The sequence below is a fragment of the Sphingobium sp. DC-2 genome, assembly GCF_000722555.1.
GTDB classification, from domain to species: Bacteria; Pseudomonadota; Alphaproteobacteria; order Sphingomonadales; family Sphingomonadaceae; genus Sphingobium; species Sphingobium quisquiliarum.
The window spans coordinates 1-42,311 of sequence record NZ_JNAC01000150.1; the positions used below are offsets into that span (position 1 = coordinate 1).

At 63.8% G+C, this 42,311-nt stretch carries 39 protein-coding genes, 3 pseudogenes and 1 other annotated feature; of the genes and pseudogenes, 22 read left to right on the forward strand and 20 right to left on the reverse strand.

What is annotated here, in order from left to right; all coding sequences use genetic code 11:
* Nucleotides 1–1,535 (reverse strand): annotated as a pseudogene (locus tag ET21_RS26240) (Tn3 family transposase); the annotation flags it as partial.
* Nucleotides 1,536–1,697: 162 nt separating this feature from the next.
* Nucleotides 1,698–1,752, forward strand: a sequence feature (sul1 is cis-regulatory element that is thought to sense ions involved in sulfur or methionine metabolism; They are found in Alphaproteobacteria).
* A gap of 87 nt (nt 1,753–1,839) precedes the next feature.
* Here ET21_RS26240 and ET21_RS0123205 point away from each other — a divergent pair.
* The 5 genes from ET21_RS0123205 to ET21_RS0123225 all read left to right on the forward strand — a co-directional run bounded on the left by ET21_RS0123205 (nt 1,840) and on the right by ET21_RS0123225 (nt 5,487).
* Nucleotides 1,840–3,324 carry a SulP family inorganic anion transporter gene (locus ET21_RS0123205; RefSeq protein ID WP_007684580.1) on the forward strand — a complete coding sequence of 495 codons (1,485 nt, stop codon included), beginning with the start codon at nt 1,840–1,842 and terminating at the stop codon, nt 3,322–3,324.
* Between the two features lie 11 nt (nt 3,325–3,335).
* Nucleotides 3,336–4,178 (forward strand): universal stress protein, encoded by an 843-nt coding sequence (locus ET21_RS0123210; protein WP_004213296.1) that lies wholly within the window; start codon nt 3,336–3,338, stop codon nt 4,176–4,178.
* A 154-nt stretch (nt 4,179–4,332) separates the two neighbouring features.
* Complete coding sequence (locus tag ET21_RS0123215; protein WP_004213295.1) at nt 4,333–4,527, forward strand: TraR/DksA C4-type zinc finger protein; 195 nt, start codon at nt 4,333–4,335, stop codon at nt 4,525–4,527.
* An 18-nt stretch (nt 4,528–4,545) separates the two neighbouring features.
* Nucleotides 4,546–4,779 carry a cold-shock protein gene (locus ET21_RS0123220; RefSeq protein ID WP_004213294.1) on the forward strand — a complete coding sequence of 78 codons (234 nt, stop codon included), beginning with the start codon at nt 4,546–4,548 and terminating at the stop codon, nt 4,777–4,779.
* A 141-nt stretch (nt 4,780–4,920) separates the two neighbouring features.
* On the forward strand, nt 4,921–5,487 hold the full coding sequence (locus ET21_RS0123225; RefSeq protein WP_004212894.1) for a recombinase family protein: 567 nt from the start codon (nt 4,921–4,923) through the stop codon (nt 5,485–5,487).
* Between the two features lie 6 nt (nt 5,488–5,493).
* On the opposite strand, the gene ET21_RS0123230 is transcribed toward ET21_RS0123225, so the two are convergent.
* Entirely contained in the window at nt 5,494–6,918 is a 1,425-nt protein-coding gene (locus ET21_RS0123230; RefSeq protein WP_004212896.1) for a transposase, read from the reverse strand.
* 254 nt (nt 6,919–7,172) lie between these two features.
* On the opposite strand from ET21_RS0123230, the gene ET21_RS0123235 reads away from it, so the two are divergent.
* From ET21_RS0123235 to ET21_RS0123270, 8 genes are all read left to right on the forward strand, one after another.
* Complete coding sequence (locus ET21_RS0123235; RefSeq protein WP_030541564.1) at nt 7,173–7,457, forward strand: hypothetical protein; 285 nt, start codon at nt 7,173–7,175, stop codon at nt 7,455–7,457.
* A gap of 20 nt (nt 7,458–7,477) precedes the next feature.
* Complete coding sequence (locus ET21_RS0123240; RefSeq protein WP_030541565.1) at nt 7,478–7,897, forward strand: periplasmic heavy metal sensor; 420 nt, start codon at nt 7,478–7,480, stop codon at nt 7,895–7,897.
* Nucleotides 7,894–8,466 (forward strand): RNA polymerase sigma factor, encoded by a 573-nt coding sequence (locus tag ET21_RS0123245; RefSeq protein ID WP_004212943.1) that lies wholly within the window; start codon nt 7,894–7,896, stop codon nt 8,464–8,466. Before ET21_RS0123240 ends, ET21_RS0123245 begins: the two co-directional genes overlap by 4 nt.
* Before the next feature lie 95 nt (nt 8,467–8,561).
* Nucleotides 8,562–10,568, forward strand: a complete 2,007-nt coding sequence (locus tag ET21_RS0123250; protein WP_030541566.1) for a copper resistance system multicopper oxidase — start codon at nt 8,562–8,564, stop codon at nt 10,566–10,568.
* Entirely contained in the window at nt 10,558–11,871 is a 1,314-nt protein-coding gene (locus tag ET21_RS0123255) for a copper resistance protein B (protein WP_007407010.1), read from the forward strand. Before ET21_RS0123250 ends, ET21_RS0123255 begins: the two co-directional genes overlap by 11 nt.
* 47 nt (nt 11,872–11,918) lie before the next feature.
* The gene (locus tag ET21_RS0123260; RefSeq protein ID WP_030541567.1) at nt 11,919–12,302 is read left to right on the forward strand and encodes a DUF305 domain-containing protein; all 384 of its coding nucleotides are present in this window, start codon (nt 11,919–11,921) and stop codon (nt 12,300–12,302) included.
* 61 nt (nt 12,303–12,363) lie between these two features.
* Complete coding sequence (locus ET21_RS0123265; RefSeq protein ID WP_046407136.1) at nt 12,364–12,813, forward strand: DUF411 domain-containing protein; 450 nt, start codon at nt 12,364–12,366, stop codon at nt 12,811–12,813.
* A 367-nt stretch (nt 12,814–13,180) separates the two neighbouring features.
* Nucleotides 13,181–13,717, forward strand: a complete 537-nt coding sequence (locus ET21_RS0123270) for a DUF2231 domain-containing protein (RefSeq protein ID WP_030541569.1) — start codon at nt 13,181–13,183, stop codon at nt 13,715–13,717.
* A gap of 213 nt (nt 13,718–13,930) precedes the next feature.
* Here the strand turns inward: ET21_RS0123270 and ET21_RS28855 are convergent.
* A pseudogene (locus ET21_RS28855) lies at nt 13,931–14,056 on the reverse strand (DUF305 domain-containing protein); the annotation flags it as partial.
* A 24-nt stretch (nt 14,057–14,080) separates the two neighbouring features.
* Nucleotides 14,081–15,064, reverse strand: a complete 984-nt coding sequence (locus ET21_RS0123275; RefSeq protein ID WP_223308235.1) for an NAD(P)/FAD-dependent oxidoreductase — start codon at nt 15,062–15,064, stop codon at nt 14,081–14,083.
* Between the two features lie 223 nt (nt 15,065–15,287).
* Between ET21_RS0123275 and copC the strand changes: the two genes are divergently transcribed.
* The 4 genes from copC (at nt 15,288) to ET21_RS0123295 (ending at nt 22,008) form a co-directional block, all read left to right on the forward strand.
* Nucleotides 15,288–15,656 carry a copper homeostasis periplasmic binding protein CopC gene (copC, locus tag ET21_RS0123280; protein WP_030541571.1) on the forward strand — a complete coding sequence of 123 codons (369 nt, stop codon included), beginning with the start codon at nt 15,288–15,290 and terminating at the stop codon, nt 15,654–15,656.
* Nucleotides 15,657–15,660: 4 nt separating this feature from the next.
* The gene (copD, locus tag ET21_RS0123285; RefSeq protein ID WP_030541572.1) at nt 15,661–16,587 is read left to right on the forward strand and encodes a copper homeostasis membrane protein CopD; all 927 of its coding nucleotides are present in this window, start codon (nt 15,661–15,663) and stop codon (nt 16,585–16,587) included.
* Between the two features lie 249 nt (nt 16,588–16,836).
* Nucleotides 16,837–19,521, forward strand: coding sequence for a vitamin K epoxide reductase family protein (locus tag ET21_RS0123290; protein ID WP_037471820.1), 2,685 nt, complete (start codon nt 16,837–16,839; stop codon nt 19,519–19,521).
* A 264-nt stretch (nt 19,522–19,785) separates the two neighbouring features.
* On the forward strand, nt 19,786–22,008 hold the full coding sequence (locus ET21_RS0123295) for a cytochrome c/FTR1 family iron permease (protein WP_237751660.1): 2,223 nt from the start codon (nt 19,786–19,788) through the stop codon (nt 22,006–22,008).
* Nucleotides 22,009–22,269: 261 nt separating this feature from the next.
* Here ET21_RS0123295 and cueR read toward each other — a convergent pair whose 3' ends face one another.
* Nucleotides 22,270–22,698: a Cu(I)-responsive transcriptional regulator gene (gene cueR, locus ET21_RS26245; RefSeq protein WP_081856853.1), complete on the reverse strand. Its 429-nt coding sequence runs from the start codon at nt 22,696–22,698 to the stop codon at nt 22,270–22,272.
* A gap of 11 nt (nt 22,699–22,709) precedes the next feature.
* Nucleotides 22,710–25,163 carry a heavy metal translocating P-type ATPase gene (locus tag ET21_RS0123305; protein ID WP_272945239.1) on the reverse strand — a complete coding sequence of 818 codons (2,454 nt, stop codon included), beginning with the start codon at nt 25,161–25,163 and terminating at the stop codon, nt 22,710–22,712.
* A 134-nt stretch (nt 25,164–25,297) separates the two neighbouring features.
* Here ET21_RS0123305 and ET21_RS0123310 point away from each other — a divergent pair, with 134 nt between their 5' ends.
* Nucleotides 25,298–25,492 carry a heavy-metal-associated domain-containing protein gene (locus ET21_RS0123310; protein ID WP_030541577.1) on the forward strand — a complete coding sequence of 65 codons (195 nt, stop codon included), beginning with the start codon at nt 25,298–25,300 and terminating at the stop codon, nt 25,490–25,492.
* A 138-nt stretch (nt 25,493–25,630) separates the two neighbouring features.
* Nucleotides 25,631–26,002 carry a hypothetical protein gene (locus ET21_RS28680; RefSeq protein ID WP_030541578.1) on the forward strand — a complete coding sequence of 124 codons (372 nt, stop codon included), beginning with the start codon at nt 25,631–25,633 and terminating at the stop codon, nt 26,000–26,002.
* A 114-nt stretch (nt 26,003–26,116) separates the two neighbouring features.
* Here ET21_RS28680 and ET21_RS28685 read toward each other — a convergent pair whose 3' ends face one another.
* The 13 genes from ET21_RS28685 to ET21_RS0123380 all read right to left on the reverse strand — a co-directional run bounded on the left by ET21_RS28685 (nt 26,117) and on the right by ET21_RS0123380 (nt 38,521).
* Complete coding sequence (locus ET21_RS28685; protein ID WP_030541579.1) at nt 26,117–26,458, reverse strand: hypothetical protein; 342 nt, start codon at nt 26,456–26,458, stop codon at nt 26,117–26,119.
* 110 nt (nt 26,459–26,568) lie between these two features.
* On the reverse strand, nt 26,569–27,903 hold the full coding sequence (locus ET21_RS0123325) for an MFS transporter (protein WP_030541580.1): 1,335 nt from the start codon (nt 27,901–27,903) through the stop codon (nt 26,569–26,571).
* A gap of 37 nt (nt 27,904–27,940) precedes the next feature.
* Nucleotides 27,941–28,447 carry a YqaA family protein gene (locus tag ET21_RS0123330; RefSeq protein WP_081856854.1) on the reverse strand — a complete coding sequence of 169 codons (507 nt, stop codon included), beginning with the start codon at nt 28,445–28,447 and terminating at the stop codon, nt 27,941–27,943.
* 44 nt (nt 28,448–28,491) lie between these two features.
* Entirely contained in the window at nt 28,492–29,145 is a 654-nt protein-coding gene (locus ET21_RS0123335) for a hypothetical protein (RefSeq protein WP_030541582.1), read from the reverse strand.
* Nucleotides 29,146–29,164: 19 nt separating this feature from the next.
* The gene (locus tag ET21_RS0123340; protein ID WP_226018252.1) at nt 29,165–29,839 is read right to left on the reverse strand and encodes a HupE/UreJ family protein; all 675 of its coding nucleotides are present in this window, start codon (nt 29,837–29,839) and stop codon (nt 29,165–29,167) included.
* Between the two features lie 108 nt (nt 29,840–29,947).
* Nucleotides 29,948–33,154: an efflux RND transporter permease subunit gene (locus ET21_RS0123345; protein ID WP_030541584.1), complete on the reverse strand. Its 3,207-nt coding sequence runs from the start codon at nt 33,152–33,154 to the stop codon at nt 29,948–29,950.
* A complete protein-coding gene (locus ET21_RS0123350; RefSeq protein ID WP_030541585.1) occupies nt 33,144–34,394 on the reverse strand; it encodes an efflux RND transporter periplasmic adaptor subunit in 1,251 nt (416 codons plus the stop codon). The genes ET21_RS0123345 and ET21_RS0123350 overlap by 11 nt, the downstream gene beginning before the upstream one ends.
* Complete coding sequence (locus ET21_RS0123355; RefSeq protein ID WP_030541586.1) at nt 34,394–35,677, reverse strand: TolC family protein; 1,284 nt, start codon at nt 35,675–35,677, stop codon at nt 34,394–34,396. Before ET21_RS0123355 ends, ET21_RS0123350 begins: the two co-directional genes overlap by 1 nt.
* A 59-nt stretch (nt 35,678–35,736) precedes the next feature.
* Entirely contained in the window at nt 35,737–36,075 is a 339-nt protein-coding gene (locus tag ET21_RS27950; RefSeq protein WP_156029342.1) for a hypothetical protein, read from the reverse strand.
* A 233-nt stretch (nt 36,076–36,308) separates the two neighbouring features.
* Nucleotides 36,309–36,503 carry a DUF1289 domain-containing protein gene (locus ET21_RS27420; protein WP_030541587.1) on the reverse strand — a complete coding sequence of 65 codons (195 nt, stop codon included), beginning with the start codon at nt 36,501–36,503 and terminating at the stop codon, nt 36,309–36,311.
* Nucleotides 36,500–37,495: a CDF family Co(II)/Ni(II) efflux transporter DmeF gene (gene dmeF, locus ET21_RS0123370; RefSeq protein ID WP_030541588.1), complete on the reverse strand. Its 996-nt coding sequence runs from the start codon at nt 37,493–37,495 to the stop codon at nt 36,500–36,502. The genes ET21_RS27420 and dmeF overlap by 4 nt, the downstream gene beginning before the upstream one ends.
* A gap of 8 nt (nt 37,496–37,503) precedes the next feature.
* Nucleotides 37,504–37,779, reverse strand: coding sequence for a metal/formaldehyde-sensitive transcriptional repressor (locus tag ET21_RS0123375; protein WP_030541589.1), 276 nt, complete (start codon nt 37,777–37,779; stop codon nt 37,504–37,506).
* A gap of 334 nt (nt 37,780–38,113) precedes the next feature.
* Complete coding sequence (locus ET21_RS0123380; RefSeq protein ID WP_030541590.1) at nt 38,114–38,521, reverse strand: DUF305 domain-containing protein; 408 nt, start codon at nt 38,519–38,521, stop codon at nt 38,114–38,116.
* Nucleotides 38,522–38,649: 128 nt separating this feature from the next.
* Between ET21_RS0123380 and ET21_RS0123390 the strand changes: the two genes are divergently transcribed.
* Together ET21_RS0123390 and ET21_RS28690 are read left to right on the forward strand one after the other, a co-directional pair.
* A protein-coding gene (locus ET21_RS0123390; protein ID WP_129927772.1) for an IS3 family transposase occupies nt 38,650–40,013 on the forward strand; the annotation gives its coding sequence in 2 pieces (ribosomal slippage) (nt 38,650–38,998 and nt 38,998–40,013; 1,365 coding nt in all).
* 839 nt (nt 40,014–40,852) lie between these two features.
* Nucleotides 40,853–41,347, forward strand: coding sequence for a DUF411 domain-containing protein (locus ET21_RS28690; protein WP_030541593.1), 495 nt, complete (start codon nt 40,853–40,855; stop codon nt 41,345–41,347).
* A 54-nt stretch (nt 41,348–41,401) separates the two neighbouring features.
* Here the strand turns inward: ET21_RS28690 and ET21_RS0123400 are convergent, their stop codons facing one another.
* The gene (locus ET21_RS0123400) at nt 41,402–41,833 is read right to left on the reverse strand and encodes a copper resistance protein B (RefSeq protein ID WP_337587970.1); all 432 of its coding nucleotides are present in this window, start codon (nt 41,831–41,833) and stop codon (nt 41,402–41,404) included.
* On the opposite strand from ET21_RS0123400, the pseudogene ET21_RS0123405 reads away from it, so the two are divergent.
* Nucleotides 41,813–42,163: pseudogene (locus ET21_RS0123405) on the forward strand (2Fe-2S iron-sulfur cluster-binding protein); the annotation flags it as partial. The gene ET21_RS0123400 and the pseudogene ET21_RS0123405 sit on opposite strands and share 21 nt — an antisense overlap.
* Nucleotides 42,164–42,311 lie beyond the last annotated feature (148 nt).

Genomic DNA, 42,311 nt, shown 5'->3' on the forward strand with positions numbered 1-42,311 from the left:
TGGCCGGCGTCGCGTTGGGCGTGAAGGCATAGAGTCTTTTCTGAGGGAGATCGCGGATACGGGGGGCGAACCTGTAGCCGAGCAAGGCGCAGGCGGCGAACACATGATCGGTGAAGCCGCCCGTGTCGGCAAAATGCTGGCGAACGCGGCGGCCCGCGTCATTCATGAGCAGCCCGTCCAGGATATAGGGAGCCTCGCTGACCGTTGCCGGGATCACCTGGGTTGCGAACGGCGCATATTGATCGGACACATGGCTGTATCCCTTGAGGCCCGGGACGTTGCCATATTTCGCGTTGATCAGATTCATCGCCTCGCCCTGCTCGGTAGCAAGGAAGAACTGCCCGTCGCTGGATGCCGATTGCCCTTGTCCCCAGAAGGCGGCCATGGGCAGGGCGGCGTGGGCCTCCACGATCATGGCGAGCGCCCGATCATAGGCGCTGCCTTCGACATGCCAGCGCGCGATCCGCAGCAATTCCCAGAAGCTGTGCGTGTTGGTCGCCGCCGCCATCTTGCGCAAACCGAGATTGACGCCTTCCGCCAGCAACACGTTCATCAGGCCGATCCGGTCGCGAGTTGGGACGTAGAAAATCCACCGGCGGATCGACCTTGATCCCGTTACGCAGCATCGCAACGGCCGCCAGAAGAGGCGTGGCGATCGGCGCCGCCTGCATGTCGAGCAGGCGCAGCATCCTGGGCGCGTAGAGGCGGAAACGGTGATAGCCGTCCAGCACACGGCTGAGCGGGTCGGCCGCGAGCACGTTGGTCAGCGCGGAGGCCGTGGCGACAAGGGTTCTGAACCGTTCCCAGCCAGGCCCGGTGGCGATTATCCCGTCCAGGGCCGTGCCATCGTCCTGCGCTCCAAGCAAAGCACCACCGATTTCGGCAAAGGACTTCAGCGTGTCCCGAACGGCCGCCTTTTCGTCGGCGATCCTGGTGTTGCAAAGGCGTTCGGAGGCCCGATAGAGACGGCCTACGATGCGATCGTGGGTCTCCACGATGACATCGGCCAGCGATGACCGCCATTCCAGGGTGCAGACAGCGAGGATCGCAAGCCGCCTGTCTTCGGGCAGATCACGCATGCCGTCGGCGTAATAGCGCTCGCCCTGCCGGCGAAGCCGGGTCACACGATGCGCCGGCACGCCGTCCAGCAAATCCGCCGGAAGATCGAACCTTTGAAGATATTCCAGTCGATCCATCAGCCGGTTAGCGGCTGCTGAATTTGCGCCAACCTCGAACTGTCGCAGCCATACGAAGCGCGTGACGCGACCATCCACCGTATCCTCCAACAGGTGGGCCAAATTCTCGCTCAGGGTTGGCGTGATGCGATGGGCGATAAGATCCTCGATCCGGCGCTCGGCCTCAACCAGCGCATCGGCGCAAAGGCGCTCGATCGTCGAGGAGCCGGGAAGGATCGTGCGGGTGCGGCGACACTCCGCAACGAAGCGACGGGCAAGATCCTCATTCGATGTCGCCGCCTCGGCTTCCCGAGCGATCCATTCGCGCAAATCCCGTGCGCCCCGCCCCGAAAAGGAGCGGGGCTGTTGAAAATGCGCCGCTGGTGGCCGGGTCCGGTTGGGGGCGGAATGACACCCCAACGCATAGCGATCCCGTCTCGCATGGGATGGTATTATGGGAATGCAGGCTGCTGATGTTCGCAGTTGCAATATGGTCCGATCAGTGACTATCTAGAGGCCTTCGACGGACCCGGATTGATTCGGGTGGCTCGGCCCGGCGCCTATCCCCGGGATAACCTTAGCGAATTTGGGCCTCGCTTCCGAGTATCGTTGATTGAACGCGTCTGACGGCGTGCGCCCCTCGCTATTGCGATCAGGTTTCTACATGACATTTGCTACTTCGCTTCGACGCGAATGGCTCTCGAACCCGCGCGCCGACGTGCTTGCGGGTATCGTCGTCGCGCTCGCGCTGATCCCGGAGGCCATCGGCTTCTCGATCATTGCCGGCGTCGATCCAAGCGTCGGGCTGTTTGCCTCCTTCTCCATCGCCGTCATCATCTCGCTCGTGGGCGGACGCCCCGGCATGATTTCGGCCGCAACCGCCGCCATTGCGGTTCTTGTCCTGCCGCTGATCCGCGATCACGGCGTCCAGTACCTCTTTGCCGCCACCATCCTCATGGGACTGATCCAGGGCGTCGCCGGCTTCCTGAAGCTCGACCTGCTGATGCAGTATGTGTCACGCTCGGTCATCACCGGCTTCGTCAACGCGCTCGCGATCCTAATCTTCATCGCGCAGCTTCCCCAGCTAACGAACGTCGGGTGGGAAACCTACGCGATGGTCGCGGCGGGCCTGGCGATCATCTACCTGTTCCCGCGTCTGACCAAGGCGATCCCGTCGCCGCTGGTCGCGATCGTGATCCTGACGATCGTCTCGATCTATGCCGGCATCAAGGTCAACACGGTGGGCGATATGGGCAAGCTGCCCTCGTCGCTGCCAGCGTTCGGCATCCCACAGGTGCCGTTCACGCTGGAAACGCTGCGCATCATTTTCCCCTATTCGCTGACGATGGCGGCGGTTGGCCTGCTGGAATCGATGATGACCGCGCAGATCGTCGATGATCTGACCGACACGCCATCGAACAAGCGCCGCGAGATGAAGGGGCAGGGTATCGCCAATTTTCTGACCGGCTTCCTCGGCGGGATGGGCGGCTGCGCCATGATCGGGCAGTCGGTCATCAACGTGAAGTCGGGCGGCTCCACCCGCCTTTCCACCTTTGTGTCGGGCGCGTTCCTGCTGTTCCTGATCGTCGTACTGGGGCCGCTGGTCGCCCGCATTCCGATGCCGGCGCTGGTCGCGGTGATGATTATGGTGTCGATCGGCACCTTCTCCTGGGGATCGATCAGGAACCTCAAGAGCCATCCGTGGCAGTCGTCGGTTGTCATGCTGGTGACGGTGCTGGTTGTCGTCTCGACGCACGATCTGGCGCAAGGCGTGGTCGCAGGCGTGATCCTGTCCGGTCTGTTCTTCGCCAGCAAGGTCAAGCGCCTGTTCGACGTGGCATCCGAGCTGAGCGCGGATGGCAGGACGCGGACCTACCGCGTCTCGGGTCAGGTGTTCTTCGCCTCGTCCGAGCGGTTCGCCGACGCCTTCGACTTCAAGGAGGTGCTGGACAATGTGGTCATCGACCTGACCGCCGCGCACTTCTGGGACATTTCGGCGGTGGGGAGCCTCGACAAGGCGATCCTCAAGTTCCGCCGCGAAGGCACCCATGTCGAGGTCATCGGCCTCAATCAGGCGAGCGCGACGATGGTCGATCGCTTCGCCGTCCATGACAAGCCCGGCGCCGAAGCAGCGCTCGGCGCCCACTGAGGAGAGGGCTTATGAACCGCATATTGGCCTGTATCGACGCATCCACCTACGCGACCAGCGTCGTCGATCTGGCGGCCTGGGCCGCTACCCGGCTCGGGGCCGATGTCGAGCTGCTGCACGTCGTCCAGCGCAAGGATGCCGTGGCATCGCGCAACGATCATAGCGGCGCGATCGGCCTCGGTGTCAAAAGCGAGCTGCTGGAAGAGCTGACCCGCATCGAGGAAGCGGCGGGGCGTCTTGCCATCGAGGAAGGGCGCATCCTGCTGGACGCAGGCGGCACTCGCTTGAAGGAGCAGGGCATCACGGTCGCGTCGATGCACCTGCATGGAGGGATCGTGGAGACGATCGTCGAGCGTGAAGCCGATGCTGCATTGGTCATCATCGGCAAGCGCGGCGCGTCGGGCGAGTTCGCGACCGACCATATCGGCTCCAAGGTCGAACGGGTCGTGCGTGCCAGCGACAAGCCGGTGCTGATCGCCTCACGCGAAGCCAAGGCACCTGACGCGGTGGTGATCGCCTTCGACAACAGCCCCGCCGCCTGCCGCGCTGTCCGTCATGTCGCTACCTCGCCGCTGTTCGGTGGTTTGCCAGTACACCTCGTCATGGCGGGGCCGGATGATGGCAAACACCGCGACCAGCTCGGCGCAGCGGCAGCAACGCTGCCCGCCTGTTCCGAAACCGTCCTGCGTGACGGCAAGGTCGATGCGGTGATCGGCGATCATATGGCGGCGCATCCCGGCGCGATGCTGGTGATGGGTGCCTATGGACACTCGCCGCTTCGCACCCTGATCGTCGGCAGCACGACGACAACGATGATCCGCACCGTTCGCGCCCCGGTACTGTTGGTACGCTGACATAGCCGGGGACGCGCCGGACCTTGATGCGCGGCGTCGGCAACTGCTGGCGCTTCGCGATCAGCTCGTCGCCGATGATGCGGCGGCCGAGGAAACGCGCGCCCCGGTCACGCTCGATCAGGAAAGCGTCGGCCGCCTGTCGCGGATCGACGCCATGCAGGTGCAGGCAATGGCACTGGCGGCGCAGCGGCACCGGCAAGCCGAATGTAGCCGCATCGACGCCGCACTGATGCGGATCGACAGCGGCGATTATGGCTGGTGCGTCCGCTGTGGTGAGGAAATCGAGGCCAAGCGCCTCGATCGTGCGCCCGCGACGACGATGTGCCTCGCCTGCGCCAAGGAGGGCTAGGCCCGAAAGGAAGGCATCATGCCGACCGGAACGATCAAATACCTCGACCGTGGTGGGGCCTGGGGCTTCATCTCTCGTGACGACAAGCAGCCCAAGGTCTTTGTCCACGTCCGAGCGGCGGAGCGCGCCGGGTTCACTGAGCTACGGCGCGGGCAGCGATGGCGCTTCACGCTCGTCGAGCGCCCCAAGGGCGGGTTTGAGGCCGATGATCTGGAAATGCTGTTCGACGAACCGCCCCCGCCCGGACGATAAGCAGTTTCCCAAAAACGAACCTCCAACGGGAAGACCGGCACCGGCACAAAAACACGCCCTATCCCCGCTGGGGCTTTCCCAAAATATGTTCCCGAAATATAAGTCCCGAAATTCGCTGTTTGAGATGGGATAACGGGACTCATGCTGGTTGGTTATGCGCGTGTCTCGACTTCCGATCAGGACCTGACGCTACAAACCGATGCGCTGACCAAGGCTGGCTGTGAAAAGCTGTTCACCGACAAGGTGAGCGGCGCGAAGCTGAACCGTCCCGGCCTGACCGAAGCTCTCAATTTCGTGCGGGCGGGCGATACGCTGGTGATATGGAAGCTCGATCGCCTTGGCCGTTCGATTGGGGGCCTGATCGAACTGGCGGCGGACCTGTCCGCTCGCAAGATTGATTTCCGATCCCTGACGGACGGGTTCGACACGGCCACCCCATCGGGCCGGCTGCTGTTCCATATCCTCGCTTCCGTCGCGGAGATGGAGCGAGAACTGATAAAGGAACGGACGATTGCTGGTTTGGCAGCGGCACGGGCCAAGGGCGGCACGGGCGGGGGCCGCAAGTCCGTCATGACGCCCGACATGCTCGATACCGCCCGCAAGCTGCTCAAGGCCGGCGATAAACCAGCGAAGGTCGCGAAGCTGCTACAGGTCGGCCGTTCCACCTTCTATCGCCACTTCCCTGCGGCCGAGCGCGAACCTGGCTAATTGGTGTCAGAAGATCGTCGCGTAGTAAGATTGCTCGAACCGGCCCCGGCTGATCCGGGCCATGTGATCGATCCGTTCCGGCACCGGGGGCGGGCGGCGGGTCCGTGCCGGTCGTGCGGCGGGGCGGGCCAGCAGTACGAGATTGGCAATGGCCGCGCCCAACAGAAACTCTTCCTCGGCACCGCGCAGGCCGCGAAGGTGCAAACGGGTTAGCCCCCGCTTACCCTTGGCATCGGCAAACACCCGCTCGACGCCCCGACGCAGTCGCATCGACCGCTTGAATAGGGGCGTCTGCATCTCGCCGCGCACCAGCTCGCGCACGTCCTCATGTTCGCTGTGCGTCACCGACCTGTTGCTGCCTGCGGTGCATTTCCGTTTGAGGTGACAGGCGCGGCAGTCGGAGGGACTGGCGCTGTATCGGAGAAAGCCCGCCCGACGATCGGCACCACGAAAGGGCAGTATCTTGCCAGCAGGACAGACATAGCGGTCCTGCTCCCGTTCATAGCGGAAGGCTTCGCGGGGGAATTTGCCCTTGGTCTGTTCGGATCGTTCCAGCACCGGGATATGCGGGATGGTGCCGCGATCGGTGACAAACGCCAGGAACGCGGCGCTGCCGTAGGCGGTGTCAGCCGCGACGCGCTTTGGCCGGTAGCCGAACCGATCATCGGCCCGTGCCAGCATGGTCCGCCCCGCATCGACTTCCGCCGCGAAGCGGGCGGGACTGGCCTCCACGTCGATCGTCACCCCTCCCGGCGTGTCGATCAGGATATTCAGGGCATAGCCGAACCGGCCCCGCGCCGTGCGCGCAGACCAAGCCGACGCCGGATCGGTGCGTGACACCTCGGCCGGCTTGCCACGCGGCACGCCATGTTCCTGCGGTGGAGCATTGGCCTGATCCGCCAGCCATTCGCAAACCGGGCGGGGAAGCCGGGGCGCGGCTATGTCGGCGTCCCGCATCTTGCGCTGCCAGCTTGCGTCGGCCGCGACAAACGATGCGTCGATTGCGGCATCCTTGTGGGCGATCAGCCGCGCGTCGGCGCAGCGCCGAACAGTCTGCTCGAACAGGATGCGGAAGATGCCGGCATCGCGGAAGCGGCCATGCCGGTTCTTGCTAAACGTCGAGTGGTGCGGCACCCGCGCGTCGGGCGGCAATCGGCAGAACCAGCGATAAGCGAGATTGAAGCGGACTTCCTCGCACAGCCGGCGTTCCGACGTGATGCCATAGAGGCGAGCGATAAGCGCCATGCGGACCAGCAATTCAGGCGCTATCGAGGGACGCCCACGGCGACTATAATGCGGCGCGAGCGCATCGCGCAGTTCACCCAGGTCGATCAGTCCGTCTATCCTGCGTAGGATGTGATCGGCGGGGATCATCGCTCCTAGCGCCCGCCAACTTGCGCCCTTGCCGCCTCGCTGTTGCTCACCCATCATGGCCGCTGCTCCCGATGTGTCGAAGCAGGGAACCCGTTAGGAACGCGATCGGCTCACCCGGCCTTTTTCAACAGCCCCAGGGAATTCGAACAGCGGGACGCGTGTGCCCGGCCTGTCTAGCGAGCTGCGAGCGATTGGACGCAATGGAAGAGTGCGCAGCCGCGTCCGGGGGGTGTGTGACATTCGCTCGCTTCGGACTCGAGGGGTGTTCACCGGCCGTGCGTAATGGATGTGAGGACGGCGGAGGAATGAACATGGACATGAATTTAGACAGCGCGTTGCGCCGCCTTGCCGAGCAACCGCTTCATCCACGGCTTGCTGAACTGGAAGGCGATGTCATGCGGTTGATCGCGGCGGAGCGGCGCGCGGGCGGCGGAGTTACGCTGCGATCCGGCATGCTGGCAGCGCTAGGCGCAGTCGCCTTGGGAGTGGTGGGCGGCGGATTGTCGTCCGCAGCGACGACTGCGCAGGTGCCGACGCTAACACCCTTCGGGCCTGCCATGCCGTTAGCGCCTTCGACCTTACTCGCGTTCCAGTGACGAGCGGCGCCCGGAGGACGATGCTGATCGCCATCGTCGCGTTCGTGGCGGCGGTCGCAGGCGTGTGGGCTGGACGTGAGTTATTCCCCTCCCCGCCAAGCCCGGGCGTTGAGCTTCACAGCTTGCTCCACGACGGGCTCGAGCTGGACGAAGCTCAACAGACCAAGCTCCAGATGCTGGAGTCTCACTTCACCGTTCGAAGGCGTGCCTTGGAGCTGGAACTCAGAGCCGACAACGCCCGGCTCGCCGCCGCCATCGAGGCCGAACATGGTAACGGGCCGCAGGTCGCGGCCGCCGTCGATCGTTCGCACGGCGCGATGGGTGAGCTCCAGAAGGAGACGTTGAACCATATGTTCGCGATGCGGCAGATCCTGCGGCCCGACCAGGCGAGGACGTTTGACCGCGCGGTGGTGAAGGCGCTGACCGCAGACGCGCGGTGAGCCTTGATCTCGCGGCCTGCACGGACGGCGAACTCGCCGCCTTGACGCTCGCCGGACGTCAGGCTGCGTTCGCTGAGATCATGCGGCGGCACCAAAGACCGGTCTACCGCCTGATCCGCTCGCATATCGGCGACGCCGAAGAGGCGCTTGACCTCACTCAGGAATGCTTCGTGGCCGCCTTTCAGAACTTGCGAAAGTATGACGGAGATCGGCCGCTCGCTGCGTGGCTGACCCGCGTGGCGATCAACAAGAGCCGCGACTGGCACAGGCGGCGGCGCATACGCCAGATACTATCGTTCGCCTCTTCGCTGCCGCCCGACACCATGGAGAGTGAGCGGGACGAGGCGCCGGGTGCCGACGCCATCACCTTCGATCGCGCAGAGCTTGCGCGGCTTTCGCGCGCGGTGTCCGAGCTGCCGGCCACGCTCAAGGAGACGCTTTTGCTGCGGACCGTGGAGGGCTTGTCCCAGGCGGAAACCGCCGCCGCGCTGGGGATCAGCGGAAAGGCCGTGGAGACGCGGCTCCGGCGTGCGCGTGAAAGATTATCGAAAATTCTCGACTTCGCGTGAGGGGATGGGCCTATTTGCGCGTAATGAAAGATAAGGTCGGCGGCCCCCCCCCCCCGCCGCCGGCCGCAAGCATTGAACTGGAGCGAAGGAAAGGCATGAGCCGCAATCTAAACCGGCGCGACGTAATGCGCGGAACCGCCATGCTTGGCGGCACGCTGGCCATGTCGGCCTACCTGCCGGCTTGGGCGCAACCTGTGTCGCGCGGCATCGCCAGGCCCCTGCCGACCGTGTCGGGCACAAACATCGCGCTGACGATCGACAGGATGAAGCTCGTCATGGACGGGATCACGACGCCGGCAATCGGCGTCAACGGCACCGTGCCCGCACCGCTCGTCCGCCTCCAGGAGGGCCAGAACGTCCGTCTCGCAGTGACCAACAATCTCGACGAGGATAGCTCGATTCACTGGCACGGGCTCATTCTGCCGTTCCAAATGGACGGCGTGCCCGGCATCAGCTTCCCTGGCATCAAGGCGCGTTCGACCTTCGTATACGAATTCCCGATCTTGCAGTCGGGCACCTACTGGTATCACAGCCATTCGGGCGAACAGGAGCAGGCAGGGCTCTACGGACCCATCGTGATTGATCCGGCCGGTGCCGACCCGATCGCGTTCGACCGCGAGCATGTGATCGTCCTCTCCGACCATAGCGAAATGACGGGCGAGGAAATTTTCCGCAAGCTCAAGCAGATGGGCGGCGCCTATTTCAACTATCAGCGCCCGACGCTGAGCGGGCTGCTCGCCGGCCGCGAGATGCGCCTCAAGGATCGGATGGAATGGGGCAAGATGCGCATGGACCCGGCCGATATTGCGGATGTTACGGGGTCGACCTACACCTTCCTCGTCAATGGCTTTGGCCCTTACGACAACTGGACGGGCCTCTTCCGACCGGGCGAGCGGGTTCGGCTGCGCATCGTCAATGCTGCGGCGCAAACCAACTTCAACGTGCGCATCCCTGACTTGCCGATGACGGTGGTGCAGGCCGACGGCCAGAACGTCCGGCCGGTAACCGTGGACGAATTCCAGATCGGCGTCGCGGAAACCTTCGACGTGATCGTGACGCCCGAGGACCGCGCCTACAGCTTCGTTTCCGAGGCGATCGACCGATCCGGCATGGGGCGCGCGACACTGGCCCCGCGCGAGGGCATGATCGCCCCGGTCCCGCCGCTCCGCCCGCGCACGTTGCTGACCATGACCGACATGGGCATGGACATGAGCGGGATGGAGGGGATGTCCGGTATGGCGGACGAGAACCCGGTCGCAAAGCGCGGGCCGGATCCCACGTTGATGCAGAATGCCTCGCGCAACCTGTGGAAGCTCACCGGGTGGAAAGAGCCCACCGATCACGGAACGAAGGCGGTAGGCGCTGCGATGGCCGGCATGGCTGGGATGGGGGGCGACCAGATGAGCGGCGCTATGCCAGGGATGGACCATAGCCAAATGGCGGCGGGCGCTGCCGGGATGGCGGGCATGGACCATGGTCAGATGAGCAGCGGCGGCATGGCCGGGATGGATCATGGGTCAGGCGGCAGCATGGACATGAACATGCGCAACCCCAAGAACGCGCCCGGCGTCAAGATGGGGCCGGGAGTGCAGACCATCTCGCCGATGCCGAAGGACCGCACGGGCGAGCCGCCGCAGGGGCTGGAGGACGCGGATCATCGCGTGCTCACTTATCGCGATCTTGTCGCGCTCGACCGCAACCCGGACGTTCGCGCCCCGTCGCGTCAGTTGGAGATCCACCTGACGGGCAATATGGAGCGCTACATGTGGGGCTTTGACGGCCAGAAGATGAGCGACCCTGCCGACCCCATCCCGTTCCGCAAGGACGAGCGCGCGCGCGTCACCCTGGTCAATGACACGATGATGCCGCACCCAATTCATTTGCACGGCCACTTCTTCGAGCTGGTGACCGGACATGGCGACTTCGCGCCTCGCAAGCACACGGTGAATGTGGCGCCCGGCGGTAAGATGACATTCGACGTAACGGCCGATGCGCCCGGCGACTGGGCGTTCCACTGCCACAATCTTTATCACATGACCGCGGGGATGATGCGTGTCGTGACGGTTCGCCCGATGGGCGAGGAGAACCGCGATGCAGCCTAAGTTCCTCTTGATCGCTGGCGGCGCGGCACTTGGCCTCGCAAGTCCGGTGGCCGCGCAGATGGACCATTCCAATATGCCGGGCATGAAGATGCCGCCGTCAAATACGCCAGCGGTGAAAAAGCCGGCCGCTAAAAAGCCGGCCGCCAAGAAGCCCGCAGCGACCAAGCCCGTCGCGCGCAAAGCGTCCCCAAAGCCCGCCGCTAGATCGACACCGCCCGCGAAAACGGGATCGGGGGCCAAGCCCGCTGCGAATCAGCCCGCCAAGCCTCCGGCCCCTGCAACGATCGTTGCCGATCCTCACGCCGGTCATGACATGACGACCATGCCGGGCATGAATACGCCTGGAGCCAACCCCAACCCCAATACCGCGCACGACATGTCGGCCATGCCAAGTGCCTCCGGCGGTGCCGCCTCCGGCCAGCCAAGCACCAGGCAAGGCATGGACCATGGATCGATGCCGGGAATGGGCCAGAGTTCGGGCGCGATGCAAGGCATGCCGGGACACGACATGGGAAGCATGCCCTCAGGCACGGGCGCGGCGATGATCGGCACCAACCTGCAGGCCGGCACCGCTCCGCCGCCCCCCATTCCGACGGATCGTGCCGCGGACCAGGTCTACTCTGCCGCTGCCATGGCGCATTCGCAGCAGCATCTGCGGTCGATGCACGGCGGGCAGAATTTCTCGCAGGTCATATTCAACCTGGCTGAAGTCCAGATCCGGGATGGTCGCGATGCTTATCGTTGGGATGGCAGCGCCTGGTACGGTGGCGACGTTAATCGTCTGGTTCTTAAAACCGAGGGCGAAGGGAACTTTGGGAGAAGCTTGGAAAGGGCGGAGCTGCAGGCGCTCTACGCACGGGCAATCGGACCCTATACCGATTTTCAGGCAGGGATCCGGTACGACTTCAAGCCTAATCCCTCGCGTGTTTACGCGACAGTCGGTTTTGAGAGCCTGGCTCCGGGTTTCTTCGATGTCGAGGGCGCACTGTTCTTGTCTAGCAAGGGAGACGTGCTGGGCCGCGTTGAAGGCTATTACGATCAGCGCATCACCCAGCGGCTGATTCTCCAGCCTCGTGTCGAAGCTGAGTTTGCGGCGCAGGACGTTCCGGCAGACCGGATCGGTTCGGGCTTGTCGGATATCGAGCTTGGCTTGCGGCTGCGCTACGAGGTGAAGCGAGAGTTCGCCCCCTATATAGGTGTTTCGTACGAGCGCAGAGTGGGCCGTTCTGCTCGTTTTGCACGCGAGGATGGCGAGGATGCGATATCCACCAGCCTCGTTCTGGGCATTCGCACATGGTTTTGAGGCCGACTAGTCTTGTCGGGTTGGCTGAGGTCAAGAAGGAGAAGTCGATGTTCAAGACAGTAACACTTCTGGCTCTGGCCGCGACGTCGGCGAGCCCCGCTTTGGCTCAGCAGCAGATGCAGGGCATGGACCATTCGAAAATGCAAGGCATGAACCACGACAACATGCCTGGCATGAACACGCCTTTCATGCCCGCCGAAATGGCGATGCACGAAAAGATGATGAAGGCCAAGGGCGCTAATGCGAGCGAGACGTGGGTCCGCAAGATGATCGAGCATCACCGCGGTGCGATCGCCATGTCGCAGATCGTTCTCCGGGAGTCGCCCGATGCGAAGACCCGGCAAATGGCCCAGAAATCGATTGCCGAGCAGAACAAGAGCATCGGTGAACTCCAGGCGATGCTCCGGTCGATGGGCAAGCGTCCTCAGTAATAAGCCTCGTTCCTCCCGCCCCCAGCGAGGAGACGGGAGGAACGATCAAGGAGATTTTTCCATGAAGTCAGCGTTGCGATTTGCGCTTACTGCCGCAGCCTTGTTGGTTCCGGTTGCCGCCAGCGCGGCTACCCCGATCGTTATGCACCGCGACCCCGGCTGCGGCTGTTGCGCCAAGTGGGCGGCGCAGGTGCAGCAGCAGCTCGGCCGTCAGGTGCGCGTCGTCGATGATCCCAACCGCCCGGCGCTGCAGAAGCGCGCGGGCGTTCCCGCGGACGTCTCGTCCTGCCACACCGCAATCGCCGATGGCATCGCTTTCGAGGGCCACGTGCCGATCGCCGACATGAAGCGGGCTCTTTCGACCCGGCCCAAGGGCGTGCGAGGCCTCGCGGTCGGCGGCATGCCGTTCGGCTCGCCAGGAATGGAAGTGCCGGGCGTCAAGGCGCAAGCCTATGACGTGGTCGCCTTTGGTCCCAGCGGCCGCCGCCTGTTCGCCCGCCACGGCAGCTGATCGGCCGATGTTTTTTGGCGGAGTGGCATGACGCGGTCGCCGCAGCCAGCGTAGCTGTGGCGTCCAGTCCGTCTTGAAGAGCAGACGGAAAGTTTCACAAAGGAAGCTGGGCAGGTGAGGGAAGAAGGCGCGGCGTGCGTAAACTGGATTGAAACAACACGGTTCAAGGGGTTGGGTGATGGGCGGTAAACGAGGCGGGGCTTTCGCTCTACTCCTTGCGGTTGCAATCTCAGTAAGCACGTCGGCATCGGCGCACGAAGATCACGATGCGCTCGGGGCCGGTCCCGGGCCGGCCGCTAGCAGCGCAGCCGAGACGCAGAAAGCAGATGGGGCGGACGCTGGCGACGGCCACATGGGCATGGGCTCTATGTCGACCGTGGACATGAACATGGGCGGCCGCGACATCGCCGGCGACGACATGGACATGGGCGGCATGCACGAGGAGACCGCCAACAAGAACAAGACTTTCGGCGAACGGCTTGTGAGCTGGCTGGGGCGGGTGCATACCATGGTCATTCATTTTCCCATCGCCCTGTTCATCGGTGCGTTCGGGGTGGAGCTGTTCGGGTTGTGGCGCCGCAACCGGGATTATCAGCATGTCGCACACATAATGCTGGTCGTCGGCGCGCTGGGAGCGATCGTGGCGGCGTTCCTGGGCTGGTTCGCAGGCGGGTTCTACCTGACCGACCGCAACCCTATCCTGATGACGCATCGCTGGCTCGGGACATCGATCGCGGTCTTCGGCGTCGCGCTGGCTTGGATGGCAGCGCGCCACCGCAAGGGTCCCGAGCGGTCGCGGTCGTTGTACTGGGCGGTGCTTGGCCTGATGACACTCGCGATCTCAATCCAGGGGTTCCTCGGCGGAACCTTCATGCACGGCGGAATAAACCACTTGGCGTTCTGAGGGGCCCCGACGCTTAGTAGCCGGTCGCGTGTTGGCGCGCTGCGAAGGAGAATGCGACGAAATGCGGCAGCGCCGACCTTCGTGCCGTAGGCCTTTTCAAGCATAGCCGTCGGATGCCGCCGGCGAGCCCGGCCCCGCTAGGGCGTGTCGAGCAACCCCCGACGCTGGTAATAGCACACTGTCTCGATGCACTCCCGCGCAAGCCTCGGGATCGTGGTGCGGGATCATCGAACGGAGGAGGGCCGTGTCGCCGATCGTCGTGTGGATACGAATAAGCGCGAAGCAGCCGAAGAAGATGACAAGCGAGCCGGCGATCAGCGCTTTGTTGGCGGCTTTCGCTCGGTGCACCGCCAGTGGCTCCCACTACGTCGGCGGTACGCTCCGAGCGGGATACAGCCCGGCGATGGCGGACCACAATCCGCTGTCGCGGTCGCGCAACAGATTATGGATTGCAGTCGCAGCGATTGCCGCTTGCCCGGCTGCGACGCTGATCTGATCGAGCCCTTCTACTACGTCGCCGACTGCGTACACGCCATCAACCGAGGTTTGTTGGTGGGCATCGGTCAGCACGCACCCTAATTTGCTGAGCTTCGCGCCCAGCAAAGTGGCAAGCCGCGTCCGAGGCGACGAGCCGAGCGCAGGGTAAAGCGTGTCGAATTGCAGCTCCAGGCCATTGGCCAACCGCACCTCGACACAGTCGCCAAGACGCAGCTGCTCGACAGGCGAGGGGGCGACATCGATGCCCTGCTGGTTCAGCTTGGCAAGTTCGGTCGGCCCGAGATCGAGCGAGCGCTCAGCCAGAAGCGTGACCTTGGCCCCATAAGCCCTCAGGAATTCAGCTTCTTCAGCGCCATGACCACTGCCGCCGAGCACCGCCACGTTCATCCGCCGGGCCTCATAACCATCGCAGATCGGACAATAGCGGAGAAGCCCACGCGCCACGCCGATGTCATGCATCGCATCGGGCATCTCGGGACGCCGGTTGAGGACACCGGTCGCGAGGACAACGGTCCGCGCGCGCAAGATGTTCAGTTCGCAGGTTGCCGAGAAGTGGTCGCCTAAGGCGACAATTGCGTCGATCTCACCGCTCTGGACCGTACCGCCATATTCGCGCAGCTGAGCCTGCAATCGCGCAAGAAACGCGACGCCGGAAATGCCTCCGGGAAATCCTGGCAGGTTGCGCGAGTGCGGGATGGAGGCGACGCGCCCTGCCGCCGCGTCATAGACGACGCAGCTCCTGAGAAACCGCGACAGATAGATCGCGGTCATGAGGCCCGCTGGACCGCCGCCCACAATCAGACAGTCGATGACCTCCTCGGGGTCGCCCGTCCAGCCTTGATCGGTCAATCGCAACCTCATCATTACCCCGCGCATGCGCCCGTCCAGGCCCGCGGCCACAGTTCGTCTCGAGAGGAGACGCGGTGAAAAGCGCCCCATGCTCCCTTCTGAATACGCGCCGCCACCGCCGGCCCCTCATCGAGAGCGGTGCGTCGGCACGAAAAAGATCGTGAGGGGTGACCCGCCCGGCTGCGTAATACAGGTGAACCCAATCGAAATGGAGATTACCCTGATGCGTCGCTTGTTCATCACGACTGCCGCCGCGGCCTTATTCTTCGCAGGCGGCGTGGCGAACGCGCACCCGAAGCTGGTGTCCTCCAGCCCCGCCGCCAACGCGGCCGTCGCGACCCCCGAGAAGATCAGCCTTCAGTTCAGCGAGAAACTCGTGCCGGCTTTCTCCAAGGCCGACCTTACCATGGCAGCGATGCCGGGCATGGCGGCCATGAAAATGCCCAGCAGCGCCGCAGTCGGCGCCGATGGCCGGACGCTCACCATCACCCCGAAGCAGCGCCTCCCGCGTGGGCGCTACAGCGTCGGCTGGCAGGTCGTCTCTAGCGATACACACAAAATCACCGGCAGCTACAACTTCACGGTGAAGTGAGCGAATGCTCGACTGGCCGACCGTCGCCATCCGCTTGGCGTTATACCTGGTCCTGGCGGCGCTGTTCGGCCTGTCGGCCTTCAGCCTCTATGGTCTTCGTCTTGGCGAGCGCGATGATGCCATCGCGCTGCGGCCTTGGCTCACGGCAAGCGCAGCGCTCGGGTTGCTGCTCTCAGCCGTTGGCCTGATCCTTATGGCCTCGGCGATGGCCGGTTCTGCATTCTGGCCGATCGACCAGGCAGCGGTGGCCGCGCTGCTCGGGGGGCCACCGGTTGGCACCGCCTGGAAGGTGCGTATGGTGGCGCTGGTCATCGCCGTCGGTGCAGCCCTGCTGGCGCGAGGCAGAGCATCGTGGCTGGCTATCGCCATGATTGCCGCCGCCGCGGCATTGGCGACACTCGCGTGGAACGGGCACGGCGCCATGGACGAGGGAAGCACCGGATGGCTTCACCTCGGTGCGGACATCCTCCATCTCCTTGCCGCCGGTTTGTGGGTCGGGGCGCTGTTCGGATTGCTTCTCCTGATGGCGCGCCGCGCCGAGGAGATCGATGCTGCGCACCTTCGGCTGACCCATCGCGCCCTGCACGGGTTTGGCTCCGTTGGTACGCTCGTTGTTGTTACCCTGGTGGTAACTGGTTTGATCAATAGTTGGCTGCTCGTCGGGCCAGCCAATTTCGCGGCCTTGGGGACGACGCTCTACGGCCTGCTGCTGCTCGCCAAGCTGGTTTTGTTCGCAGCGATGCTGGGGCTCGCTTCGCTCAATCGGTTCCGCCTCACGCCGGCCTTCGAGCGCTCGATTGCCATGAACGACCATGGCGGGGCGCTTACGGCGCTGCGGGTCAGCCTTGCGGTCGAGACAGCCTGCGTGATCGGCATCCTGGCGCTCGTGGCATGGCTAGGCACCCTCGCGCCACCCGCGTCGGGCATGTAAGCGCTATGGACCAACCGTCCACGCAAGCGCCGCTCAGGCCTTCCACCTTCTTTTACCCACTTACGCGGCTTAACCCTCGCCTCCCAAGACACCCCCCGCTTGGACTGAGCTTACGTTTCCGACGCCCTAAGTCGCCCACAGGCGCTTGCGGGAAGGCCGCGTCGCGCTGCAAAGCTGGGCGTGCGAGAGGGTTGGTCCGGGTGGGCCTGTCAGTGTTTTCAGAGATGAATGAACAAGGGTGGCAAAGTCATGACCGATGGCAAACGCAGTGAAGCCGGCAGCGGCCAGGGTGGCGAAGTCGTCCTCATCACGGGTGCGAGCGGTTTTATCGCCGCAGCGCTGATTGCCCAGCTCGGCGAGCGCTACACGGTCGTCGGCCTTGATCGCGCCGGCCCTCCCGACCCACCGCCGCCCGCGGCGGCGATCGACATAGACCTCGGGTCAGACGAAGCGGTCCGAGTTGCGCTTGACGAGGTGCGCGCACGGTACGGCAACCGCATCGCCTCGGTGATCCACCTCGCCGCCTATTATGATATCACGGGTGACCCCAATCCGCTCTACGACAAGGTCACCGTGCAGGGCACCCGCCGGCTGATTGACGGGCTGCAATCGTTCGAAGTCGGACAATTCGTCTTCGCCAGCACGATGCTCGTTCATAAGCCGACCCCCACACCCGACGAGCGCATCAACGAGGACTCGCCGATCGGCGCGTCCTGGGCCTATCCGCAGTCCAAGGTCGACGCCGAGACATTGCTGCATGAGCGCCACGGAAACATCCCCGTCGTTTATATGCGCGCCGCCGGAGTTTACGACGACGACGGACGCTCGGCTTTTCTCGCGCAGCAGATATCGCAGATTTACGAGCACCGCCTGATTTCGCATTTTTATCCCGGCATGCTGTGTGCGGCGCAGTCATCGGTGCACCGCGACGACTTGGCTGACGCCGTGCTGCGTCTGGTCGATCGGCGGCACGAACTGCCGTCAGAACTGCCGCTGCTCATCGGCGAGCCCGACGCACCCGGCTATGCCGAGATCCAGGACATCGTCGGCGAGGCGCTCCACGGCGAGGGCTGGAAGACGATCCGGATTCCGCAGCCGCTCGCGAAAGCCGGGATCATCCTGCAGAACGAAGCGCTCGGCAGCGACGACTTCATCCAGCCCTGGATGATCGACAGCAGCAACGACCACTATATCCTCGATATTTCACGCGCCCGCTTGCTGCTCGGTTGGGAACCGAAGCATCGCCTCCGGGACACGCTGCCGACGATCGTCGCCGCGCTGAAGCGCCACCCGCGGGCCTGGTATCGGAACAACAAGCTTAACGAGAATCTGGTTGCCTGGCACGATAAGCTAAAGGCCGAACCTGTAGCGCCGGGCCAACAACCCGCAGCGGCAGGCGGTGGAATGGCCGACATGGATCACGGGGCTGCGGACCATAGCAGCATGGACCATGCTGCCATGGGGCACCGACCTGGCGCGGCGGACATGGCGATGACCGGTCACGGTGCACACGGCGATCACATGGCCATAATGGACCGCGACGAGCGCCGTGCGCGCTGGGCTCTTTACGCAAACATCGGTCTTGGGCTGTGGCTCGCCTCCAGCCCGCTTATCTACGACTCCGTGACCACTCACAGTGTCGGCGAGGCGGCGCGCTTCGTAACTATTGATCGCGGGCTGCCGTCGATCGAGTGGCGGGCGAACGCGCTGGCCATCAGCGATGTCGTCAGCGGCCTCGCCATCGTGCTGTTCGGCGCGCTGTCGCTCGTTCCGCGCACCAAGACATGGGCGCAGTGGGCGGTCGCGTTCGTCGGCATCTGGCTGTTCTTCGCCCCGCTGATCTTCTGGAGCCCGAGCGCCGCTCAGTACAACAACAACCTGCTCATCGGCTCGGCCGTGATCGCCCTGTCGGTGCTCGTGCCGATGATGCCGGGCATGAGCATGGCGGGCATGATGGACCCCAAGAACATCCCGCCCGGCTGGACCTATTCGCCATCCACCGACGCACAGCGGCTGCCGATCGTCGCCATGGGTCTGATCGGCCTTCTCACCTCGCGCATCCTCACCGCCTACCAACTGGGGCATATTGACGGCGTTTGGGAGCCGTTTTTCGCCGGCTCCCTGAGCGATCCACGCAACGGCACCGAGGAGATCATCACCTCGGACATGTCCAAGGCCTGGCCGATTCCCGATGGTGGGCTCGGCACGGTCAGCTATGTCCTCGAGATCCTGATGGCGGTAATGGGCACCCGCGACCGCTGGCGGACCATGCCGTGGATGGTGACCTTCTTCGGCATCCTTGTCATCCCGCTCGGCGTCATCAGCATCTATTTCATCATCAGTCAGCCCATCGTCATCGGCACATGGAGCACGCTGGCGCTGATCGCCGCGCTCGCCATGCTGATCATGATCCCCTTCGCGCTCGACGAGGTGATTGCGATGGGTCAGTTCCTTCTCTGGGCGCGCCGGCAAGGCAAACCGCTGATCCGCACCTTCTTCCAGGGTGACGCGATAGAGGCGGGAGCGGTGGACGCGTCGGACGCGATGGCCTCGCCAAGCACCTTCTGGGCGGACGCAAAGAAGGGACTGACCCTGCCATGGACGCTGACTGCGAGCATCGTCATCGGCGTCCTGCTGATGCTGACCCGAATACTGTTCGGCACGGAAGGCGGTATGGCGAACAGCGATCACGTTGTGGGTGCGCTGGTCATCACGGTCGCGATCATCGCCACCGCAGAAGTTGCCCGCGCGCTGCGGCTGATCAACGTCGCGTTCGGAGCCTGGCTTGTGGCCGCGCCTTTCCTCCTCGACGGCGTTGGTCACCTTGGGGCCGTGGCCTCGGTCGTAGCCGGCATTGCGCTCGTCGGCCTCAGCTTTCCAAGGGGAAAGCGCAGCGCCGAGCATTATGCAAGCTGGGACAAGTACGTGATCTGAAAGTATCTTCAATCACTGCTTAGCCTCATCGAAAACCTTGATCGTGCATCGCACACCGTCACGCGCCTTCGCTGCCGCTTTTCTACCCCCCCGATCGTCTCCGGGTTCGCGGTCACGATCTTGTCGCCGGAGACGATCGCCCGCCAGCTCTCCGGCGGCGATGTTCATCATCCTGCCATTGGTGGTCGCGCACGCTGCCCAATACTGCTAATGAGAGTTGTTCGCATAGTCCGCGACGAGTGAAGCTTGGAATCGATCACCCATATGCCGTCACCTCTGGTCGCGCTGGTCGCGTCGCTTATGCTGCTGTTGATCCCCGCTGCGGCGATGGCCGATACCCGCGATGTTCAAACTGCTTGGCGTCTGCTCGACTATATGGCGGTCGATTATGGCGGTGCGGTCGCCAACGGCGCGGTCATAAGCGCGTCCGAATACGCGGAGATGACGGAGTTCGCCGCTGGGGTGTCGACGCGCCTCCGCGCACTTCCCGCGACGCCTGAGCGGCAATCTCTAATCCAAAGCGCTTCGCAGCTCGAAGCCGTGATCGGCCGCAAGGGATCGTCCCGAGAGGTCGCGACACTCGCGCATGGCCTCGCCGCCGATCTGCTCAAGGCCTATCCGGTGCCGCTCGCTCCCGCCAAGGCACCCGACCCCGCCATGGGAACAAGGCTATACGTCCAAAGCTGCTCGTCCTGCCACGGCCTCACCGGCGACGGACATGGGCCTGACGCTGCCAGACTCGACCCGCCGCCGATCGCGTTCACCGACGCCGAACGGGCGCGCCAGCGCAGCGTGTTCGCGCTCTATCAGGTGATAAGCCAAGGCATCGACGGAACCGCGATGCAGAGCTTCGTCGATCTGTCTAGCGATCAGCGCTGGGCGCTCGCGTTCCGCTCCGGCAGCTTCGCCTCCACCGACGCACAAGCGGTCGAGGGTGAGCGGCTGTGGAAGTCGGACGCGAGCTTGCGGGCACGAATTCCCGACCTGAAAACCCTGGTCGCGCTCACCCCCGCCGCGCTTGCGGGCAGCATCGGGCAGGTGAAAGCCGACGCGGTGCTCGCCTATCTGCGTCGCCACCCCGATCAGGTGATGCAACAAGCCCCAAGCCCGCTCGCCGTGGCGCGCGCCAAGCTTGCGCAAAGCCTCGCCGCGTTCCAGCGCGGCGACCGGCGCGCTGCAAAGGAACTGGCGCTGTCCGCCTACCTCGACGGGTTCGAGCCGATCGAACCGACGCTCTCGGCGCGCGACCCGAACCTCATGTCCCGGATCGAAGGCGCGATGGGAGAATATCGCGCCGCTGTGGAGAGCAGCACGTCAGCCGATGACGTGACCGAACGAGTGGCAGTGCTGGGCGGCCTGTTCGATGATGCCGAGGCCGCGCTCGCGCCCGACGCCGCGACGCAGGCGTCCACCTTCTTGGGAGCCTTCACGATCCTGCTGCGCGAAGGGCTGGAAGCTCTCTTGATCGTGGTGGCCATGATTGCGTTCCTCCGCAAAGCGGAGCGGCCGGAAGCCATGCGCTATGTGCATGGTGGCTGGGTCGGCGCGCTCGTCGCCGGCGGGATTACCTGGGCGGTTGCCACCTATGCGATCGGTATAAGCGGCGCGAGCCGGGAACTGACGGAAGGGTTCGGCTCGCTGTTCGCGGCCGTGGTCCTGCTCTCGGTCGGAATCTGGATGCACGGCAAGGCACAAGCTGATCAATGGCAACGCTATATCCGCGAGAAAATGTCACGGGCGCTATCGGGCGGGTCGGGATGGTTCCTGTTCGGGCTCGCATTCCTGGTTGTCTATCGGGAGGTATTCGAGACGATCCTTTTCTACGCCGCGCTCTCGACACAGGGGAACACCGCGATGCTGCTGGCCGGGGCCGGCGCAGCGATCAGCCTTCTCGCCGTCATCGCCTGGGCAATGCTCCGCTACAGCCGGACGCTGCCGATTACGCAGTTCTTCCGCTACAGCTCATGGCTGATGGCCGCTCTGACGGTCGTGCTGGCCGGTAAGGGAGTCGCTGCTCTCCAAGAGGCGGGGATCATCGACATAGCGCCGCTCGCCAGCGTGCCACGTATCTCGATGTTGGGCCTGTTCCCGACATTTCAGTCGGTGCTGGCACAACTCCTGATGCTTGCCGCGATCATGATCGGGTTCGCCTGGAACCGCCGCGCCGCTAGCCTAGCGGCAGGGCAGGTGACGCCCCTCTCTAAAGCGTTGCTGCCAACCCTGACCGTGCATCGCACCGTCTCACGCGCCTTGGCTCGCAATGTAACGGGAGGGCGGCGGGGAAAGCGCCGCCCTCGGGCCATTTACGCGGCCATCTTGTCGCAAGCGTCGGCGCACTTGCGACACGCGGCGACGCAATCCTCCATGCCGTCCAGCCCTTCGCAGCTCGACGCGCACGCCCGGCAAATCTCGGCGCACTCGCGGCAGATATGCCGGTGGTGCTCGGACTTGCGCGCCATGAAGTCGATCGCGACACTGCAAATCTGAGCACAGTCCAGCATCAGCTTCATGTGCTGCGGCTCGGCGTGTCGCCCGCCCGCCTCCAGGCAGTGATTCATCGCCATGTGAAGGCAGGTGATGTGGCATTCATGGCAGGCGTCCATGCACGCCTTCATCTCGGGATCGATCTGATGCATTGTCTTTCCTTCCATATGCGCCCCCCTCCCCTTGTATATACGCGGTTCTTGGCGCTTTCCCTCGCCGCGGTTTGGACTTCACCGTCCTTACGGCTCGGACCATCGTCCAAGGTCAACCCTTTTCTTGCGCACAACGGAGAGTAACATGTTGAACTCCGACCGCAAGATCGTCCAGGATAGGGTAATCTGGCCGATCTCCGCCCGCGCAGCGACGCGCCAGATCTTCGAGCGACTTGCGCATCGCTCGGAGCTCGTGCTCCTTGCGCTCCATCTCCGCGGCTCGTGCAAGCGCGAGGGCCTTGACCTCACCACTCGCCCGATCGCCGTCCTGCCACAGCGCAACGAGCTGGCCGATCTCCGAAATTGGGAAGCCGAGATCGCGCGCGCGTCGGATGAAACGCAGCATGTGCACCTCGCGTTCGTCATAGTCGCGGTAGCCGGAATCACGCCGCGTGGCCTTGGGGATGAGGCCGATCGCCTCATAATGGCGGATCATCCGCTGGCTGACGCCCGAAGCTTTGGCAGCTTGTCCTATATTCACGTATTGTCTCCTCAAGCCGCTGTCGGACGCCAACGGCGAAGCGTCAGCGCATTGGCAGCGACGCTGACACTCGACAGCGCCATCGCCGCGCCGGCGATCACCGGGCTTAGATACCCGAACGCTGCCAGCGGGATGCCGACCAGGTTGTAGATGAACGCCCAGAACAGCCCCTGGCGGATCTTGGAATATGTCCGTTTGGAGATGTCGATCGCGTCCGCGACCAGGCGCGGATCGCCCCGCATCAGCGTGATGCCCGCTGCGTGCATCGCAACGTCTGTTCCGGTTGACATGGCGATGCCGACATCTGCTGCAGCGAGGGCAGGGGCGTCGTTGACGCCGTCCCCGACCATCGCGACCGTGCGGTCCCCGCCCCGCAATGCCGCTACCGCATCCGACTTTCCTTCCGGCAGGACATTGGCGACGAAATCGTCGATGCCGAGCTTGGCCGCCGCTGCGCGGGCGCTTCCCGCATTGTCTCCGGTCAGCATCACGCTGCGTATGCCGCGGCCATGCAGCGCCGCCACGGCGGCCGCGGCGGAAGCCTTCACCTCGTCGCCGAACGCCAGCAGGCCGAGGAGGCGGCGTTCGGGCGCGCGCTCCGCAACCCAGGAGACCGTCCGTCCCTCGGCTTCCAGCCTGGCCGCCTCGGTGGCCAGCGGCGTCAGTGCGATAGCTTCGTCCTCCATCAAGCGCGTGCTGCCGAGGATCAGGTCGCGGCCGTTGACGTCTGCAGCAACCCCGCGGCCGGGCAGGCCGCGCATCCCGCTGGCGCGGGCGGGTTCGACGCCTTCCGAGCTGGCCCACGCCATGACGGCCCGTGCGAGCGGATGCTCGCTTCCGGCCTGAAGCGCCGCGGCGAGCGCGATGAGATCGGTGCGCTCGACCCCGGCGGCGGGCAGTCCGGCCAGCAGCGAGGGCTTGCCTTCGGTCAGCGTGCCGGTCTTGTCGAACGCAACGACATTGATGCGGTGCGCGGTCTCCAGCGCCTCGGCATCCTTGATGAGCACGCCGGCCCGCGCGGCAACGCCCGTACCGGCCATGATCGCGGTCGGAGTGGCTAGGCCGAGCGCGCACGGGCAGGCGATGACGAGCACCGCGACCGCGTTCAGGATCGCGACTTCCACTCCGGCGCCGGCGATCAGCCATCCGGCGAGGGTAAGCGCGGCTATGACGAGGACGATTGGCACGAACACGGCGCTGACCTTGTCGACGAGCCGCTGGATCGGAGCCTTGGCGCCCTGCGCGCTTTCGACAAGGCGCACGATGCGAGCGAGGGTGGTCTCAGCCCCCACCGCCGTCGTCTCGACCAGGATGAGGCCGTCCGCGTTGATCGATCCGCCGGTCACTGGGTCTCCAGCGGCCTTGGCGACCGGAAGGCTCTCTCCGGTGAGCATGGATTCATCGACATGGGTTGCTCCCTCGATCAGTCGTCCATCGACGGGGATGCGCTCGCCGGGCCGGACGCGGACGCGGTCACCCGAGCGCACCTCCGCCAGGGCAATCTCTCGTTCGCTGCCGTCGGTGCCGACAACGCGAGCCTGGTCGGGCCGCAGCGCCATCAGCGCGTGGATCGCCTCTCCGGTCTGACGCTTGGCGCGGCCTTCGAGCCATTTGCCGAGCAGGATAAGGGTGATGACGACGGCCGAAGCCTCGAAGTAATAATGCGCATCCATGCCGTGCATCGGCGCGAACAGCAGCTGGTAGAGGCTGAGCCCGTAGGCGGCCGATGTGCCGATCGCGACCAACAGGTCCATGTTGCCGGTTCGGGCGCGCGCGGCCTTCCAACCCGCGCGATAGAAGCGCGCGCCCAGCCAGAACTGCACGGGCGTCGCGAGCAGCAGCTGGATCCAGCCCGGCACCGCCACCTCGATACCGAACGGGGCCAGCAGCATCGGAACGACCAGCGGCAGCGACAGCGCCGCGGCGATCAGCACGTGGCGGAGCTCTCTTGTTGCGGCTGCGTCGCGGCGGGCGTCCTCGGCGCTTCGTTCCGCCTCCGCCGATCCGGTGCGCGCGAATGCGGTGTAACCAGCGCTTTCGACGGCCTCGACCAAGACATAAGTGGGGACGCCACCCACCGTTTCGATCCGCGCCGTCTCGGCTGCCAGGTTGACACTCGCGGAGCGGACGCCGGGCACTTTCAGCAGCGCCTTCTCGACCCGGCCGACACATGAGGCGCAGGTCATGCCCGTGATCGTCAACTCGGTCGTTTGCGTCAACGGGGTGTAGCCCGCCGCAAGAACCGCATCGGCTACGGCAGCGACATCGGATCGTCCATCGACGAACTCGACGTTCGCGCGCTCCGTCGCGAGATTGACCGAGACGCCGGCGACGCCCGGCACCCCGGCGATGGCGCGCTCCACCCGCCCGACACACGTCGCGCAGGTCATGCCATCGATGGCCAGCGACAGCCTGTCTTCGCTTCTCGCCTGTGTCTGCATTGGCAGCTGCGCCGGGGCGCTCATGGTCGTCTCCACTACTGAGTCGATGGCCTTATGGTCCCTCACATTGTGTCAAGGTCAACAGCTAAATTCACCTCTTGACCCTGACACAGTGTCAAGCCCCATATTTGTTTCATCCACCTTATGGGAGAACGAAGATGATCGACTTCAAAGTTCAGGGAATGACCTGCGGAGGCTGTGCGCGCGGTGTGACCAACGCGCTTCAGCGCGTCGATGCCAATGCCGTCGTCAACATCGATTTGGCGAGAAAGACCGTTTCGGTAAACTCGACGGCCGATGTACAGCAGCTCAAGCAGGCCATCGAGAAAGCCGGCTTCGCGGTGACGCAATAAAGCCCCATTTTGCCTAAGGGATTTGCGGGGCGGGCGCGTAAAACAATTGTGCGGTGATCCGCACGCGCCCGCCTCGCGATCATAAGTACAGGGGGACTGTATGCGTTCCGCAGCACAATGAATGAGGGTGGCAGATTGATGACCGACGGTGAGCGCAGTGGGTCAGGGAGCGACAAGGACGCCCTCGAAGTCGTCCTCATCACAGGTGCGAGCGGCTTTACAGCCGCCGCGCTAGTTGCCCAGCCGAGGGAACGCTACACGGTTGTCGGCCTGGATCGTGTCGGTCCTCCAGACCCGCGGCCGCCCGCGTCGGCAATCGGCTATGACATCACGGGCAACCCCAATCCGCTCTACGACAAGGCCACCGTGCACGACACCCGCCGGCTGATTGACGGGCTCCGGTCGTTCGACGTCGAGCAATTCGTCTTCGCCAGCACAATGCTGGTTCATAAGCCTGCCGCCACTCCGGAAGAGCGCATCAGCGAGGAGTCGCCAATCGGTGCGTCCTAGGCGTATCCACAGTCGAAAGTTGTTGCCGAAGCACTGCTGCACGCGAGGCGCGGTAAGATTCCCGTCGTCTTCCTCCCCGCCGCCGGAGTTTACGACGGCGACGGGCGCTCGGCGTTACTCGCGCAGCAGATATCCCAGATCTACGAGCATCGCGTGATCTCGCACTTTTATCACGGGATGCTGCGTGCGGCATCGGCGCACCGCGACGACTTGGCCGATGCCGTGCTTCGCCTGGTCGATCGGCGGCACGACCTTTCGGCCGAGCTGCCGCTGCTCATCGGCGCGCCCGGCTATGCCGAGATCCAGGACATCGTGGGCGAGGCGCTCGACGGCGAGGTCCGGAAGACTATCCGGATTCCGTAGCCGCTCGCGAAGGCCGGGATCATCCTGCAGAACGAAGCGCTCGGCAGCGACGACTTCATCCAGCCCTGGATGATCGACAGCAGCAACGACCACTATATCCTCGATATCTCCCGCGCGCGTTCGCTGCTCGGATGGTAGCCGAAACACAGTCTCCGCGACACGCTGCCCGCGATCGTCACCGCTCGCTTTCACACTCACTGCCGCTACTGGATCGGCCAGCGTGGATGCAGCTCGTCGATCACGAACGCGTGGCGGGCGCGACCGCCCGGATGCCCTTCGAGAAGATGGGGATGATCGAGTGGCAGATCGTCATGCCTGTGTGCTACCACTTCGGCGTCTTCACTGGGCCAGATGCGGAACGCAATCACCGTGCCGATTAGCGCCAGCACAGCGGCCGCAGCGAACGCGGCGCCCATGCCGCCGAATGCGCCGATCTGACCTGCCAGTGGATAGGCAATTAGCCAGCACACATGGCTAAGCGCGAATTGCGCTGCAAACAGGGCGGGCCGATCCTGCCCGCCCGAAGAGCGGCGTAGCAGCCGGCCACCAGGCGTAATGCTGGCCGAATAGGCAATGCCAAGTGCTAACCAGCCCACGAGGATCACGCCCCAATAATGGGGGGCGGCGTGGTCCTGCCAAGACAAGGCGAGCGCCGCCAGCGTGACCGTCATAGCCGAAGCGGCCGACAGCATCACTGTCCGATCGGAGAGCCGTTCAAGCAAACGCGGCAGCAACAGCGCCGCCAGCATCGAGCCGCCACCGAAAGCGGCGAGCGTGATCGCCATCGCGCTCTGTCCACGCCCAAGGGCCGACTGTACCAGCACTGGCGTATTAACAATCACCATCGCACTGGCCGCGGCGGCTGCAAGAGTCACGGCGAGCAGGCCACGAAGCCGAGGCGTTTTGAGGTAAAGCCGGGCGCCGCGCGTGGTATTATAATAGATGCCGCCCGTCGGCCGGCTGGCAGCGGCCCGCGGAAGCACGGTCGTCAACACAAGAAGGGCCGAACAGGCAAAACCGATTGCAGTGCCTGAGAACAGCCAGTGGAAGCTCATAACCGTAAGCAGCGCGGCAGCGAGCATCGGGCTTGTCAGGCTTTCCATGTCATAGGCGAGGCGAGAGAGGGACAGCGCCTTAGTATAGTCCTGTTCCTCGGGCAGCACGTCAGGGATGGTCGCCTGGAAGGTCGGCGTGAACCCTGCCGAAGCCGATTGCAGCACGAAGATCAGTACGTAGATTTGCCACACCTGATCGATGAAGGGCAGCGCGAGCGCGACCAGGCAACGGATCAGGTCCATCGCGATGAGGAAACTACGGCGCGGCAATCGGTTTGCATAGGCGCCGACAATCGGGGCCACACCGATATAAGCGATCATCTTGATCGCCATCGCTGTGCCCAGCACGGCACCCGCGTCAGCACCAGCGATGTCATAGGCGAGCAGGCCCAACGCGACGGTAGCGAGGCCGGTGCCGATCAGCGCGATGATCTGGGCCAAGAACAGATGGCGATAGGTTCGGTTGGCCAATATTTTGAGCATGGCTACCTCGTTGGGCCCGTGAGACTGGTCTGCAGCCTCATGCGGTCAGATAACCATGCGCCACCATCAGCACTAGATAGCGTCCGGATTTGGCGATCGTGACCAGCAGGAGGAAGCGGGAAAGCGGCGTGCGCAAGACGCCGGCGATAAGCGTCAGGGGATCGCCGATGATGGGCAGCCATGAGAACAGCAGGGAAAGCGCGCCGAACCGGCGATAGCGCCTTTCCGCTTTCGCCATTGCGGTCTCCGAGACCGGGAACCAGCGGGCGCCGCGATGATGCGCGAGAAAGCGGCCAAGCGCCCAGTTGAGTGTTGAGCCCAGCACATTGCCCACCGACGCGGCCAGGAGCAGCGGGACCGGCTCGAACCTTCCGGAAGCCAGCATGGCGAGCAGCAGCAGTTCGGATTGTGCCGGCAGCAGGGTTGCAGCAACCAGCGCAGCCAGAAACAGGCCAGGATAACCCAGCGCGAGAAGATCGATGTCCGGCAGCTGAAAACTCTCCGGTAAAACGCATGACGCCGACGATCCCACCGCGCTGTTCATGAGGGCTCGCACGGCGGGATTCGATCGGACGAGATGCAGCGATGTCAGACAACCCGCTTGATCTCACTATAGGCGCCCTCGGTGCGTAGCATGATCGTCACCGGGGCACCCGAACGGTTGCGCCAGAACCAGCCGTGGCTGCCGTCGAATGCGGCGACGAGATCGCCTTGCTCGCCGGTCGACGCTCGGCCCTTGCCATAACCATGATAGGAGATGCCCGGAGCGTCCGCGTGGGTGTCGTAATTGACGTGGCCGCCCTCTACCGACCAGTTGAAGACGACACGGGCGCCCTTACTGGCCTTGAACTTGACCTCCGCGCCTTCGCCTGGCGCAAGTGTCAGGCGCGTCGTGTCGGTGCGCCCATCGGCTTCGCTCGCGAGGGGCACCTTCGGGGGCGCGGCTACCGGTTGCACGCTGCCGCCTGCAGCCTGCTCCACCTTTGCGAGGGCTGGCGCCTGCGCCGCCACTGCATCGGCGGCGGCGTTCTGTGCTGTTTCTTCAGCCAGCTGGACTTTGATTTCGCCCATCTGGGTAAGGCCCAGCGCGCGGCCGGCTCCGGTGGGATCGACACCATATTCCGAGGGCAGAATGACCGCGACGAGAAGGGCGCTGGCGGAGATGGCGGCAACGAGTGTCGCCCGGATCAATTGCCGATTGGTGGGCAGGTCGTCGAGATTGGGACGTTGGGCGTTGAACATGGTCGAAACCTCCTTGAAATCAGGCGACGGCAAAGCCGACGAGCTGGTAGCCGACCAGCACGAAGCCGGCGGCCATCAGGATGGTGTTGGCGGCGAAGGCGTGGCGCATGAAACTTGAGGTCCGGCGCCAGTAGCCCATCAGGATCAGGATGGCGCCGAGCGCGAGAAGTTGCCCGATCTCGACGCCGATATTGAAGGCGATCAGGTTGGCGAGCAGGCCGTCACTTGAAATCTCGAACTCAAGAATCTTTGTCGCCAGGCCGAACCCGTGGAAGAAGCCGAACACCAGCGTCGCGACCTTGGTATTGGGTTGGAAGCCGAACCAGCGCTGGAACGCGCCAAGATTGTCGAGCGCCTTATAGACAACCGACAGGCCGATGATTGCGTCGATGAGATAGGCGTTGGCGCTGATCCCCATCAGCACGCCGAACAGCATGGTCGTCGAATGGCCGATCGCGAACAGCGTCACGTAAAGACCGATGTCCTTCATCCGGTAGAGGAAGAAGATCACGCCGAACAGGAACAGCAGATGGTCGTAGCCCGTGACCATGTGCTTGGCGCCCAGATACACGAACGGGAGAAACAGGACGCCGCTGCTTTCCTGGATATAGCCCTTGTCGCCTTCCGCGACATTGTGGGCGAACGCCTCGACCCTGAGGCAGAAGGAAAAAGCAAGCAGCCCGAGGGCGATCATCAGCCTGCTTCGTGAGATATGCTGGGTAAGGGTTGCGTATAAGCTCATCGGAGAACTCCTTGGCCGGTCTCTCGCGCGCCGCCGGGCGCAGGCGGGAGCGGCAACGGTTCAGGCTTGCGCGAGGGACGTATCAGCGGATGGGCGTTCGTCTTCACGGCGCGCTTCGCGACCGTGGACGATGCGATAGAGTGCGGGCAGCACCAGCAGCGTCAGGAAGGTCGAGGAGATGATGCCGCCGATAACGACAGTAGCGAGCGGACGCTGTACCTCCGCGCCCGCGCCGACATTGAACGCCATCGGCACGAACCCCAGGCTCGCCACCAGCGCGGTCATTAGCACCGGCCTCAGCCTTGTGAGCGCGCCTTCGCGTATCGCGTCCTCAAGGCTGTTGCCCGTCTCCCGGAGCTGGCGGATGAAGCTCAGCATGACCACGCCGTTGAGCACCGCCACGCCCGAGAGGGCGATGAAGCCCACGCCCGCCGAGATGGAGAGCGGCATCCCGCGGATCAGCAGTGCCGCCACGCCGCCGGTCAGCGCCAATGGCACGCCCGAGAAGACGATTGCCGAATCCCTGGCGGATCGGAACAGCCCGTAGAGCAGGCCGAAGATCAGCAGCAGCGCGGCAGGCACGACCAAGCGCAACCGCTCGGCTGCCGAGATCAGTTGCTCGAAGGTGCCACCATAGCTGACCCAATAGCCGGAGGGGACTTCGACTTCCGCATCCACTTTTTGTTGAAGCTCCTCGACGAACGAGCCAAGGTCGCGCCCGCGCACATTGGCGGTCACGACGACGCGTCGCTTGCCGTCCTCGCGGCTGATCTGGTTGGGGCCGATGACGACCTCCACTTTCGCCACGTCGGCGAGCGGTACGAACCCAAGCGGGTCCGTGCCATTGCCGGCCAGCGGAATTCGCAACCGGCCGATCTCGTCGGCTCTGCTTCTGATGTCCTCGGGCAATCGCACGATCACCGGGAAGCGCCGGTCGCCCTCGAAGATCCGGCCGGCTTCGCGCCCGCCAATGGAGACAGCCACAACGTCCTGAATGTCGCCGATGTTGAGACCGAGCCGCGCCAGCGCGGCCCGGTCGGGCGTGATCTGCAAGACGGGCAGCCCCGTCACCTGCTCGACGCTCACATCCTGCGCGCCTTCGATGCCGCTCGCCACGCTCTCGACAGCCTGACCTATCTCTAGAAGCTGGTCGAGATCGTCGCCGAACACCTTGATCGCGACATCCGCCCGGACCCCGGACAAAAGCTCGTTGAATCGCATCTGTATGGGCTGGGTGAACTCATAGTTGTTGCCGGGAATCGTCGCGGCTGCCGTCTGCATCTCGCGAACCAGCTCGGCCCTGGGTTTCCGTGGGTCCGGCCAGTCCTTGCGATCCTTGAGCATGATGAACGTGTCGGCGACCGAAGGCGGCATCGGATCGGTCGCCACTTCGGCCGTGCCGATCTTCGAGACGATCCGCTCAACTTCCGGGAACTGCTTGAGCCGTGCTTCGAGCGTTGTCTGCATCCCGATAGCTTGCGTGAGGCTGGTGCCGGGAATGCGCAGCGCATGGAGCGCGATGTCGCCCTCATCCAGATTGGGGACGAACTCTGATCCCATGCGCGTTGCGGCAAAGCCCGCTATGGCGACCAGCACCACCGCGCCCGCGACGAACGCGACCCGCAGCCGCAAGGCGGTGTCGAGGGCGGGCGCATAGAGTTTGCGTGCCCAGCCCATCACGCGGCTTTCCTTCTCCTCGACCTTGCCCGTGACGAACAGCGCGACCGCCGCCGGCACGAAGGTGAGCGAGAGAATGAGGGCGAAGGTCAGCGCCATGACAACGGTGATCGCCATCGGGTGGAACATCTTCCCCTCGACGCCGGTCAGCGCGAAGATCGGCACATAGACCAGCGCGATGATGAGCATGCCGAACAGCGACGGGCGGATGACTTCAGATGTCGCGGAGGCGGTTAGAGCAAAGCGTTCTTCACGGTCGAGCAATCGTCCCTGGCGGTGCTGCGCCTCGCCGAATCGGCGCAGGCAATTCTCGACGATGATGACGGCGCCGTCGACGATCAGGCCGAAGTCGAGTGCGCCAAGGCTCATCAGGTTGCCCGACACACCCGCGCGCACCATGCCGGTGATGGTCATAAGCATGGTGACTGGGATCACCGCCGCCGTGATGAGTGCCGCACGGATATTACCGAGCAGCAAGAACAGGACCACGATCACGAGCAGCGCACCTTCCGCGAGGTTCTTCTCGACCGTCCAGATCGCCCGCTCGACGAGATCGGTGCGGTCGTAGATCGGCACTGCCTTCACGCCCGCTGGCAGGGCCTTTGCAGCTTCTTCCAGTCGCTCGGCTGCTGCCCGCGCGACGATCCGGCTATTCTCACCCGCGAGCATGAACACGGTGCCGAGCACCACTTCCTGCCCGTTTTCAGTCGCGGCGCCGGTGCGCAGCTCCTCACCCATGCCGACATCGGCGACGTCGGCCACGCGGATCGGCACGCCGCCGCGATTGGTGACGATGATCGACTTGAGATCGTCGATACCCGACGCTTGGCCGGGCACGCGGACAAGATACTGCTCGCCATAGCGCTCGACATAACCGGCGCCGACATTGGCGTTGTTGCGGCCGAGTGCCTCGACGACATCATTGAGCGTGAGGCCATAGGCGGAAAGCCGGTCGGGCAGCGGGGCCACATGATATTGCCGCTCATAGCCGCCGATGCTGTTGACCTCGGTGACGCCCGACGTGTTTCTGAGTTGCGGCCGGATCACCCAGTCCTGCAAGGTCCGCAGGTCCTCGGGCGTATAGCGGCCGCCGTCGGGCTTGCGTGCGCCGGGGGCTGCCTCCAGCGTGTACATGAAGATCTCGCCGAGGCCCGTGGCGATCGGTCCCATCTCGGGTATGACGCCTTCGGGCAGCTGGTCGCGCGCGGTCTGGAGCCGTTCGTTGATGAGCTGGCGCGCGAAATAGATGCTGGTGCCGTCCTCGAACACCGCCGTCACCTGGGAGAGGCCATAGCGCGAGATCGAGCGGGTGTATTGAAGGCCCGGCAGGCCGGCGATCGCCGTCTCGACCGGGAAGGTCACGCGCTGTTCGGCTTCCAATGGCGAGAAGCCGGCCGCCTCGCTGTTGATCTGGACCTGAACGTTGGTGATGTCGGGTGTGGCGTCGATCGGCAGGCGCTGAAAGGCCCAGACGCCGATCGCGCAGAGCAGCGCAACCATGGTCAAAACGGCCCAGCGAAAGCGGATCGCGTTGGAGATGAAGCGTTCGAACAACGCCGAACGGACGGGCGTTTCGTTCTCAGTGGTCATGGCTGGCTCCCGACTTGTCGATGTCGGCACGGATCAGGAACGCGCCATCGGTCACATATTCGGTGCCGGGTTCAAGGCCGCCGAGCACTTCGGTCCATTCGGGCGTGCGGCGCCCGATCTCCAGCATTCGCACTTCGTAGGTGTTGCCAACCTTGGCATAGACCACCTCGAAGTCGCGAAACCGCTGAATCGCCTTGGTCCTCACCGCAAGCGGCACTTGCGCTTCGGCCACGGCAAAGGAACCCTCGACGCCCATGCCTCGCCGGAATTCGCGCGACGCACTCGGCGGTAGATGGACATGCGCCATCATCGTCTGGCTGGCGACGTCCGCGGTCGGCAGAACGGCTTCTACCGGGGCGTCGAGCTTCGCATCGCCGGAGAGACTGCGAACGTTGACCCGCTGGCCGACGCGTACGCGCTCGGCGTCGCGCGGATAGACGAAGAACTCGGCATGAAGCCGGGTCGGATCGGCGATCACGAACAGCGCCCTATCGCCGGTGGTATCGCCGACATTGGCGTTCTTCTCAATGATGGTGCCGCTGATAGGGGCCGACACGGCATAGGTCTGGAGCGAATGGCTGGATTCGACACGCAGCAACGCCTGTCCCCGGTTGACCCGATCGCCCAGCTTGCCACTCATCCAGACGATTTGGCCGGGAAGCCGGGCGCGCACATCGGCCTTGCCTTCGGGTGTGATTTCGATGCGGCCGCCCATGTCGATCAGCTCGGCCACCGTTGCGGGACCGGCGCGCTCGGAGCGCACCCCGCCGGCCTTGGCCGCCTGCGCGGAAATAGTGGTCCGGCCCTCGTAGGACGCGTAAGTCCAGCTGTGCGTGCGCCCGCCTTCGACGGCGCGCACCTTAACGTCGAAAGAGTGGGGCTCGATGACCACGCCGCCGCCGCGCAGATAGTCCTCTTGCGGCGTGAAGGCGAAGCGATCGACCTTACCGCCGAGGCGCGACAGCTCGATGGCAAGCTGGACGTCACCTGGCGCTATCGGCTTGCCGTTCCGGTAGGCATAGACGTGGAACTGGGGATCGACACCCTCCTCGAAAATCGTGATCTCGACCGCGAAATCCCCGTCGCGCAGCATTCGCCCGCGATGCGGCCCGCGCTCATAGTCATCGGCGGCAGCGGCCGCCTGGCTTTCGCCCGCCTCCTTGGTGGCAGGGGACTCGCCACAGCCGGCGAGCAGCGCAAATGCGAGCATCGAACCCGCAGACAATAGGAATCGTGTCATCAGCGGTTCTCCGCGCTGGAAAGGAGGGAGGCATGACGGCCGGTCAACCGATCGAGCCGGGCGCCGCGAAGATGGAAGCGGCGCAGCAGTTCGACCCGGCGGGATCGTGCATCAACGACAGCCTGCTGAGCCTGGTTGACTTCGAGGAAGGTGAACGCGGTGCCGCCACGCGCGAAGCCGTCGCGGACAAGCGTCACCGCGCGCGCCGCGCTTGGTAGCACTTCGCGTTCAATCCAGGCGATCTCGGTGGCAAGCGCCGCGCGTTCGGCAACAATCCTGTCGATTTCGCGCCCGAGCTGTGCCCGCGCAACGGCAAGTTCGGCTTCGGCCGCCTGTGCTTCCGCATTGGCGCGCGCGACATTGCCGCGGTTGGCGGTGCGGTTGCCGAGCGGGATCGAACCCCCGACTATGATCGCCACATCATTGCCCTGCCCGAAATGGCGTAGGCCCACCCGCGCGCTGGGGTCGCCGACGCTGCTTGCCTCCGCAAGGCGGATCTTTGCCCCGGCGGCGTCCCGCTCGGCGGTGAGCAAGGCGAGTTCGGGGCTATCATCCCCCGGGGGCCGGGATGGCTCCATAATAGTGAAAGGCTGGGTGTCGAGGTTGTAATCGCCGCCGGTGGCTCCCCAATAAGAGGCGAGCGTCGTGCGGGCGATACGGGCATTCTCGCGTGCTTGATCCAGTGCGATCCGAGCTTGCGCCACAGTGGTTCGCGCTCGTTCCGCCGCGAATAGAGGATCGAGAGCCCGACCTACCCTGCGGTCTACTTCACCTTCTACCTGCCGCGCCCCAGCAAGGCGCTGGGCGGCGATCGGGATAGCGGCTTCGGCTGCTAGCGCCTCAACCCATGCAGCCTGCACCTGGGCGAACAGATCAAGCATCCGCAGGCGATTGCGCTCGGCGGTGACGCCAAGTTCCGAGCGAGCAGCGCCAACACGCGCTTCACGCTTGCCGCCGCGCTCCCAAGTCCGTTCATACCAGGCGGTCGCCTGCGAACGCCCAAGAGCAGAATACGGGCCGGTGCCGGTGAAGTCCTCTACATCGACGCCCACGACATCTCGTGGCCGCACATCGGCCTGGGTAATCGCGGCATCGGCGGCTTGAATTCGCGCGGCATTGGCTGCCACGGCGGGATCGCCAGTGGCGACCCTGGAAAGGGCGTCGGATAGACTGAGGTCTTGCGCCACCCCGACGGACGGGTCGGATAGGGCAGCGATAGCCGCGCCTATCGCAAGCGCGCGCCGAAAGCGCACCGGCTGGTGCGCAAAGAATATTGAAAACATGACAATTCGGCCTCACGAACAGGCGTGGCTAAAGCCGCGCCTAATTCGACACGGCGGCTCTAGGTGCGATTTGCGATGGTCTTGGGGGGACGCTCAGGTCCGGGAATCAAAACGCCCGCCAATCGATCGTCGGCTACTGGTGATAGTGACGATGATGTTGGAAAAGCCCCTGCCTGGCCTTGCATCCCAAAGGCAGCAAGCGACGCCCCGGAATCACCATGATGGTGATGCCCAGTGCCGGGCTGATGATCAGGAGCATCTTCCTTGTCGTCCAGATCGGGCTTATGAGGCTCGTGTTGATGGTCGCTGGGTTCTGAAACGATTTTGCTGAACAGTAGATGGTTATGATCGCCCGATGCGTCTGATTGATGCTGCATGCGATCGATGACACTAGCCATGCTGGCGCTTGCGAAGACGAGCGTCAGCCCGATGCACAGCATCGAGAAAAATCTAAGAAATAATGGTCGTGACACCCTAATCACGAGCACGGAGCATAGATTGCCGGCATGATACCGCAAGTGTCATGCGCGGTGCTCTCAAAGTCGAGGCTGCGTGTCATTGATGACATTAACGACAGCATTGACGCAAGGCGTCGCCCTTATCCGGCAGCCGGTCAATCGCAGCGATTCCATCATCGGTCCGGCCTAATCGGCTTCGCCGTCGGGGCGAGCTTGGCAAGGCGTCGTGGGAGGTCCGACGCGATCCGACGTTGTTGATGTGGCTGGCTCTTCTTCCAGGTGCGAATTTCGTCGTTGGTGCGGCCGCATCCCTTGCACCAGCCGGTACGTCCATCGAAAAGGCAGATGTCGATGCAGGGCGACTTCATGGCGACTGCATCTCGATCGTCAGATGGCGAAGCCCGCGGACCGGCTTGAGGCGCTTTTGCACCGTCGTGCGATCCACTGCACCGCCCGCCACTACGCTAACGATACCAGCATGTGCGTCGGGGCCGACGCGCCAGACGTGCAGGTCCGCGATTTGGGCATCGCCGGGCGTTTCGACCAGTTCGCGGATTTCCTCGGCGACATGCTCGTCGCTCCGGTCGAGCAGCACCCAGGCAGTTTCGCGCATCAGCGACCATGACCAGCGGGCGATCACGGTGGCACCGACCACCCCCATCACCGGATCGAGCCACACCCAGCCGAGGAAGCGTCCTGACAGGAGCGCGACGATCGCCAGCACCGAGGTCAGCGCGTCGGCAAGGACATGGACATAGGCGGCGCGAAGGTTGTTGTCCTGGCTTCGCAGCCCAGCCACTGCATGGGTCTCGTCGTCATCGTGCTGGTGTCCTTCATGTCTATGGGCATGTGGCTGCGCATGATGGCTATGGGAATGGCCATGACCGTGATCGTGCGAATGACTTCCCGCCAGGAGAAAGGCACTGACAATGTTCACGGCGAGACCGATCGCGGCGATGATGGTCGCTTCGGTGAACGCCACTGTGGTCGGCTGGAAGAGGCGAATTAGCGATTCGACGCCGATGCCGATTGCGATCACGGCGAGCACCAGCGCGGAGGCGAATCCTGCCAGGTCGCCGACCTTGCCCGTCCCGAAGCTGAACCTGTCGTCCGAGGCATGCCGCTTGGCGTAGGAATACGCGATTGCCGCAACACTGAGTGCTCCGGCATGCGTCGCCATGTGGAAACCGTCCGCCAGAAGCGCCATCGACCCGGTGAGATAGCCGGCGATGATTTCGCCGACCATCATCGTTGCCGTCAGTGCCACCACCCACAATGTGCGGCGCGCATTCGCGTCATGCGACGCCCCCAGGAAGACGTGATCGTGAGTGAAGCGATCAATGTGAAAAGCCGCGGTCATCATCGATCCTATTTGGAATAGCGGCGAATAACGGCTTTCAGATCCTCCGACGCTCGCAAGCGCTCGGCCTCATCCAGGCCCACCTTCGCAACATGCTGATCCAGATGGTCCACGATGATTTCGTCGAGCAGGCCGTTCACCGCGCCGCGAACCGCCGCCACAAGGTGCAGAACTTCGCCACACGGCGCGCCACGCTCCAGGCCGCGCTCAATAGCGCTGACCTGTCCTGCAATGCGCCGCACTCGTGCGATTAACTCGGCGCTGTTCTGTTCGGTGTGAGCCATAGGGTATCCCCCTAGCCTATAAAAAGGAGCAACGCCAGAGCCCCCTTTACGACTTCGATATCTCCAATCTTCCAGCCTAGATAAGGTAGGAGATTAGCTGTTGCGGGGCGCCTCGGGCCTGCTGGGATGCCATACGCGAGCATTCGTCGATGATAGAAACGGGCCGCTTGAACTGCGCGCGGATGTCCTCGGCCCATCTCTCACAGCGGGGGCAGCCGCGATCGCGGTGGACTACCACCGGGGGCCCGGCGCTCGCTGAAATTCCTACGAACATGCGGCGAGCGCCGCGACCATTTGCTTTCTTAACGTTAAAGCCCTCCAGTGATAATTATCCTCATTGAGGGCGCTTGCCATGCTCGCGCAGCCAGGCCTGCAACTCGTTGATTTCTTGACGTTGCTCCGCCGAACTCTTGGTCGCCATCTCGCGGATCTTGGCGTCGCGAGCGTCGCGTAGCACGATCTGCGACATCTCAACCGCGCCGCGATGATGTTCGATCATCTTACGCACCCAGGTTTCAGTCGCATCGCTACCAACAGCGCCCATCATGGCACGATGCATCTTCATTTCCGCCGGCGGATAAGGGTTGGCCTGTGTCGGCTGCATCATTTCGGCCATTGCCGAGTGATTCATCTGGCCATGGTTCATTTTGCTGTGATCCATGCCCTGTGGGTTTCCTTGGGCGAGGGCAGGCATGGTGGCCGCGAGTACAAGGGCAGCTGTGGCGATTTGAGCTTTCTTCATCATCGTTCTCCTTTGATGCTCCCGCGCGTCGTAAACGCGCCGATGTCCGCCGTCGGCACCAATGGCACAGATTTGAGGTTGTGATTTAAGGAGGATCTGGGCTTCGTCGTAGTGACGAAGGAACGAAGATGAAGCCCAGATCCTCCAATGTAAAATCGCCCGCCAAGGCCCCAGCAGAGCGGGTAGTGAAGGACATCCGCCGACAGACCCGGCGCCACTTTTCGGCCGAGGACAAGATCCGCATCGTGCTGGATGGCCTGCGCGGGGAAGACAGCATCGCCGAGCTATGCCGCAAGGAAGGCATTGCCCAGAGCCTGTATTACACCTGGTCGAAGGAGTTCATGGAAGCTGGCAAGCGCCGCCTGGCCGGCGACACCGCCCGTGCCGCGACCACCGGAGAGGTCCAGGACCTGCGCCGCGAAGCCCGGGCCCTGAAGGAATGCGTGGCCGATCTGACACTGGAAAACCGTCTGCTCAAAAAAAGCATGGTCGCGGATGGGGGCAACGACGAATGAGGTATCCCGCATCCGAGAAGCTCGAGATCATCAGAACCGTCGAGCAGTCGCACCTGTCGGCCAAGCGCACGCTGGACCAACTCGGCATCCCTCGTCGGACATTCTACCGCTGGTATGATCGCTACCTCGAAGGCGGGCCGGAGGCGTTGGAAGATCGGCCATCGGCGCCGAGCCGGGTGTGGAACCGCATCCCGGCGGGCATCCACGACCAGATCATCGAGCTGGCGCTGGAACAGTCTGAGCTGAGCCCCCGGGAACTGGCCGTACGCTTCACCGATGGGCAGCGCTACTTCGTGTCGGAATCCACGGTTTACCGCTTGTTGAAGGCCCACGACCTGATCACCAGCCCGGCCTATGTCGTGATCAAGGCTGCCGATCAGTTCCACACGAAAACCACGCGGCCGAACGAGATGTGGCAGACCGACTTCACCTACTTCAAGATCATCGGGTGGGGCTGGATGTATCTGTCGACCGTGCTCGACGACTTCTCACGCTACATCATCGCCTGGAAGCTGTGCACCAACATGCGAGCCGAGGACGTCACCGACACGCTGGACCTCGCCCTGGCGGCTTCTGGTTGCGACAGCGCCACGGTGCTGCACAAACCCCGGCTACTCAGCGATAATGGCCCCAGCTACATCGCGGGTGAGCTGGCGGAATACATCGAGGCCCGGAAGATGAGCCATGTCCGCGGCGCCCCGTGTCATCCCCAAACCCAGGGCAAGATCGAGCGCTGGCACCAGACCCTGAAAAACCGCATCTTGCTGGAAAACTACTTCCTGCCCCGCGACCTCGAAGCCCACATCGAGACCTTCGTCGAGCACTACAATCACCAGCGATACCACGAGAGCCTGGCCAACGTGACGCCTGCCGACGCCTACTTCGGCAGGGCTCCGGCAATCATCAAACTGCGCGAAAGGATCAAGCGACAGACCATCGATCATCGGCGCTTGCAGCACCGCAAGTTCGCCGCCTAACATCAACCCCCTGACGAGGTCCGCACTCCGCTAATCTACGCCGCGAGTTGTGCCGAATGTTCTGACGACGGACAGGTTTCCTTGGGCGAGGGCAGGCATGGTGGCCGCGAGTACAAGGGCAGCTGGCGCAGGTTGCATCAAAATGGAGGGAAAAATTTGTAGTTGCCGAGCTTCAGGGCGGTTTCCGACTAGGCGACAGATGAGGACTCGAATGGCCGGGCTTCCTGGTCGAGAAGCACAAGTGCCCTTACACCAAGATGTCGACCGAGTGCGGCTACCCGATCGTCCGACGTCTTGGGGGCGAGGAGGCAGACGAGCCCTGATTGAGTGTGGATCGGTGTCGCCGATCAACGATGTTTACCCAGCAGGTTCGGGCTGCCTCTCAAGGAACAGACGCCAATCAGCTTGTCCCAAATGCGCTTCCGCAAGGGACGGCGAGACTTCGCGCGTATATCCATCATGGAGACTGAAGGGGAGGTTTTGCCAGGGATGTTGCGTTCGATGGCTTCGGGTCTGTGCAGGACCAAGTTGTCGACTTACGCACGAGAATTACAGCTTCTTAAGAGTAGGTCTTGGATTGTCGGTGGTCAGTTAGCCACCCTCCCTAGCCAATTCCGCCCGGGAGCTTTTGTGGCACGGCTTAACCCACGGCCTGCTTGCAACCGTGACTGCGCCACTTTTATTCGGGGCCGCATCCGACCCGGCCGGCCGCCGGGAGCCCGCGCATCACTTGAGGGCGCTTCAGATCGTGTCCATCGCTACCGCTTTTCAGGGTTGGGCGGGCGGTTGGTTCATGTCTGGCGGCGCTAAATATTTAACATTCTAGAAAGGACGATTAAATGGATAGCCTGCTCTTGAGCCGTCGTCACTTTGTGGGCAGTGTACGCGCGTTGGGACTTGTCGCCGCGATGGGCGGGTTGATCAGCGCGTGCAGCGCAGCCGCGCCGGGACCGGTGCCGATCCTTGTACATAAGGATCCAAACTGCGGCTGTTGTTCGGCTTGGGCCGACCGGATCGAATCAACAGGCGACTTCACGGTCAGGCTGATCAATGCGGAGGACATGGCCGCTGTCAAAGCGCGTCTGCGGGTGCCGCTTGAGCTTGCGTCTTGCCACACCACAGTGGCTGCTGGATATGTCATCGAAGGACATGTGCCAGCGGCGGACATTTTACGGCTCCTGAGCGAGAAGCCGTCTGACATAATCGGATTGGCGGTTCCTGGAATGCCCGCGGGTTCACCCGGGATGGAAACGCCAGACGGGCGACGCGACGCTTATGAGGTCGTAGCTTTCACCACCGGTGGTCGCCAGAGCGTGTTTGCGCGGCACGGCTGAAGACCGGTAGAGCATATGGCCAAGGGGGAACCTCCCGGCTCCCCCGCTCCAGCCTCAGAACCAGGCCCGGATGCCAACCACGAAACTCAGATGCGAAACGTCCCCGCCCGCCGCGCGTTCGAAGCGAGCCGTATCGCCGAAAGTCTCATTATATTCCACGCCGATGTAAGGCGCGAATTCCTTGACAATCTCGTAGCGCAGTCGGAGCCCGACCTCCGCTTTTGACAAGCCAGAACCAACACCGATTTCTGGCACGTCCTGCAACGCGAAGTCGACTTCGACCCGAGGTTGAAGGATCAGCCGTTGTGTTATGCGCTGGTCGTATTCGGCCTCGAAACGAGCTGTAAGATCGCCCCTATCGGATAGAAAGAGCGCGCCATCGACCTCGAACCAGTAAGGGGCCAGACCTTGGATACCGACGACCAGATGCGCACGTTCCGGGCTGGGCTCGAAATCATAGCGGATGCCTCGCTGCCGGCCGACCACGAGGATCTCGAGGTCAAGCCCGCGCCCCCGCCAGCGGATAAGCCGGCCCCGAGCGCCGAGGTGGCGCCGAGCACGGTGACCTTCTCCGTGTCGGGGGTGTCGGCGGCCTTGCCCGCGGACGAGACCGTGCTGGAGGCGGCCGAGGGCGCGGGCGTCGAGATCCCCTATGCATGCCGTGCGGGCACATGCGGCGCCTGCGTGGTCAAGCTGCTGCAGGGCGAAGTGACGATGGAGGTCGAATCCGGCCTTGCGCCCGCCGACAAGGCGCAAGGCTATGTGCTCGCGTGCCAGGCGAAGGGGACGGGCACGCCGCTCGTGGTCGAAGCCTGATGCGCGAACGCAGCGACATTGCCGTGGGCCTGCTGGTCGCGTTCCTGCTGCTGTTCCCGTTCGGCTATCTCGTGCATGTGTCGCCCCGCTTTCCGGGTAGCCTCGCTGGCGGGATCATCGGGATCGCAGCGCTCGTGCTGATGCTGCT

What these genes read in the sequence shown, in the direction of transcription:
- ET21_RS0123240 (WP_030541565.1), top strand. Translation starts at nt 7,478, where the DNA reads ATGCTGATCGCCATCGTCGCGTTCGTGGCGGCGGTCGCAGGCGTGTGG.
- ET21_RS0123215 (WP_004213295.1), top strand. Translation starts at nt 4,333, where the DNA reads ATGCAGGTGCAGGCAATGGCACTGGCGGCGCAGCGGCACCGGCAAGCC.
- ET21_RS0123265 (WP_046407136.1), top strand. Translation starts at nt 12,364, where the DNA reads ATGAAGTCAGCGTTGCGATTTGCGCTTACTGCCGCAGCCTTGTTGGTT.
- ET21_RS0123260 (WP_030541567.1), top strand. Translation starts at nt 11,919, where the DNA reads ATGTTCAAGACAGTAACACTTCTGGCTCTGGCCGCGACGTCGGCGAGC.
- copC (WP_030541571.1), top strand. Translation starts at nt 15,288, where the DNA reads ATGCGTCGCTTGTTCATCACGACTGCCGCCGCGGCCTTATTCTTCGCA.
- ET21_RS0123205 (WP_007684580.1), top strand. Translation starts at nt 1,840, where the DNA reads ATGACATTTGCTACTTCGCTTCGACGCGAATGGCTCTCGAACCCGCGC.
- ET21_RS28680 (WP_030541578.1), top strand. Translation starts at nt 25,631, where the DNA reads ATGACCGACGGTGAGCGCAGTGGGTCAGGGAGCGACAAGGACGCCCTC.
- ET21_RS0123310 (WP_030541577.1), top strand. Translation starts at nt 25,298, where the DNA reads ATGATCGACTTCAAAGTTCAGGGAATGACCTGCGGAGGCTGTGCGCGC.
- ET21_RS0123270 (WP_030541569.1), top strand. Translation starts at nt 13,181, where the DNA reads ATGTCGACCGTGGACATGAACATGGGCGGCCGCGACATCGCCGGCGAC.
- ET21_RS0123380 (WP_030541590.1), bottom strand. Translation starts at nt 38,521, where the DNA reads ATGAAGAAAGCTCAAATCGCCACAGCTGCCCTTGTACTCGCGGCCACC.
- ET21_RS0123305 (WP_272945239.1), bottom strand. Translation starts at nt 25,163, where the DNA reads ATGAGCGCCCCGGCGCAGCTGCCAATGCAGACACAGGCGAGAAGCGAA.
- ET21_RS0123225 (WP_004212894.1), top strand. Translation starts at nt 4,921, where the DNA reads ATGCTGGTTGGTTATGCGCGTGTCTCGACTTCCGATCAGGACCTGACG.
- copD (WP_030541572.1), top strand. Translation starts at nt 15,661, where the DNA reads ATGCTCGACTGGCCGACCGTCGCCATCCGCTTGGCGTTATACCTGGTC.
- ET21_RS0123330 (WP_081856854.1), bottom strand. Translation starts at nt 28,447, where the DNA reads ATGAACAGCGCGGTGGGATCGTCGGCGTCATGCGTTTTACCGGAGAGT.
- ET21_RS0123220 (WP_004213294.1), top strand. Translation starts at nt 4,546, where the DNA reads ATGCCGACCGGAACGATCAAATACCTCGACCGTGGTGGGGCCTGGGGC.
- ET21_RS0123345 (WP_030541584.1), bottom strand. Translation starts at nt 33,154, where the DNA reads ATGACCACTGAGAACGAAACGCCCGTCCGTTCGGCGTTGTTCGAACGC.
- ET21_RS0123325 (WP_030541580.1), bottom strand. Translation starts at nt 27,903, where the DNA reads ATGCTCAAAATATTGGCCAACCGAACCTATCGCCATCTGTTCTTGGCC.
- ET21_RS28690 (WP_030541593.1), top strand. Translation starts at nt 40,853, where the DNA reads ATGGATAGCCTGCTCTTGAGCCGTCGTCACTTTGTGGGCAGTGTACGC.
- ET21_RS0123290 (WP_037471820.1), top strand. Translation starts at nt 16,837, where the DNA reads ATGACCGATGGCAAACGCAGTGAAGCCGGCAGCGGCCAGGGTGGCGAA.
- ET21_RS0123295 (WP_237751660.1), top strand. Translation starts at nt 19,786, where the DNA reads ATGCCGTCACCTCTGGTCGCGCTGGTCGCGTCGCTTATGCTGCTGTTG.
- ET21_RS0123230 (WP_004212896.1), bottom strand. Translation starts at nt 6,918, where the DNA reads ATGATGGGTGAGCAACAGCGAGGCGGCAAGGGCGCAAGTTGGCGGGCG.
- ET21_RS27950 (WP_156029342.1), bottom strand. Translation starts at nt 36,075, where the DNA reads ATGGCTAGTGTCATCGATCGCATGCAGCATCAATCAGACGCATCGGGC.
- ET21_RS0123350 (WP_030541585.1), bottom strand. Translation starts at nt 34,394, where the DNA reads ATGACACGATTCCTATTGTCTGCGGGTTCGATGCTCGCATTTGCGCTG.
- ET21_RS0123340 (WP_226018252.1), bottom strand. Translation starts at nt 29,839, where the DNA reads ATGATCGCCCTCGGGCTGCTTGCTTTTTCCTTCTGCCTCAGGGTCGAG.
- ET21_RS0123210 (WP_004213296.1), top strand. Translation starts at nt 3,336, where the DNA reads ATGAACCGCATATTGGCCTGTATCGACGCATCCACCTACGCGACCAGC.
- ET21_RS0123255 (WP_007407010.1), top strand. Translation starts at nt 10,558, where the DNA reads ATGCAGCCTAAGTTCCTCTTGATCGCTGGCGGCGCGGCACTTGGCCTC.
- ET21_RS0123235 (WP_030541564.1), top strand. Translation starts at nt 7,173, where the DNA reads ATGGACATGAATTTAGACAGCGCGTTGCGCCGCCTTGCCGAGCAACCG.
- ET21_RS27420 (WP_030541587.1), bottom strand. Translation starts at nt 36,503, where the DNA reads ATGAAGTCGCCCTGCATCGACATCTGCCTTTTCGATGGACGTACCGGC.
- ET21_RS0123355 (WP_030541586.1), bottom strand. Translation starts at nt 35,677, where the DNA reads ATGTTTTCAATATTCTTTGCGCACCAGCCGGTGCGCTTTCGGCGCGCG.
- ET21_RS0123335 (WP_030541582.1), bottom strand. Translation starts at nt 29,145, where the DNA reads ATGTTCAACGCCCAACGTCCCAATCTCGACGACCTGCCCACCAATCGG.
- ET21_RS0123375 (WP_030541589.1), bottom strand. Translation starts at nt 37,779, where the DNA reads ATGGCTCACACCGAACAGAACAGCGCCGAGTTAATCGCACGAGTGCGG.
- ET21_RS0123250 (WP_030541566.1), top strand. Translation starts at nt 8,562, where the DNA reads ATGAGCCGCAATCTAAACCGGCGCGACGTAATGCGCGGAACCGCCATG.
- dmeF (WP_030541588.1), bottom strand. Translation starts at nt 37,495, where the DNA reads ATGACCGCGGCTTTTCACATTGATCGCTTCACTCACGATCACGTCTTC.